The organism is Photobacterium kasasachensis (assembly GCF_050336885.1).
Lineage (GTDB): Bacteria > Pseudomonadota > Gammaproteobacteria > Enterobacterales > Vibrionaceae > Photobacterium > Photobacterium kasasachensis.
The window spans coordinates 288,358-346,028 of the sequence record NZ_JAKJSH010000004.1; the positions used below are offsets into that span (position 1 = coordinate 288,358).

The window sequence follows — 57,671 nt, forward strand, 5'->3', positions numbered from 1 at the left end:
GCTTCAATCCACGACATCGCGTAACCACCGCCGATGGGTATGTTCACTAAGGTATTATTAATATCGAACCAAGCTACAAAGTCCATCCTGTTATCCTTCTAAAGTATTTTTGCTTGGCGATATTGTAAGAAAACCCTCACCTGTGCAACGAGGACATTTGTCCCTTCGAGTTTGGTGAGGGTCATAGTTTGGCACAAATTAGACAACATCCAGGCCTAGTGAAGCGATCCCTGCGCATGAAGTGTGATTTTATCTAGCAAATTGTACTGCTTATCGAACCTTGCCGCATGATAGTTCTCGCCATCATCGAAGCGAACCAAGTAATACAGCGGATCGGCCAGCAACTGCAATGACATTTTGTGATAGTCGAACCCTTCAAGCGTCAACGGAATCAAGCCGTAATCAGGGTAAGAGATCAGATAAACCTGACTATTGGCAGCAATCGCATAACCGTAGAACAACTTATGCCGGTTTTCCGATACCTGCATAAATGCCAGCTCGCCCACCGATGCCGGAACCGGAACGGCCTCTACCAGCAAGACATTATCTGCACGGCGTAGATTGAAAATTCGATTGTTACTGTCCTTTATAAAATAGCCCCAATCAAACGGCTTCATGTTCGTTGTCTTCCCCCATACCTTGCGGATCGGGAAACTAACGCCAGATGCCAATAACTGCTGATTAAGCTCATCGGTTAACGGACGATTTGGCTCAGCCGTTTCAGCCTCATAAACCATCAGACTATCAGCCTTAACCGCAAATGCCTGCTCCGGAAACGGAATCGCTCCTTTATGGCTAATGGGATTAAATAACGGATACAAAGCAACGTAGGGATCACGCAGCTTCACTGGGTCATACTGCAAACTCATACGGGCGTTACGGATTGCTCTCTTATCAAAAGACCGACCATCGAGTGTCACAGGCAACTTGCCCTGAATATCCAAATTCTTCCAATAGACGAAAGGCAATGCTACTTCAAACTCCGACTTGCTAAGCTCAGCCTGCTCCGTTCCATAAGAAAACTGATGTCCACTTCCGTTCTGCTGATAGACAAACTGCTCTAATACCGGAGAGTAAAAGACATAATAATCATCATGCGATGAGGCCAACTCGCCTCGCAACCGGGCAGATAAATCTATCACCAGCATAACAACCAGCGCCGCAACGATTACTCGGCATACTAAGTTAGTTAATCGCCTTGTCTTAATACTCAGAAAACTATCTGCCACCAGCAATATCATCCCTGGTATTACCAGCAGCCATAGTAGATCACTTATTCCGTGGTATTCCCGAAACAATCCCACTGTCGCTAACGCTGCTATCACTGCCTTTCCGATCTTATACCGCCAGTGGCTTTCTACGATACAAGCTGTCAGGCCGAGATAAATGGCAAGCGCCGGCAGTTGGCCAAATAACATATCTTTGAAGCCAACCAGCGCAATATCAACCGGGTATAAACCAGCAAATGCAGTCAGTGCCAACACTGCCAGCAGGCCGTTGACAAACACAACCATCAGGCTGCCAGCCAATAAATGTCTGGCAACAACATGGCCAAGCGGGATAGGTAAATGCGCCAGAATCCGAACCCTCTTGCCCACCACTTCTGGTACAAACTGGCAAACAGCCGTGATGGCTCCTACCAAGACAAAACCATACAGCAGCCAGGAGTAAGGCTTGTCACCAAGGTGGGTAAAGCGATACCACATCATGGATTCTGGTTCTATTGCCGCAAACTGCCCAGTAAGATTAAGCCAGAAATAGCCTGCAGCAACGAGCATCGCCGAGGAAAGGGCCAGACTATACCACTTCAGCTTAAACCATTCTTTTTGATATATAGCGCAGATAGCCATCAGTACTTCCCTACAAATCCCAGAAAACGTTCTTCAAAGGTCAAGGCCTCTTCCCTAAGCGGGATCCCTAGTGCCTGTTCTAAAGTATCCAGTGGCTCAAACGAATAAAGATAAGCCTGCTCTCTGAACTTTTCCCTACGGTGAATGAGCTGAGACTCAGGAAAATCATTCTCGATCTCTGTGCTATAGCAGCGAAAATGCTGATTAAAGTTTCCCATGCTGCTTTGGTAGACCTGTGTTGTTCTGTCTACGATCGCGATTTGATCCACCAGGTTTTCCAAATCATTCATAACATGGGTGGTGATCAGCACCGTTTTTTCTGTGCCATGCAGGTAGTCGCCGAGGTAATCCACAAACAACCTGCGATACCCTGCATCAAGGCCCATCGAGTAATCATCAAGGATCAGTAAATCGGCATCCTGCGCCAGCAACAAACCAAGCACAACCTGGGATTTCTGACCAAAGGAAAGGGAAGACAGGGACTGCTTGAGGCTGACATCCATCAGCGCAATCAAATCGTAGAAATAGCGTTTCTGCCACTTGGGGTAAAATGAAGAAAAGAACTGCTCGACCTGCTCAATGCTCATTGCATCGTAACTAATAAAGCCTTCGTACAGCAGCGCGATTCTTGCCCGGGTTTGAGCCGACAACTGATTGGCAGGCTCACCAAATACCAGACATTCCCCATGCTGCGGTTTGAGGTAGCCCATCAGCAAGTTGATGAAGGTAGACTTACCTACTCCATTTTTGCCCAGCAAACCGAAGATAGTGCCGGGCTCGATATCCAGATTCAGACCTTCATAAATGGCCTTGTTGCCATAGCTATGATGTAAGTCAGCGATAGAGATCACGGCATCAGTCTTTGGGTTATTCCCCATGCGAGCTACTCCGTAATATCCTGGCCATCAATATGGACGATATGCCCCTCTCCGGCATTAAGGACAACCGAATAACGGCCTAGCGGCTTCCTAAAATAGACCTCCCCGTACTCGTCCATTTTCGTTTCCATGACTGCGGTACCATTTTGCTCAATGCGAAACTCAACACCTTCAGCACTGGCACCGTCACTAAAGCCACCTTCGCAACTGATAAAACCATTCCCTTCGTCATAGCAGGCCATAAGTGCCGTATGGGCCTGGACCGTACCCGTCAATAAAAAGACAAACAGTGGCAGCAGTAATCGGTAATAATGCACGTGATACCCCTCACTCAATCGATAAACAACAGGCAAACCTCATCTAAAGGTGAAAGCCTCGGTACAGGTTAAGTGATAACGATTACCATTCTTGTGATTAAAATCAACAACACTGCGAATGAAGCCATTTTCCTTTATCACCAGATAATTAAAGCTAACGGCTTAGTGCTAAGTCAGTATCAAATGATAGCCACCGAGAAAGTCGGTGGTTTAGAAAGGAAAACAAAAAGGCTGCGCACCAGGCGCAGCCTTCGTTACTCGATAGTAATCCGTTTATGGGCGAGCCCAGTATGGCAATGAATACAGGTTTCCCCTCGGCTCTCCATCAGTTCATGATTTAGTCTGGCTCGCTGAGGCTGCTTGCTCAAATCGAAGTTGTCACCTACATGGCAATGTCGGCAAGTCTCGGAGTCATTGGCCAGCATATCGTCCCAGACCATTTTAGCCAATCTGGGCCTGTGTTCTTCAAAATTCTCCTTGGTTATGGTGCCCTTTATCATGTGATAGATATCAGCCGTGGCAACGATCTTCACTTTCATCTTGTCGATAAAGCCATGTGGTACATGGCAATCGGCACATGTCGCCAAGACTTCATCATCACTGACATAATGGGACGAGGCCTTATATTCCTGGACAATAGTATCCATGCTGAGGTGGCAGCTAAAACAGAATGCATTCTGATTGGACGCAACCATCACACCCTGAAATGCACCTATGGCCAGAACAGCCAGGAAAATACCAATCGGTATTCCCCATAACAGCGGTTTTTTGAGCCATCGCCACAAGCGTTGCGTCCGAGATAGTTCTTCTCCCATCGTTCCTCACTTAGGAGACAGGCCGGATATACCGACCTCCCCGGATAGTTATTCCTTGCTTTCGCTTAGATAACGGGCCTTAAACTCAGCCTGTGCTTTCTTACGGGCCTCTTTCACCGACTCAGGCTCTTTGCCGGTAAACCAGGCATGCTCAGGTCTGTCCAGAATTTCCTGCAACACGGCACGGGCACGCTCTGCTCCCTCTTTGTTGCCGCCATGCTCGGCTTCCTCAACAATTTCAAGATATTGTGGAACCATTTCGATATAGAAACGCTCTGCCACTTCATACATACCATGCCACTGGACATAATCAGGCGCCTGCATCGCTGCACCATGGCGGGCACGTCGGCCTTCGTGGTGCCACAGATAGAACCAAGTCCATTCAATCTCTTCATCGAAACCGATATCAGTGATCATTCCCTCTTTGCTTAAGGTCGTCATTAACGCTTTACCCGGACGGGCAAACTTCTCGTTATAGAGCTCAACCAGAGAATCGAACTGGATGTAGAAATTGTCGATCATCGACTTGGTGTGGCATGCCTGACAGACGTTTTGCATATCAGCCCGGCGTGCTTGCCAGCTCTTGGTTTCTTTACCCAGCGCGATATCTTTGGCGTCAATCTTCTCTGAGATAGCCGGGCGGAGGGTCCAGGAAATACGATCACCGACATCATGCGTCACCGGTAGCTCCCTGGTTGCTGACATATGGCAAGTCGCACAGGTAGGGGCTGCGTCATAATCCTCACCGACAATCCACTTGGCCGAGTCGAGATTCATCCGATCAACATGGGCGTAGAAGTTAATCCCGTGCTTAGATTCGTCATAGACTTCTTTTTGCGGATGATCGGGACCGAGGTGACACTTACCACATGCCTCGGGACGGCGGGCCTGAACCATATCGAACTCATGTCGCTGGTGACAGGCTGTACAAGCACCAATTGAGCCATCGGGATTAATCCGGCCAATCCCGGTATTCGGCCAGGTTGTCGGATCCAAGTCACCATTTTCCATCACTTTGACTTCCGAGCCATGGCACTGCCAACAGCCATTAACGGCAGCCGGAGACTGACCGTTCAGGGTCAGCGCACCTTCGACCACTTCTGCCAGGAAATTATCGAGCGATCCGATTATCTGGCCCGCTTTGGCATGGTGACTTTTTGAGAACTGATCCACTTCCTGGTTATGGCATTGGCCACAGTCTTTTGGCGAAACGATGACGGCAATGTTATAGCCTTCATGTTTAATCGCATCTTTATCGGAAGGATCTGCCTGGTGACATTCGTAGCAACCTACATTGGCACCATAGTGTTTTGAACGGCCCCACTGGGCGTAAATAGACGGGTTTTTATCTTTATGACAGGCTGCACACTCCTTGCTTTGATCGCTTAACTGAGCAAAAGGCTTCATTATCAATGCCTTGGGTTCAGCATTTGCTGTCATCGACATTGACAGTAACACCACAATCGTCATCGTCGAAAAGAACCAGCACAAGTATCGTACAGCCAACTTTTCATTGTCCATAGCCAACCTCATTTGCTTACACTGCTCTCGTTGTGTTGCATATTGTCTCGGTCATGCAACTGAGTATTTTCATCTCAAAGCTTAGATGAAAGCTCAATTTCCACATTTAATTTGTGGGGTTGACTACAAAAAAATTGAGCATTCTCTCATTATCCTATCGGGTGCAATTGATTGCATTTTTATCCATTCAAACTGCCTATTCCCCATTCTGTTCAACCATGTTTAGCACCCGATATGGACGAAAGACGACTACATAACTTCAAATTTTCATGCCTTATTAGAAGGTTATTCGTACAAACCGCCGACATACAGAGCAAAAAGACACCTACAGAATGCCTCACAGTTCAAAGTTATAGCAATTAGTTGCAGGGGGCTGAGTACCAAGGAGGAGGAGTATTAGCTCTAATGCATAGAGAATACGTATGAATCTCAGTTAACTATATGGATTATTTTTATATGAATAAAAAACTCCTGGCGATATCTTGCCTGCTGGCACCCGGTGTCAGCCTCGCAGCAGTCCCCGAAGCCTATGTGCTCAACTACGGTTCGGCCAGTACGGTCATCAATGTATTAGATGATGATTTGCTGCATATCTCCTTCCGTCACCACAGCAACACCAATGGCCCGACGACAATCGGCAATACCGCTATGGTCTTCAAGACGGACTATAACGGACCGCAGGTGTATACCCCAAGTTCAAACGGTTTTAGTACCAAAGAGCTGAGTGTCAGTGTTAACAGTGACAACGGCTGTATCAGCATTGTTGAGCTGCACCAAAGTAATAAACAAAGCGCCACAGTCTGTCCGGCAATCTACGACGCGACATGGAAAGGCGCCTCGGTTCAAAATCGCGGCATGCACTCAGTATACGGTCTGGGCCAGACTTTTGCCCCTATCGACCCGAACAATGGCGGCCAGATCAACGGCGAGTGGCTGAAAACCGGTGGCTTTGGTACTCCGGACGACAGGGGCAACACTTTCAGTAGCGTTACCTATACTGACGGTTCCTATGCCGGTGCGACAACGCCCCGTCTGCAATTCCCTGTACTTTATGCGGTCGGTAACGACATTAACTACGCCCTGTTTCTTGATTCAAAACTCAAAAACAGCTTCAACCTGTCACGTGAATGGTGGGAAATTCGCAACAAGGATGCTGCCGAAACCAACCTTTATTATCTAAGCGGTGCTGATCTGCCCGACTTGCGCAGCGACTTCATGGAGCTGGTTGGCCGTCCTCCTGTTCCACCAAAAAAAGCCCTGGGTATGTGGGTATCCGAATTTTCATACGACAACTGGGCCGAACTGGACGACACTATCAACACCTTGCGTCAAAACAATTTCCCTGTCGACGGTGCGCTGTTGGATGTAGCCTGGTTTGGCTTCAAGCACGCCTGGCAGAATAACAGCCCGGCTAACCCGATGGGTGATCTGCGCTTTGACGAACAGGCCTTCCCTAACCCAGCAGGCAAAGTCGCCAGCTTAAAGAATGACGGTATCGGTCTGATCACCATTGAAGAGTCCTACGTTTCCAAGCAGGGTAACTACGGCGGTACCAACTACAACGGCATGGCAGCACAGGGCGGTTTTGCCAAGAACTGCGGTACCGACGATATTACCGAGTTCAATAACTGGTTTGGTGTCAGTGGCATGATCGACTGGTCGAACACCAAAGCAGCGGCCTGGTGGCATGACAATGTGCGTAAGCCAAACATTACCGATCTGGGTATTCTCGGTCACTGGACCGACTTGGGTGAACCGGAAGATTACCGCTCCTATGCCTGCTACAGCATCGGTAACCACGCCAACTACAACAATGTTCACAACCTGCTGTGGAGCAAGTCTATCTACGACGGCTATGTTCGTAACCACAGCCAGAACCCGCAACGTCCGTACTCCATCGCCCGTGCCGGTACAGTGGGCTCGCAGCGCTTCGGGGCGGGACTATGGTCAGGTGATATCGGCGGTCGTCTCGATCACATGAACATGCACTATAACGCGGCAATGCAGATGTCTTTTGCCGGTATCGACTACTACAGTTCGGATATTGGCGGCTTCTGGCGCAAGTCCGATGACAAGGGAAAACGAGACACGGCCATCGCACCGGGTACCGGCTACAACGAAGATGAAATGTACAGTCTGTGGTTTGCCAACGCGGCCTGGCTGGATATCCCGCTCCGCCCTCACGGCAATAACTGCGGTATGCCAGGGGCAACAGGCAGCGACTGTATCATCACCGAAACCTCTCCGGCGATGATCGGTAATACGGCTGGCAACCTAAGCAACCTGCGCCAGCGTTACGAGCTTATCCCGTACTATTATTCACTGGCTCATCGCGCCTATCAATACGGCGAGCCTGTTATTGCGCCAATGCCTTTCTACTACCAGAACGATACCAAACTCATCGGCCTGGCTGATCAGAAAATGATCGGTAAAGACATTCTGGTCGCCAACCTGACGACCCAGTTTGCACAAACTCGTGACGTCTACCTGCCGGCCGGTACCTGGTACAACTACCACACGTTCGAAAAGTACGAGAGTGCCGACGGACTTACCCTGTCAAATGTTAACCAGTGGATTGCATCAGAAAACCGTAACCGTGTGCCTGCCTACGCCCGTGCCGGTGCCATTATTCCTATGATGTATGTCGATGAGCAGACGAAGGATGTGTTCGGCCACCGCAAAGACGGATCAGCCCATAACGAGCTGATTGCCAAAATCTTCCCGTCTAGCGAAGCCAGCAGCTTCACTCTCTACGAGGATGACGGCAGCACTGTCGCCTACTATGACGATGGCAGCGTGCCACACTACCAGGTACGTGAAACGCTGATCAGCCAGACACCAGTCAGCAACGGGGTTCAAATCACCATAGGTGCAGCAAGTGGTAACTTCAGCGGCGCATCAAGCAGTCGCAATAACGAAGTTCGTTACCTGATCAATGCAACTGACAAGGCAACCGTTACCCTAAACGGTACGCCACTGCCACAATTGACTAACCGCGCCGCATTGTTGAAAGACGGTGCAAAAGGCTGGATCAAAGAAGGCAGCGTGATTTCAGTACGCACCGGCATCGAATCCGTACTGACAAACAAGACGGTGGTCATCACCGCGGAAAACTGTCAGAGCGACTGCGGCTTTGCTTCGAACCAGCCTAGCTTTGCTGTCCGGGGCACCAACAATAGCTGGACAAGCACAGAGATGGCATTGATTGCAGACCATACCTGGCAGGTTGATATGACATTTGGCAGCAGTAATGAAGAGCGCTTCAAGTTCGATGTGTTTGGTGACTGGAGCCGCAATTTCGGCGACAACGGTGCCGACGGTAGCCTCGAGCAAAGTGGTGCCGATATCACGGTTCGTCAGGGAGAAGGTCGCTACCGTATTACCTTGTTCGATAACAGCAACACCTACTCGGTAACCAAAATCTAATCTTCTCTAACCACGATAATAGGCGGCACCTAGCCGCCTTTTCTTCGCACGTCACCAAATCAAACACATAGGGAAAAGCAATAAACTAAGTGATTGATTTAAAATAAATAGTTGAAAACCCCTCGCGTTTGCAACAACCTACCTTCAAGCTTAAAATTAACAATAAACTCTAACCAAACGCTTTATCACCCTACCGATACGCTTTCGATACCGTATGATTTTAATCTTATTGTGTCCAAATACTTAGCGTAGAGGAGCAATGTAATGAAGAAACTACTAGCCACCTCCTTCCTGCTCTTATTTAGCTCCCTGTCCGTTGCTGATCACTTTGTCACACTGGGTAATTATCAATTCAGAACAGGTACCTCGACTTTTAGAACTGAGTATGTCGATCAAAAAGGCAATGCCTACCAGGAGGGCCATCGCATAATGACCCATGTGACTGGGCAGAGATCGTTTGATCTGAGCCGAACCTTGCGGGTACCGCCGTCACGACTTGATGTCAGGTCGATCAAAATTGACAGCAGTTATGTCATGGTGCGAGAGCTGTCCCGAGTTCCTGACCAAATAGAATATCAGGGGCTGGTTGTAGTGAACTACCATTACCGGGTACGAGTATCCCGCGATTAAATCTTGCGAGTTCATTCTGACTCATTGGCCGCTGACGCGGCTTTTTTATTCGCTTTTCTTCTCTTGTCTAGTCAACGAGAAACGCCTCCACACCAACTTACTGCTGCTACATTTAAGAAAAAGATACAATTTTCAGTGGTGAGCCCGCCATATTCAGCAAAACTTAATAATGCCAAGCTACTTATCATCCACTTATGGAGGCCGTTATGACATACCGACGTCTACTCATTCCGCTCGCACCCAAACAGCCTCTCGGCTCAGGGTTCCATCAGGCGCTTCATTTTGCCAACCAGGAGAAAGCACGTGTTACACTTTTTGCCGTGATTGAAAAGCTGGCAGAGATGCAAGACCTCAGTCGCTACTCGGTATCAACATTGAACTTGCTCGATAATGCCACCAGCCAGTGCGAGCGAGAACTTAAAGAGCACATCGAATCATTAAGCCCCCAGTATCCGGATATTGAATTTGATGCCGTCGTTACAACCGGTATTCCCTACATTGAAATCATTAAAGGGGCAGAGAAGACCGGCAGCGACTTAATTGTTATCGATGCCCACCGCGACCACAAAGAAGCGGCATGTCAATGGGGTACCTCAACCCGCCATTTAATGCGCGAATCAAACATTCCCCTCTGGACCATCCACCCTTTACGCGAATCCCGGCAGATCAAAAAGGTGGTCGCGGCGATTGATGTCACGGGCACCGATTTGACTGAGCTTAATGAGAAAATTCTCCAGCACGCTTTCGAGTTTGCCAACATGAACCAGGCCTCTCTCTATCTGTGTCATGCCTGGCGACTGGAAAGTGAGGGATATTTGCGGGAATGGAACCGTTGTGATGACTTGGAGATCGCCGTGATCGCAAAAAAATTACGCGAAGACAGGGCTTCACGTCTCGAAGCCTTGATGGAACCCTATGCCGATAGCAAGACATCGGTTGAAATTACCATGCTTGAAGGGGATGCGAAGAAAATTTTGCCTGATTATATCAACAGCCATGATATTGATTTGGTGATCATGGGAACGGTGTGCAGAACCGGAATTGCCGGCTTCGTCATGGGAAACACCGCCGAATATATGCTGGATAAAATCCAATGCTCGGTGATCACGCTCAAACCTGAAGGGTTTAAATCACCAGTGCTGGAATAAGCTGGATAAAAACAAGGCCTCATTAGCCTTCGTTTTCGCTTGGCAAGCTTAACTGCCTGAGGCAGTTAAGCTTCCTCTTAATTCACTATGCCATAGCAATAAACGGCTTATGGCACACCATGACCTTTCGATGCCGCCCAGACACGGAACCACTGCTCACGGCTTAGCTCAATATCCAGCGCATCGATAGCTGCCTGGACACGCTCAATTTTACCCGAGCCGATAATTGGTAACGGATGGGATGGCAAACGACGTACCCAGGCATAGATAACCTGATCAATACTGGCTGCCCCAACCTCGTCACGGATTATTTCGAGCTCATTGCGTACTCTTACCTGCTGCTCTGACTGGCCCGAAAAGATATCGCCACCGGCCAGGCATGACCACGCCATCGGCTTGGTTCGCTTCAACTGCAGTTGATCCAGCGTGCCGTCGTGGGCTACTTCAAAATTCAACGGGTTGATTTCAACCTGGTTAGTCACCAGCGGTGCATCCAGCCGAGACTGTAGCAAGTCAAATTGTGCAGGCGAGAAATTCGAAACACCAAAATGAGTTACCTTTCCCTGCTGTTTAAGCTCGGCAAAGGCTTCGGCAACCTCATCGGCATCCATCAGAACATCAGGGCGATGGATCAGCAACACATCAATATTCTCGACCTGTAGCCGTGACAAAGAATTATTTACCGACTCAACAATGTGTGCCTTACTGGTGTCGTAATGGTTAATTTTTCGGCCAGGAAACTGATCGGAACACAACTTGATATCACACTTGGTGACAATCTCTATCTGGTCTCGAATACTCGGATCCAGTGCCAGCGCCTCGCCAAACAACGTCTCGCAGCTGTAATTGCCATAAATATCAGCGTGATCGACCGTCGTGATCCCCAGCTCGACATGTTGCTTAAGAAAGTCAAGTCGCTGTGCCGGGTTCATCTGCCAGTCTGCCAAACGCCAATAGCCTTGTACTAACTCGGAAAATTGCGGACCTTGCGGGCTTAATTCAACTTTTGCCACCATACGGGTCAAACTCCATCTAACACTTATTTCATTTTGGACTGCCAATCATCCTAGGCTTGTTTCAGGGGTATCGCAATGCTATAACCTTCGGGCCTCGAACTGGAGTACGAACTATGTCTTTTGCGCAGCGCCTGAAATCATTAATCGGTGAAGAGAGTGTCAGCGGCTTTGCCCGCCGGGTCGACATCAGCGAAGCGCTGCTTCGGAAATACCTCAAGGGCAGTGAGCCAAGCCTTGCCAAAGCCAATCAGATAGCCATGAAGGCCAACTGTTCGCTGGAGTGGCTTGCGACAGGCTGCGGCTATTTATACCGTCAGGCCGAAGTGGTCGACAAACCAGCCCTCTACGCAGCCTACGAGCACATTAACAACAAGAAAATTAGCCCTACCGAGGCCGAGAACTTGTTAAAAACCGTATCAGGTTATCAGTTTCTCAGAACCCATAAAAAAGCTGACGGATACCTTGATATCAGTGGGATGGCCGCTTTTCTAGCTCTGGCAAAACAAGACGAACCTAAATAACGCTGCCAGCCGAGTAAGAACGAAAAAGCCGACAAACTGCCGGCTCTTTAAGTCTATATCATCAATGTTTCTGGCTTTTATGCCGCAGCTGCCGCTGCTTTAAACTTTGCACGAGTACCCAATACCAACGTCAGGCTAAAGGCGATGACAAACGAAATGGCCATACCGACAACATAGAACCATACACTATCCGGACTGATAGAGATGATCCCCGGCAGACCCGCCGCACCCAGTGCTGTCGCCTTCACCTTGAACAAGGTAATGAACGCACTTGCCGATGCCGCACCGATAACGGCAGCGATGAACGGATAACGATACTTCAGGTTTACACCAAACATTGCTGGCTCGGTAATACCTAGCAGCGCAGTTACACCGGACGGCATTGCAATCCCCTTCGCTTTAATATCCTTGGTCGTAAATCCGAAGGCCAGACATGCCGCGCCCTGTGCAACGTTAGACATTGCAGCTATCGGGAAGATAAAGGTACCGCCAGTTACTGCGATATCAGCCAGCAGCTGGGTTTCAAATGCGATGAAGCTGTGGTGCATGCCTGTAATAACAAACGGTGCGTAGACAAGGCCAAACAGTGCCCCGCCGATAAAACCAGCCGATTCGTACAACCAGTTCAGGCCGTCACCTAACAAGAAACCGGCATCACGGGTAATAGGACCAACCAGAGTGAAGGTCAGGAAACCAGTAATGAAAATTGCCAGCATCGGCGTCAACAGGTTATCCAATACGGATGGAACCACCTTACGCAGACCATTCTCTACTTTTGCCAAAATGAAGGCAGAAACCAGTACCGGCAGTACTGAACCCTGGTAGCCAACTTTCTGGATTTCAAAACCGAAGATGTTCCAGACCGGGATATCGCCGCTGACGCTGGCACCACCAAAGCCCCAGCCGTTGAGTAGATCCGGGTGTACCATCAACATACCCAGTGCGGCGCCGAGGAACGGGTTGCCACCAAATTTCTTACTTGCCGAGAACGCTAACAGAACAGGGAGATAAACAAATGGCGCGTTGGCAAAGGTATTAATCATCGAGGCCAGATCGGCCATGCCCGGGTAGGCATCAATCAATGATTTGCCGTCGATAAACAAGCCAGTCGCGGTCAGAACGTTGAACAAACCCATCAACAGACCACCGGCAACGATTGCCGGAATGATCGGCACGAAAATATCAGACAGCCCTTTCACAGCACGCTGCACGACATTCTGTTTTTCGGCTCCGGCAGAAGCGACGTCCTTGGTCGACATTTCTGTCTGGCCGGTCTGCTCTGTCATTGCCGCATAAACCTGGTTGACGATGCCAGAACCAAAGATAATTTGGATTTGACCCGCCACCTTGAACTGTCCCTTCACGCCATCGATATCATCGATGGCCTTGAGATCGGCTTTGTTTTCATCATGTAGCGCCAAACGCAGACGCGTTGCGCAGTGTGCTGCAGCAGCAATATTCTCTTTTCCGCCCAGTTTTTCGATTAATTGTCGGGCAATGACAGGAAAGTCCATCTCTATACCTCCGTCGCGAACAGGATTCACGCTCAGAACGTTTTAATTCATCTTAACCCTAATCTTAGGTCAAGCACTCATGTGGTTTGCATCAGCAACATTCCCATCCCGATACTGCTGGGGTGGTGCAGTATTTTTGATTTTCGGGAACGTTACCGAAATTAAGTCTTATTGATGTCTCAAATATCGTCAAGGTCCTAATTTCCTTGTGTGAGCATGATCGGCTAAAAGGGCGAACATGGACAATATATTGTGATCACAATCACTCAATTAGGGGTTAAAACCGGATCCTGTTTGCAAACTATCCCGAACCTGGATGATCATGGCCAAAACAAAGGAGTATTTATGGCGAGCCTACACGATGTCGCACGTCTTGCCGGGGTGTCTAAGTCCACGGTTTCCCGAGTCATCAATGACGAATATGGCGTAAAAGAAGCGACCAAAATCAAAGTGCGCCGCGCGATCGAAGAATGCGGCTACGTCGTCAATCAAGTGGCGAAAGATTTAAAATCCAATAAAACCAATCTGATAGGTATTATCGTTCCCCGTGTTGCCTCCAATGCCGTTTCGCAGGGTGTTGATGGCCTGAGCAAGGCATTCGAGCTGGCAGGTAAGCACGTACTGCTGGCGAACAGTGCCCTGGAAGCTGGCAAAGAAATTCAGTACATCGAACTCTTCAATCAAAAACGGGTTGAAGGAATAGTGATGTTCGCCACCCATATCGACGATGCGCTGATCACCGCGATCAAGCGCTCGAAGGCCCCAGTGGTACTGATCGGCCAGGACGGCTCTGGCTTCAATATCCCGAGCGTGATCCACGACGATTACCGGGTTGGCTATTGTGCTGCCGAACAACTTCATCAGGCAGGTTGCCGTTCAGTTGGCTTTCTCGGGGTCAAAGGCGATGATATCGCTGTTGATCGCCAGCGCTATGATGGATTTTCTAATGCATTGAATCATTTAGGTTTAACGCCACCTCAGTTTCATACTCAAGGGCAATTTTCGATTGATTCCGGTCGTGAAGAGATGGCCCGGTTACTGGCAGAAAACCAGCGACCAGATGGTGTTTTCTGCGCCACGGACCGAATTGCCATCGGTGCTATTCAGGCCATTGCAGCGGCAGGCCTTAAGCCTGGCAAGGACATCAAGGTTGTCGGTGTAGGTAATGACGAAATGGCTTCTGTGGTGACCCCGGGCCTGTCGACGTTCGCCTATGCCTTTGAGCCCGCTGGCAATAATGCAGCCAAAATGCTGCTGGAAATCATCGAACAAGGCCGAAGCCAGGTCGCCAAACTGGTGCTTGGCTTTGACTGGATACCACGTCAGAGCTGCTAAGCAGCTCTGTTTCCACTGTCTTCGCAACTCCGCTTCTCGCTAACAATAACTCGATCCCCCGCACACTTTTTCGTTGAGCCGTACGATTCCTGCGGCCACGACTTGCCTCAACGTTGATTCTGATCTATTTTTGGAACGTTCCCGAAAATTTCAAAAATCTGTATATTGCTAGTTCGGCCTCGTGCTAACAATTTAAGGCTATCATCCATGACACTGACTGAACTGATCACCGCTTGCGGTGGTAACGAAAATTTACTTCGAGCCCTTCGTGTCGAAGAGCAGGTAATCATTGAGCTTGCTAATCCAGCGCTACGCTTTTCGGCTGCCGCCGAACTGCCATTTAATACCCAGCTATCTCAACTCTCCTGGCAGCCAGAGCATCCTCTCGATACGCATGAATGGCAGCAGCTCAGTCAATGGATAGAAGCCAACCAACGCACGCAGCTACTTGGCGTTCAGGAGCTAACTGCATCCATCCACCGCCCTAGCTGGCATATTGCGCCACCTCAGGGATTGCTCAACGATCCTAATGGCTTTATCTACCATCAGGGCGAATACCACCTTTTCTATCAGCTATACCCATTTGCCTGTGATCATAAAGACAAATACTGGGCTCACGTTACCAGCACCGATCTGGTTAGCTGGACAACCCAGCGCATCGCCCTATGCCCGTCAGATTGGTTTGATAGCCATGGCGTGTTTTCTGGTCATGCTGTCAGCAACGGCGACGAGCTAATGCTGTTCTATACCGGCAATGTCCGTATCGGCGAACAACGTGACCGGATCACTACCCAATGTCTGGCGACATCAAACGACGGCCTGCATTTCACCAAGCACGGGCCGGTTATCGATACCCTGCCGCCCTCTGTGACTCCCCACTGCCGCGATCCCAAAATCGTCCGGCACAATGACCATTGGCTGATGTTGCTCGGTGCTCAGCACCAGACAGCTAATAATCAACTGCAGGGCCGCCTTGCAATCTATCGTTCCGATGATCTGTATCACTGGTCATATCAAGGCCTGTATGGCGATGAGCTAGGACAGTTCGGCTACATGTGGGAGTGCCCAGATCTGTTTGAACTTAATGGCCAATTAGCAGGAATTATCTGCCCTCAGGGAATCAAGTCATCTAGCGAGCACTACAAAGTTCCGCACCATAACGGCTATATCAAAGCGTCTTTGGATCAGGACGGCCACCTCACCCTTGGTGATTTCACAACCCTAGATTATGGTTTTGACTTCTATGCCCCCCAAACAGCCGAAACACCAGACGGGCGCCGTTTGCTTATCGGCTGGATGGGATTACCCGATGAAACCGATCAGCCAAGCAACCAAGATGGCTGGCTGCACCAGCTAACCTGCCTGCGCGAATTGAGCTGGGAAGACGGAAAAATGTTCCAGCGTCCGGCGCGAGAGCTACAGGCTCTACGTGGGGTAAAGCAGCAGTATAGCTTTGCCGAAGCATCGGTTTACCAAACCATCCAGCTAGACACCAAGAGCTATGAGTTACGAACTACAATAGCTTGGCCAGATACCGGACAGAACACATTACGCCTGATGGATAATGGTGAGCAATACTGTGACATCATCCTGGACTCAGACAGCCAACGTATCCTGTTTGATCGCAGCCATACCCTTTCGACTGATGGCGAACTGATCCGTGAAATCACCTGGAGCACAGGTGAGGATGTTGAACTTCAGGTATTAGCAGATCACTCTTCATTAGAGATATTCATTAATAATGGAGAATACGCAATGACGGCCCGAGTATTCACGCCAGAGGATGCAACTTGTCTTCAGTTAATTTCCGACAGACCGCAGTTATGGCAGGACGTAACATTGTGGCCACTAGGTTAGCCATATTAGACCGCATTGAATAAAAGCATTAAGGCTCTTCTAAACGTGCTGGAAATTGACGAAACGAAAGCTTCCAGCACTTAACTCTATATAAATACAGCTGCCTAACAGGTTAGTAATAACTTAACGCTACTATCGAGACTCTTATATTTTAAAGCACAGCATAAAAGTGTATATTTACTAAGTGCGTTAATTACTGCCCGGTTTTGTATTTCATGAGATATGCGACTCACTATAAATCACGCTGCGACAATGATAAAAAAGCAGACATATAAAGAAGTAGCAAAATCTATATGCCCAATGTTTCATTGGTATCCTGTTATAAAACTTACAATTTGAATAATGTTTCGCCTACCTCTCCGGCCCAACACCAATGTAACAGGCTAAAAACTCAGTCAATTCGCAACCAAGTCGTTAATTATCAATCACTTAAATCAAAAACCCTTGTCATTCAGAGTCAATTTTATAGCGCTCAACTTAATCAAAGTAACGTTAAACTTACATAAGACGCTTTTTTCGTTACCTAAAGAAACTATAAATTACACTATGTTACACCCAGTGTGACGCACGACTCGTAATTATTTTAAAACCTGTCTTATGATTAGTTACATCAATTGGAACGGTTAAAGAAAAAGATTCCGATTAAAAGAAATTAACTCAACGTAGGATTAAGAAGATTAGTCTGACTATTCATACGACGTGTTATTGAATAAAGAAACCAACTTATCTAATTAGTAAAATTGATGGCTGGTATCTTAAAGTTACACCGCTTTATTATTTATCTAGATCACTCACTAGATAGTTTAACTCAGCGTATTAAGCATTTTTATTAATCTAAAAATATTGTTTTAAAAGTTCATAATGAATGGGGGTTCAAATGAACGTTTTTAGTACTATGCAAAAAATGGGGCGTAGCCTCATGCTGCCGGTGGCATGTATGCCAGCAGCAGGTATCCTTCTAGGTATCGGTGGTAACTCAGAAGTTGCTAAATTCCTACCTGAAATCGTAGCACAGGTAATGACCGAGGCCGGTCTGGGTGTGTTCGCCAACATGGCATTGCTATTTGCCATCGGTGTTGCACTGGGCTTTACAAAGAACGACGGTGTAGCTGCTCTTGCTGCTGCTCTTGGTTACCTAACAATGACCCGCGTTCTGGGTGTTGTTGCTGAAGGCACAGATACCGGTGTATTCGGTGGTGTCATCATGGGCTTGGTAGCCGCACAACTTTTCAACAAATATCATGATATTAAGCTACCAACTTACCTTGGCTTCTTCGGCGGTAAACGCTTCGTTCCAATCGTAACCTCTCTGGCAGCATGTTTTGTAGCCGGTATTCTGGCTTTCGTTTGGCAGCCAATCGGTGCCGGTATCGCAGCATTCTCTGAGTGGGCTGCTTACCAGTCTCCAGAAGTTGCGTTCGGTATCTACGGTATCGTTGAGCGTTCTCTAATCCCATTCGGTCTGCACCACATCTGGAACGCACCTTTCTTCTACGAAGTTGGTGAGTTCACAACAGCTGCTGGTGAAGTTGTTCGCGGTGAAATCCCTCGCTACCTAGCAGGTGATGCAACAGCGGGTAACCTGGCTGGTGGTTACATGTTCAAGATGTTCGGCCTACCTGCAGCATGTCTTGCAATGTACGTAACAGCTAAGCCTGAGAACAAACTAAAAGTTGCTTCTATCCTAGGTTCTGCTGCACTGACTTCGTTCCTAACAGGTATTACTGAACCAATCGAGTTTGCATTCCTGTTCGTAGCTCCAATCCTGTACGTTGCTCACGCACTACTTGCTGGTTCTGCTTTCGTAGTAATGATTCTACTAGGCATCAAGCACGGTACTACTTTCAGCCACGGTCTGTTCGACTTTACCCTACTGTTCGGTCAGTCAACTAACGGTTGGTTACTACCAGTAATCGGTGTTGTCTATGCAGTTATCTACTTCCTAGTATTCGTTACGCTAATCAAAGCGCTTGACCTGAAAACTGTAGGTCGTGAAGACGAAGAAGAGTCTAAGGTTGAAGTCAACACAGCTTCTGACGGCCTTGCTAAAGAAATCACTGAAGCATTCGGCGGCAAAGCTAACATCAAAGACCTTGAAGCTTGTATCACACGTCTACGTGTAACAGTAATCGATGGCTCTAAAGTTGACACAGCACGTCTGAAAGCACTGGGTGCAGCAGGTGTGTTCGAGAAGGGTGACAACTTCCAGGCAGTATTCGGTACTCACTCTGAAATCATCAAAGGTCAGATGGAAGCACTAGCTTAATCCTGAACACTTTGAATGAAACATCAAACCGGGCTTAGGCCCGGTTTTTTTATCCCTGCGTATTAGGATAACACCGGAAAAAAATAAGGGCAGCCACAAGGCTGCCCTTTTGATTACTCAATATCGACAAGCATTCTAGCCAACAAAGTATGCCGCCAACTGCTCGGCCGTCGGCAAAGCTGTCATCGCTCCTTTCGCCGTTGTGGCAAGCGCGCCGCAAGCATTGGCCTGCTTGATAATATCGATCAACTTATCTGCCTGCTGCCAGTCATCACTCGCAGCCAGACCTGCCAACATACCACCAACAAAAGCATCCCCGGCCCCGGTGGTATCAACCGGACTAACAGGCCGCCCTGTCACCAGTTGCTGCCGTTCCGCCTGTACCACCAATGCCCCTTTCTTACCCTGGGTAATGATCACCAACGGCAAATTAAAGTTGTCGTTCAGCCAAGCCAACGCCGACTGCAAATCGTCTTTTCCGGTAATGAATAACAGCTCATCATCAGAAAACTTCACCACATCAGCCAGTGCAACGGCCTCCAGAGCCACAGACTTTAATTCCTGCGGATTTGCCCATACCTCTTCGCGTAGATTAGGATCGAATGACACAAACCCGCCCGCGGCACGTATCGCTGTCATTGCCCCGAGGGTGGTCGAGCGCGAAGGCTCGTTTGCCAGTGCGATCGAGCAAACATGCAACCATTCACCCTGCTGAAAAGCAGGTACATCTTCCGGCACCGTAAACTGATCAGCGCTGGGTTTTACCATGAAAGTAAAGCTACGTTCACCATCATCATCCAGATCAACAATCACTGTCGAGGTACGCTGGTCGGCATCGAGAAGCATCTGCTCGGTAGCGACGCCCTCATCGGTGAGTACCTCTTTCATAAAACGACCAAGTGGATCTAGCCCGACCCGGCCAAAAAAAGCACTGTCACCACCGAGACGGGCAACCCCCACCGCAACGTTTGCCGGTGCCCCGCCCGGGCACTTGAGATACGTCCCTTCTCCCTCAGGGATCAAATCAACCACTGCATCCCCTGTTACCCACACTTTAGCCATCTTTCTACTCCAATAAGATAATTGCATACATTATTGCTAAATCGATTTAGCCAAACAACTGATACTATACCTATACCGAACAAAATGTGATCTGAACCAAAGAGAAGTCCCTACTAAAAGGAGCTATATTCAACCATCGCAAAAATGTGTTAGTATCGACACAAAAGCACAACAAACAATTCACATTCCCACTATCAATCGATAAGAGACTTACCTTGGCATGAATCACGCCAGTCTTCTCGCGCTAACCCATAATGCTGCCTTGCTATTGGCCATGATCTTTATCTACGACATGGCAACTCATCGCAGTCATCACTCTTTCGACTCACTCTGGAAAGTATTCATGGGTCTGGCCCTTGGGCTTATCGGCACCGTCATTATGCTTACTCCCTGGGAATACTCACCCGGGATTATCTTTGACACCCGCTCGGTACTACTCGGGATCTCTGGATTATTCTTCGGGCCGATTCCCACCGTGATCGCGATGGCAATGACAGCAGCATTGCGGCTTTACCAAGGTGGCGAAGCGGCTGTAACCGGAGTAACGGTTATCATGGCTTCAGGTATCCTGGGTATCGCCTGGCACTATTATCGGCGGCGGCCATTATCAGAGCTAACCGCTCGCGAGCTCTACTTATTCGGGATCTTAGTCCATGGTGTCATGCTGGCCCTGATGTTCACCTTACCCCTGCCGATCGCACTTAAAGTGCTGTCTGATATTACCTTCCCGGTACTACTCATTTATCCGCTGATCACCGCAGCTATGGGGATGTTGTTTGTCCGGCGATTACAACGTGACAAAACCGCCGAGGCGCTTAGGGAAAGCGAATTCCTGTTTCGCTCCCAGTTTGATCTGGGCAACATAGGAATAGCTATTACTCACCCGAAAAAAAACTGGCTTCGTGTAAATCCCCGGCTGTGCAAAATGCTCGGTTACACAGAGGAAGAACTTCTTCACCTGACCTGGGCCGACCTAAGCTATCCTGAAGACCTGCAGCTGGATCTGATCCAGTTTGATCAAATGGTGGCAGGTAAAATAGATGGTTATTCACTTGATAAGCGCTTTATCCGTAAAGATGGCGGTATCGTCTATGTTCACATGACTATTGCCTGCTATCGGGTCGAAGGAAAGGTCCAATTCGCGATTGCTGGCATGCTAGATACCTCAGAGAACAAACATGCCGAAGCCAAACTTGTTGCCCAAAAAGAGCAGCTAACCTCTGTCCTTGCCGGCAGCGAGCTCGGATTTTGGGACTGGAATATTCAAGCCAACACCGTACAACGAAATGCCCGTTGGGCTGAAATGCTAGGCTACAGCTTCGAAGAAATAAAACTGGATTCAACCCTATGGCTTAATCGCATTCATCCCGAGGACAGGCAGGCCGCCCAACAATCTTTGGATAATCACCTTGAAGGGCGTACCTCTCAGCATAAAGCTGAATACCGCATGCGCACCAAGCAGGGGGACTACAAGTGGATCCTCGACTGCGCGAAAATCGTTAATTTCGGCGCTGACAGCAAACCGCTGCGAATGTGTGGTACCCATACCGATATTACCGAGCGCAAGCTGGCAGAAGAGTCAATGCAGCTGGCATCCATGGTTTACCAAAACAGCAGTGAGGCAATGGTGGTCACCGACAGCGACGGCGAGATCATTACTACCAATCCGGCCTTTACTGAAATAACCGGCTACTCGCTCGATGACGTCAAAGGCCAAAGCCCCAAACTGCTGGTGTCACGCAAACAAGATAGCAATGTTATCCAGAGCATGCTGCATACACTGAATATCAATGGTCACTGGCAGGGAGAAATCCAAAAGCGCCACAAAAGCGGGAAGACATATACAGCCTGGCTTACCGTGAACTCTATTACCAATGCTGACGGTACTATCCACCGGCGTGTTGCCCAGTTCTCAGACATTACCGACAAGAAAAAGTCTGACGAGATCATCTGGACCCAGGCCAATTTCGATGCCTTAACCGGCCTGCCAAACCGCCATATGTTTATTAACCAGCTTGAGCAAGAAAAGAAAAAGGCACACCGGGCTAACCGCCCTATGGCACTACTTTTTCTTGATCTCGACCACTTCAAGGAAGTCAACGATACCCTGGGCCACAACATTGGCGATCAACTACTGATTGATGTCGCGCAGCGCCTGCAGAACTGTGTCCGGGATACAGACACCGTATCGCGTCTTGGCGGTGATGAGTTTACCGTTATACTCAGCGAGCAGGACGATGCCCACGGTGCCGAGCAGGTGGCGCAAACCATTCTCAGCCAATTCTCTGTGCCGTTTTCCATCGGTGTTGAAACTATCTATATATCACCGAGTATCGGTATTACCCTCTACCCGGAAGACGGAACTGACGCCGATACCCTGCTCAAAAATGCCGATCAGGCTATGTATGCCGCCAAAGAGCAAGGGCGAAACTGCTACCGCTACTTCACTTCGTCGATGCAGGAAAAGGCCCTGTACCGCCGTCAACTGGCCAATGAGTTACGGCTTGCGCTCAACAGCAGCCAATTGCAGCTGCACTACCAGCCAATTGTCGAGCTGACCACAGGCAACATGACCAAGGCCGAGGCCCTGATCCGCTGGTGCCATCCGACACTCGGCATGGTCAGTCCGGCGGAATTCATCCCGGTTGCCGAAGAAACAGGGATCGTAATCGAACTTGGTGACTGGGTTTTCCACCAGGCAGCCCAACAAGCTGCCCGGTGGCGAACTTTGCATGACCCAGAGTTTCAGATCAGCATCAACAAATCCCCGCTGCAATTTCGTGACAAAGGCAATGATATATCGCGCTGGATTAATCATCTTCGAGCGCTGGGGCTGCCGGGACAGGCAATCGCGATTGAAATTACCGAGGGGCTATTGCTTGATGCCAGCAAAGCAGTGACAGACAAATTACTCGAATTTCGTGATGCCGGTATCGAGGTGTCTCTCGATGACTTCGGCACCGGTTACTCATCGCTCTCCTACATCAAGAAATTCGACGTCGACAATATCAAAATCGACCAGTCGTTTGTTCGCAGCCTCAAGGCTGGCTCTGAAGACCTCGCTGTTTGCGAAGCCATCATTGTAATGGCGCACAAACTCGGTTTGAAAGTGGTCGCAGAAGGGATTGAAACCAATGAGCAGCGTGCCCTACTGGCTGCTGCAGGCTGTGACTATGGACAAGGAAGCCTCTTTTCCATGCCGCTACCGGAAGAGGAATTCAGCGCGTTACTGTCGTCAAAAGAAGTCACCGAAGAAGTCGCCATATAACTTAGGCAATGGTCCGGAACAGCTTATATCTATTAAGTTAGTTTATTCCACCCACTTGAAGGAATGCTTCAAAAACGACACAGCCTGATGCTCAACTATTTCTCCATGCGCCATGATAATTCGCTCTGGCTGCCAGTTGAGAAGCAACTGAACATGTACTCTCACCACCGGCTTTTTAAAGCTAAGCCGCCAGTCCAGTGGCGTTTTGCCGTTAGGTGCTATGATCCCGGCCCCTTTGGCCAATAACTTGCGCCAGCCTTTAAAATGTCCGGGAGGAAAGTTCTCTATCAAATCAGTCACGATCACAGTGTTTGTTGCACGATGGAAGAAAACGCACTCCTGCATCAGCGGTGAGCCACTCACCAACCGCTGATCAATTTCATCTTGCCAGGGCCAGTTTTCGACAAGCTGGGGATGAAACTGCTCGGTCAGATTAAGTGATGCATCGAAATGAAGATCTTTGCGCTTGGAAATTACCTCGTCAGTGCCAAAAAGCTGCGCATCAGGATAGTGCTCTAACCACTGGCCCAAATACAGATGATGCAGATGATTGGGGGCAATAAGGTATTTGACCCGCCCCAAGGCAGCCAACTGCTCGGCAAGCTCCGGAGAGTAACGAACAGGACTGTGAAGCCAAAGATCACCCGTATGCAACCGGATCACCGTCATCCGGGTTGTAAAAGGGCAGCAATAAAATGAGACCGTGTCTCCGTCAACAATCCATAGTTCTTTGGCCAGCTGTTTCATGTTATCCCCGTTAGCGCTATTCCACTTTTCAACTATTGCTACAATAATACCTGCCTCTGATGTCTATTAGCTCACTAACTATGAATACAATACGTTGAACCGCGATTTTGCGATCCAGACGGTATTGCGCTGCAAAAATGAGATAAAACAACATCTAACCTATTGAAAAGACCATACCTACCAGCAGGGGGGAATACTGGCAGGTATAACCTAAAAGTAGGGGTAGAGACGCCAACAACACCTACGAGAACCTAGAAGCAGTTACATTTTTCCTTCACTACCACACATACGTATTTTTTGCTGTACTACCTCCTTCATCGCCGCTTTCCCCGGGACAATATATTTTCGGGGGTCATTCGCATCCGGATTATCGCCGAAGTAATGCTTAACCGCATCAGCAAATGCGATTTTCAGTTCTGTTGCCACATTGACTTTGCACACTCCCAGATCAATACAGCGCCGAACCATTTGCTCGGGCACTCCCGATGCACCATGCAGAACTAGTGGGATATCGACAACTTCTCGAATTGCGGCCAAACGTTCAAAATCAAGGCGTGGCTCTGATTTATATAACCCATGAGCAGTACCAATCGCGACAGCAAGTGAGTCTATCCCTGTTCGTTTAACAAACTCTGCCGCCGAACCGGGATCAGTCATAAATGCATTTGCGCTATCGACAATCAGATCATCTTCCTGACCGCCCAATGTGCCAAGTTCAGCTTCAACACTCACATCATAACGATGGCAATAATCTACAACCTGAGAAACTAACTCTATGTTCTTCTCAAACGGCAAATGCGAACCATCAATCATCACCGAGCGAATACCGGCATTCACTTTCTCCTGAATATCAGCAAACGTCTCATGATGATCGAGATGAAGTACTAGCGGCATATGATGCTTATGTGCCGCTTCTTTGCAAATAGCCACTGTATAATCGGTACCCGCATAGCCATAGGTTCCCGGTGTTCCTGCGAGAATTACCGGCGAGCGCATTTCAGCGGCAGTCTCTACCACCACCTGTACAGTCTCAAGGTTATGAATATTGAATGCAGGTATCGCATAACCACCTTGTTGTGCTCGTTTCAACATCTCACGAGAAGAAATTAAATACATGGAACCTCCAAATTTTTCTGTTTAGTTGCTTTGCTATACGCACACTTACCCAAAACCCATGTTGCTTGAATGTCACCCTGTTCAGAAACGGCGACGACAGAGGCTTTCTTACCTACCGCAATACTGCCTAGATCAGCACTGATACCCAGAGCTCTGGCCGGGCTTGATGACCCCAGCATCCAAGCTTTTTCCAATGGCATTTCCAACCATCGGCTAAGATTGTTGACCCCATCACACAGCTTGAGGGTGCTACCAGCCAAACCGCCGGAATCCGTTTTCACGACGCCGTTCTTCATCGTGACCAGACTTTCCCCTAACCGATACTGGCCATTAGCCATTCCTGTTGCCCGCATCGCATCAGAGATCAACACCAACCGCTGACCACAACATCGATGAGCGACATCAGCTGCTACAGGATGGACATGGTGGCCATCTGCAATCATCTCGACAAATGCCTGCGGGTGACACAACCCGGCACCTACCACTCCGGGATCACGGTGATGCAGCCCACGCATGCCGTTATAACAATGGACAATACCTGTTGCGCCAGCATCAAAAGCCGCCTGTACCTGGTCATAGCTGGCATCACTATGGCCTAACATCACATTGACCTTATGCGCTTTGAGATAACGGATAGCACTGAGAGATCCCGACTTTTCCGGTGCCAGTGCCACCACTTTGAGTGTGCCGTCGGCTACCGAAAGCCAGTGTTCAAGTTCCTGGATATCAAGTTCCCTAAGCCATTCACTCGGGTGCGCTCCTTTATTACGTTCAGTAAAATAGGGGCCTTCTAGGTAGCTTCCAAGCAGCTCCGCCCCGCTAACGCCACTACGGACACTGTTTCTAACCTGTATCAGCGCCGACTTAATGCTGCTGCTGGCTGCTGTCACCGTTGTTGCCAAAAATGCCACTACCCCATATTGGGCATGATAGTGAGACATCTCATCCAACGCCTCATGGGTGGCATCCATCACATCGTACCCCTTCGCCCCGTGGACATGGCTGTCAATTAACCCCGGTAGCAACCAGCTGTCGTTCATAACTAATTGCTCCTGGGTACGAGTCTGGAACTGGCGGTAGCTTTCAATCGCGACAATACGCTCTCCGCTTACCGTTATCACACCATCTGCCAACCAACCGCTTTCAGTCAAAATCTGGCTGAAGCGCAACGGCTTATCCCCTAGCGCTACGCTTGGATTAAATGCCATCATCAGCCTCAACCTCCGCCTCGCGTTGGCGCTGCATTTCATCATGAAGACAGGTAATACCTCGATGACCGCAGATCAATGACTGCTCGCGAAAACCAACCAGCCCCAACTCGTCACGCTCCAGAAGCATCTCTGCCGCCATCTGCAAATTGGTTCCGGTTACTACTTCAATATGTTCAACTTCCTGGCTCAGTAGCGATGCGGTCCTAAACGGCGTACCGCCAAGCAAGTCAGTAAGAAACACCACGCCTTCTTGACTATCTACCTGATCCATGGCTTTTCGCATTGCCGCTTCAAGCTGCTCTGTCGTCATCTCCGAAGGAAAATCGATGCAGACCAGCTGCGGTTGCTCCCCGATAATCTGGTTAACTGCTTGCCCGATACCGCTGGCAAAGGCGCCGTGTCCACTAATAATCACGCCGATCATGATTCTTTTTCCTTTTACAAATTTCGTATCGCTATCAGTATGTCTTGACTACACGGCACACACTGGTGTGCCGTGTAGCATTGCCGGTTATAAGAAACCAGCGAACTTACCCACAATTCCTAAACCTACGGTAAGGATGATGAGTCGGATTGGGCTCCAGCCTCGCTTGACCAAGGCATACATGGATAGGGTGTAAACCAGCGGCAGGAACGCCGGCATCAACTTATCGATTACGTCTGCCTGCAACTTGACCACTGCATCACCAGCCGTGATTTCCAACGTCGTTCCCAGGCGAACATAGGTAGCAACCAGGGCCCCGATCACGGTCATCCCCACAATAGATGCGGCATGACCAACCTTTTTGGTATTGGCTTTGATCATCGGAATGGCAGCGACCCCCATACGGTATGCATAGTGGGCAAGGCCAAAACGAAGGCCAAAATGGAAGACGTTAAACATCAAGAAGAAGACGACAGCACCCATGATTGAACCTTGCAACGCCAAATCTGCTCCTATCCCGCCACAAATAGGCAGCAAGGTAAGCCAAAACATCGCATCACCGATCCCGCCTAATGGTGCACCAACAGCAATTTTCGTGCTCTGGATGCTGGTTACGTCCTGCTTTGAACGTTCCATCGCCAGCACAATCCCCATCACGAAGGTCACTAGAAACGGGTGAGTATTGAAAAAGCCCAGGTGGCCCCGCATCGCTTTTGAAAGATCATCCTTATTGGTGTGAATTTTCTTCAGCGCGGGTAACAAGCCATATAGCCAGCCTGACGCCTGCATACGTTCATAGTTGAATGATGCCTGGAGCAGTAACGAACGCCATGCCATTCGGTTGATATCTTGTTTGGTCAGCTCTGCACCGATGGACTGATCCTGATAGACATCATCATTAGCCTCTGGCTTGGCAGCAACGTCCACATCGAGTTCATTAATATTGAGGCTGATATTTGAGTTAGATTCCATCTTCTGCTTCCTCTGCTTGTGTTGCTGCGGGTTCAGGTTTTCTCATAAAGTCAATCAATGCGATGGCCAGAGCCGAGGCTGCGATAGCGAGTACCGGTAGATTCAGCCAAGCTGCAGCAACGAAACCTAAAATGAAATATGGAATGTAGGCATTTTTCATCATAATTTTCATCAGTACCGCGAAGCCGATAGCAGGCATGATGCCGCCAGCAACACCCAAGCCGTCAATCAGGTTTTTGGGTAGCATCTCCACAGCCGCACCAGCGTGTTCAGCACCAAAGTAAATCGGCAAGAACGCACACAGAAAGTAGAATGAACCCAGTGTCGCAAGCGCGTAGTAGTTCACCTTTTCAATTCCATGCGTGTCTGCGTTATCTGCCATCCGGTCACAGGTTGACATCACCGGCGACATGGCCGAGAACAGGAAGGTGATCCCCATTTGCACAGCAACTGCAAAAGGCACCGCAATCCCGACAGCCACATTGGCATCCACCCTGGTCGTGATGGCAAAGGTAGCACCAACAATCGTCCCGATGATCACGTTAGGTGGCTGTGCACCAGCCAGTGGTGCCAACCCCATCCAGACAAGTTCAAGTGTACCGCCCACCAAGATACCGGTTGGCAGATCACCGAGAATCAAACCCACCAGTGGGCCCAATACAACGGGGCGGTGAAAGTGCGTAAGTCCGTTAAATAGATCCAGCCCGGCAAAAAAGGCGAGAACGCCTAATGACAGAGCTTGTAATAAGCTGATTTCCATAACTTTTCGTCCTTAGTTACAAAAGATTGAAAACATCAATGGCAGGCTCAGTGGGGACACCCTGCACGTAGCATTCAACACCGTGCTGCTTGAGGGCGTTAAAGGCACTAATGTCCTGAGCATCAACCGATACCGTTTTGTGAATCTGTTTTTTTCCATCTACAAAGTGCATGTTGCCCACGTTGATGCTCTTGATCGGCACACTACCTTCCACCAACGCCTGAAAATCAGCAGGTGTCTTACACACCAACAAGATTTTCTGCCTGTCGGCGGCTTTATGAATCGTGTCTATCGTTTTCTGTACCGTCCAAAAGCGGATCGCGATACCGTCAGCCAGCACCATTTCCATTAAGTTCTGCTGTATCTCGTCCTTGGCCACCTCATCGTTGACAACCACAACAATATTGGCCCCGGCAAAACCAACCCACTGCACACCAACTTGTCCATGTACTAAACGCTCATCAATTCGGCTTAACACTATATTCGGCATTCTTTTTCTCCTTAGCCTTTATCCTGCAACCAGTATCTGTCAGTGAGTCTGGCTATATGGGTAAATTGTAACCCCTTGAACCACGCGGTTTACTTCTCCCGTCGGGCAAGGGTTATCAGGGGTGAACCCTAACGCCAGTGATTTTTCCATCGCCAGCATTTGTGCAAATACGATGTACGGAAAGGTCAACCAGATATCGTCTGCCTGTGGTAAGCCAACATCGATAACCTGTCCTTCAACACCAGGTATTTGCGTGTTTGTCAGGGCTATAAGGGATTTCGCAATATTGTTTTGCTTAATTTCGTTATAAAGATCCCGGTCATAACGAGAGGTATATGGATTAGATGAAAACAATTGAATTACTACAGCATTTTCGTTAATTGAAAATTTCGGCCCGTGTCTAAAACCTAACGTGGAATCAAATTTAGTGACCACCTTGCCAGCGGTTAGCTCTAACGCCTTTAATGCAGCCTCTTGTGCCACGCCAGCCAACCCCCCCGAACCCAAGTAAATTAAACGGTCAAATTCAGCTTTTGCTAACGCCTTAACCACGGGCTGCCATTCGAGCAAGTTCTTTTCGGTGACTTCAGCCAAGTCAGCAACAGCTTCGATAACACTTGTTGAAGGGATCGAACCCAACAAGGTAATCGCAGCCAGCGTCATACAGCTGTAGCTTGATGTCATGGCAAAGCTCTGATCATTAGCACCATCAGGCATCAGCTGACAAAGGGCGTTATCGTTATTTTGTGCATAGCGATATAGCTCACCTTCCGGGTTACATGTCAGGATCAAGTGATAAGTGTCTGGCACAAGTTGGTCGACCAGATTCACCGCAGCAACGCTTTCTGGACTATTGCCGGAGCGTGCAAACGACACCAGTAAAGTCGGCCGAGTTTCATCTAGATATTCATAGGGATTAGATACAATATCCGTAGTCGCAATCGCACTGACATCCAGCGATGTATTTTGGTGGAGCCAAGGCGATATCGCCGCTCCGGCATACGCTGATGTCCCCGCCCCAGTCAGGATGATTTTTAAATCGGGCTTGGCGAAAAGCGGGCACAAGAAGTGATTATTATCTTGTTGTTGCTCATGCAATCGCGCTATTAGCGTTTTCCATAATATCGGTTGGTGCGAAATCTCTTTTGCGGTATGAATGGCACCGTGTTGTTCCAACCAGGTACGGTCATAACCAAGAAACTGAGACATATTCGACTCCTTAAAGCTCATGGCCACAGGCACCGCTGTAAATGCGAGTGACTTCCATGATTTTGTGAATAACCAATTGTTCGGGGGTAAGGGCGATATCTCCATCGCACACGGCCTTGTACTGCATCGGCATGTACTGGCTAAGCAAGGTCAGCGGCGCAGGTGAGGCGGCTAAGTTTGCAAATAGAATCTCTGTTGCCTGCTGGACAGCAGGATGTGACCAGTAATATCGAATTCGATCACTGAAACTGTATTTACAATCAAAATACTGCTGGTGGCCAACATGCGGATAATAGCTGCGCCAGTAGTCCGGATTTTCCTGCATAACCTGCTCAACAGTGGCACGTAGATGGGAAGCCTTGTGTTCACCGATCCACTCACGCTCAATTTGATCCAATGCGAATAGCGCCTCGCGCAATGCAAAGGTCAAGGCAGGCCCGACTTTAAGGATCGCGAAATGATCATGTACCAGCGCCTGGTAGGCTTTTTCAGCCTGATAGTCCGTTGAATGCGCTTCATACACCAAGTAGGGTTGCTGTTCGACAAACTGGCTCAGAGCCTGGGCTTTATCTGAGTCGTAATGAATGACTTTGTGATGATCAAATTCGACTCCTGGTTGCACAACCAGACCAACGACACGAGGCCAGACAGGCTCAAGGCCCATCGAAGTGAATGCTGTTAAATGGGTATCAAGAGTCGTGGCCGCAGCACATACATCGGTTATCGCAAGATCATCAGAAAGCTGCTCCTGCGCTCCGCCAGGAACCGGTACTTCAGTACCTATAACATAGACTGGTGCCTCACCACCGACCCGTTGCCAAGTCTGCTCGGCGACACGACACAGCTGCGCAGCACGCTTAGCGACCGTATCATCCGGTAACGGGTATTCATCATCCGCGCACGACATGGAGCAATCTAAATGGATCTTGCGAAATCCAGCTTCAACATAACGTTCAATCAGAACTTCAGATTTCGCCATTGCCTCATTCGGCTCAAGGTGCTGCCAGCAGTTGGGGCCAAGATGATCGCCCCCCAGCAACAAGCGGGATCTATCGAATCCAACATTATCGGCAAGTTGGTGAACCAAAGTAATATAATCTTCAGGGCACATTCCAGTATAACCGCCGTCCTGATTTACTTGGTTCGATGTTGCTTCAATTAAAACTAACGCGTTATCTTTTTTGCCCTGTAATAAAGCGGCTTCAATAACAAGTGGGTGCGCAGAACATACAGCATAAATACCGACGGCCTTACCCGCTTTGTGTTGCTGTATGAGTTGCAATAGTGGCTGCATGGTATTCTCCATGCAGGCAGTGCTAATTTATGGCGTAATTATTAATCCGCAATAATTACTTCTACCCCTAATTCAGACAGTGCCTGCAAATATTCATTCGAAATCCGACTATCGGTAATTAACTTGTCGATATTCCCAGCTTCCTGAATCATGCAGAAACTTTTACGACCAAATTTACTGGCATCCGTGATTGCAATTACTTCACGTGCAACTTCACACATCACCCGGTTTATTTGGGCTTCACCTTCATGTGGAGTTGTGATGCCGGCATTGAGGTCAAAGCCATCTACCCCAAGAAATAACTTATCAAAACGATAATTTCTCAGTAGCTGTTCAGCAGCCGGTCCATGAAGCGAATAAGATTTTCGTCTCAGAGCTCCCCCTACAACCATGACTTCTATATCTTCATGGCTAGCAAGGTCGTAGGCAATATTCAATGAGTTCGTCATTACAACTAACCCTTTTTTATCAATTAAATGACGAGTTATTTTTGACGTCGTCGAACCTGAATCCAGAATTAATGCATCACCATCATCAACCAACTCGGCCGCTTTGGCCGCGATGGCTGCTTTTACATCGGCATGCAACCGACCCTTGTCTTGTAACGGACGGTCGAAGGCAAAATGTTTGTTGAGCATGGCACCACCATAGCAACGAACAATGCAGCCTTTCTTTTCCAAATGGTTCAAGTCATTACGGATAGTAACAGTCGAAACAGAAAATACCGGCGCTAACTCTTCAACACGGGCAGTCCCTTGCTGACGGATTATGTCGACTATTTTTTCTCTTCTTTCAACTGTGCTAACCATAACCTTCTTACCTTCATTGCCTTGTGTTCTGAGAGAAAAGCTTTTCGCTTCCTTTCGAAATGAATTAAAACACTGCCACAAAATCGAAAACAAAACCAAGATCACAGTAGAATGAAAAGCAAAAAAACAGCAAATTCCTTTCAGTTCGCAAGGTAATGAAAGTATCAATTGGAGATTAGAATTCAAAAAATACTACCGAAGGCGCAAAAAGACAGAGACCAGTAGCCAGTAAAGTGAAAGTGTCATTTTGTAGTGATCATCAAAAGAGCTTCAATTCCAGAAGTGATCAAGCTCACACAATTAGAAATATCAATATTAATGGACAAATCCCACAAAGAATAATCTCCTCTCTACCTATAGGTATCGGTAAAGGTATTAGGTGTTCTATTATCAGCCCAAACGCACTCAATTTTCGCAATCGCAGCATTTAAATACAATGATGGCCAGCATGCCTGTTATTATCATCAAATTATAATTATGTGATCTTGCTAACACCATAAATTGAAAGATATTCATACTCGTTATTTAACCCCTTTCTTTCACTGTTGAAAGCTTTCAGGTCAATAACGGTGAACATTATCCTGTTTATATAAAAATATAAATACATTTAAAAATCTTCACTTCCTTTATAAGTGAAAGAATTTAGTTGAAATGTTCATATTCAATTCTATGTGATCTCGGATTTGTTTTCGTTTTCATCCAGGTGATTCAATGATTTTGAAATTACAAAATCAATATCATAACCAATAAAATCAATTGTCATCCTGGAGATGAATGATGAAAAAAACTCAATTCAATGTACTTACTATTGGTATATTAGCCGCTCTGTCCTCATCTGTTTATGCAAGCTCCGATTCCCAACCGCTAGACGGCTATAAACTGAAACAGGTTGTTATGGTTAGCCGCCACGGTTTGCGCGCCCCACTTGCAACCGGCGGTAGTACATTAGAAAAGTCCAGTGCATTAACTTTTCCTGCATGGGAGACAAAGGGCAGCTGGTTAACACCCAAAGGAGGTGTGCTGGAAGCCTACTTTGGAAAATACATGAACTCTTGGCTGGTCGAAAATAACATGTTCGCTAAAGATACCTGCCCCAAGTCAGAAGACGTGATTGTCTATGCCAATAGCAAACAACGTACTATCGCAACTGCTGAGTTTTTTGCTGCCGGTGCATTCCCGGGTTGTAATATACCTGTTGAGAACCGCGAAGCTCTCGATACCATGGATTACACCTTCAGCCCAGTAATTCGCGATGGCTCAGAGGAGTTCGAAAAAAATGCCCTCGCCGCTATGCAGAAAAAAGCCAGTGCACAAGGTTTAGATGGCCTGAATGCCGAGCTTAAGCCTGCTTATGACTTGCTAAGCAAGATTGTCGACTTCAAACATTCCGAAATGTGTAAGAAAGAAGGGCAATGTAATATTGCTTCGATACCGACATCACTAAGGATCGTAAACAACAAGGAACCGGGGGTATCAGGCCCAATCCGTCTTGGGACTATCATCTCAGATGCCTTTATTTTGCAGTACTATGACGGTTACCCAGAAAACGATGTCGCCTGGGGGAAAATAAAAAATGATCAAGAATGGTTAACCTTGGCAAAAATCAAAGATAAATATGGAGAGCTGCTATTCGGTGCACCGTATGTTGCCAAACATGTCGCCAAACCACTGGTTGATTACATCGACAAAACCATGACCATCCACAGTGAAAACAAATTAGCCGTTTTGGTCGGACACGACTCAAATGTTGTTTCCATCCTCTCTGCACTAGATGTAAAACCCTATGTCCTGCCCAACACTTTCGAGAATACCCCTATCGGTGGAAAGGTTGTGTTTGAACGCTGGAAGAGTCCAGAAAATCAAGACCTTGTTAAACTTGAGTATGTGTACCAATCGGCAGAACAAATTAGAAACTTAACCCCGCTGACACTAGATAACCCGGCTCAACGCGTAGTACTGGAAATGAACGGCTGCCCGGTTGACAGCAACGGCTTCTGCTCCTTTGATATCTTTAAAACAAAGTTAGCCAATATTAGAAAATAACTAGCTAGCGAAAGCCTAACTTAGTTAGGCTTTCGCTCCATAAAAATAAACTGTGAATTTTCACTGACTTTCTTAAAGCCATAGCGTTCATACAGGCGGCCAACACGGTTGCCCTGCAAATAGTCTAATCTGCAGGTTAGTTGTTGCTGGTCTGCATGTTTAGTTACGTCAGCCAGAATGGCACTGCCAATCCCCCTGCCATGGCATTCCGGAAACAAGAAGAACCGCCCAAAATACAGGTGTTCCTCGCTCTCCTTGACCAGATACGAACCAATGGGCTCACCATCAGACAAAATCAGAATAGGCTTGCACTCAGACCACTCTTGACGGTGCAACTTCTGTTGTAGCACCTCATCCCAGCCAAATACCGCCTTAATAGGCCCGTATTCAGCCGCTTTCTTTAACTGGTAGGCGAAACCGAAGTCCTCTTCAGTTGCCATTCTTGTTGTTATATTCACGTCTGTCTCTAAATATCAAAAAAACCAGTCTGGCTTTTATTCAACTTCCTCATACGTCTTCGCCATCTCTTCGGGAGCAATACCGTATCCGCCATCGGCTAAGTAGCCACCTTTGTATACAGTCATTCCTTTATCATTCCATTCAACCGCAATAACGGCAGTGTCTCCGTTCTCGCTACCTAGCATGGTGAGGACTTCATCGGTAATAGGAATAGCCCTAATGGTCTTGATCCGCTTGAAGGGTTCAAACTCGGTGAATTCAGGCAGCTTGCCGTATGTCGTCTCCCATTTATCCTTAGGGACCAACCACTCGTTGAAAACGGCACCACTCACAGGATCAGGGTTACGGGCAATCACCACAGCATCAGACAGCTCGTTCTCAGTTTCCAGTACCGGCTTTCCTGCCTCGTCGGCGACATAGGTCGGAAATGCCCGGCCAATTTCACTATGATGAGGCAGGCGGCCATAGGTCAGCGCCTTCTTACGAAACTCTTTGGCAGAGTCAAACTCGGCCATCACTTCTGGGATGTCTTGGAAGGCAACGGGAACAGTATCGGCAGAGACGCCGAAACTCGATAGCCCCATAAAGGAGCTAACGGCTATCGCAAGTAAGGCGTTTTTCATTTTAATCTCAATCAGATCAGGCTAAACATATCTGGCCATGTTAATACCAAATTATCCAATGACCTAATTTACTCTTTCGTCATTGCCTTTACACGGCCGAAGAAAGATATCCCGGCAAGTACGAGAGCACCTGATAGTAGTCCTATTACCGCATTAACCAGAGCCGGTAGCATGAGTGGGCCGCCGGGGATCATGTCAACCCGCTCAACAAGTAGGTGAACTAATGCATGAGAGTTCGGGATACTGTGGACAACGATACCGCCACCGACTAAGAACATGGCTATGGTGCCAACCAAGGCTAAAAACTTCATCAAATATGGCGCGGCGTTGATTAATGCATTACCAATCGCATGTTTAAAAGATGCAACATAGCTATTTTTAACCAGGTACAGCCCTAGGTCATCGAGTTTGACGATACCCGCCACTAACCCATAGACACCGATAGTCATCAATACGGCAATCAGGCTGATCACCAGTACCTGGGTAACAATAGGCACTTCCTGCACCGTACCCAGCGCAATCACAATAATCTCAGCCGACAAGACAAAGTCCGTCCTAATCGCACCTTTGATCTTTTGCTTTTCAAACTCAACAACATCGTCGGCTTTATCCAAGCCATCTAGCAGTTCGGACTCTTTTAGCTGCGGGGAATGAAACATTTTCTCGACGACTTTTTCAAATCCTTCGTAGCAAAGAAACAGGCCACCAACAAGTAGCATTGGGGTGATCAGCCACGGGGCAAAAGCACTGATCAGCAAAGCAGCCGGAACCAATATTAACTTGTTTCGAAATGATCCTTTGGCTACAGCCCAGACAACCGGTATCTCCCTTTCGGCCCTCACGCCTGAAACCTGCTGGGCATTCAAAGCAAGATCATCACCTAACACGCCAGCCGTCTTTCGGGCGGCAACTTTACTCATCACCGCCACATCATCAAGCACAGTCGCGATATCGTCTAATAGGACCAATAAACTTGCTCCAGCCACATAGCACTCCTAACAGTCAGATTTTACGAGAATATTTTTTAAACATAGCGAACGTTCTCTGTCGCATCAAACTGTTCGTGACTGGTTAACTGTAATTTTACTGCCGCCGTCACTTTTCGCTTTGCCAAAGCAATGGCGACTACGAGTAATTACTTCACCAGTGTCGGTAACACGTCGTCAGTCATGATCTTGTCTATTAACGATCCCGAAAAAAAGCTGTTGGCCGTTTTTACAACGACCAAATCAAGATCTTTGACAATGGCGATCTCCTGCCCGCCATAACCAACGGCCTTGATGGCCGGATATTTCTTACCTTGATGATAATAGGCAGAATTCCACCAGAAATAGCTGTATTTATTTCCGCTGGTCTCGGATGACGAGGCCGGTTTCATCGACTCGTTAATCCAATCGGCATCAAATAGCTGCTTCCCGTTCCATTCGCCTTCATTGAGCACCAGTTGCCCCAGCTTCAACATATCACGAGGCCGCAATACGACACCGCCGGCCACATTGGAGCGCTGATCTTTCTGCTTGACCCAGAAGGCATTCTGAAAACACAGGGCCGACAAAGGGCCTTTTCTGGCGTACTCGCTGACAGATGGCTGTTTGCTGGCAACACGGAGAATCTCCCCCATCACACTCACCATTCGTCCGCTGTAAGTAATACTGCCTTTAGTCGTACTTAGTGGCTGCGACAACACATAGGCAACAGAATCATCACCATTTAATTCGTTGCCCGCAGTATTGGGCGAGCTATCTTGATGTCTCAACCAGTTGTCCCAGTACAGGCTGGGAGACATCGTCAATAGGTGCCTGAGAGTAAGCCTCTTTCTATCTCCCTGGAAATACATTTTATAGTCTGGCAAATAACTCACAGCGGATTGGTTGATATCTTTTATAGCCCCCTGTTTAACAGCCATCCCCACCAGCAGTGATGTCAGACTTTTGCTCACTGACAACATCATATGGGGTTCACTCGCCTGCCAGCCGTTGAAGTAACGTTCGAATACCAGTTCGCCATCTTTGAGGATCAGCAAACTATTTATCATTCCGTAATCCAAACGGCCGCCTTCTATTTTGCTAACTAAAGACTGCATTTGGGGCGAGCGCTTTAACCACTTCTCTCCGGCAACTCGGGCATCTGGGTAGGGGGCAGCACACTGTTCACTCGAGGGGTGACTGAACTCACTATAGGCTTGCGAGTCACTGTACAGGGCGGAAATATATCTCTGCGGGTCTAAGACTTCTCGTCGGTAGACGTGCCGTACCCCATAGAGACTGACCGCTTTTAGTTGATATCGTCCATCTTGCTCACTTTTGAATTGGCCGTAGATGTCAATATTCGCATTCTTTGCTTTGAATTTACCGGTTTCATCAATCACCAGCTCGACCGAGCTCGGGGACACATGTGCGAAATAACGCTGCCCGTGCTTTTTAATCACGGTATAGGGGATAAGGCCGATGTCCGCCTTATATATCCCGACATAAGGGTCAACATCACTTGCTATGGCCTTTGTCGGAAATAACAGGAAACACAGAACCCAGCAGAGAGAAGAGATAAGTTGACGAATCAAGTTCGAGCGCTGTTGAGGTGGGGAGCCAATCGTCCAGTCACAAAGCTTAATACGCAATTTCATACCTTCCTTAAGTACACATTACGCTAACAAGGCGGTAGCAGACTAGATTACTAGCTTGCTTACCTAATTAATCCTGCTGTACTACTTGCTAGGCAGAACCCTGCTATCCAATTGATTTAGAATAGGTAATAAACTTGACTATAACAGTCAGTCATTTGCCTCAAAGCAGACGACGATAAAAACTGTTGTCAGCTCACGAAATTGCCCCCCGCTAAAAGCAATTTATTGCCCATATCAGCACAATTTAGAAGCATAACTTTCTTTTTCGATTTAATAGAGCATGTGTTCTATTAATAGATATCCAGCAGTACTTCAATTCTTTGCTTCCACACGTATACCATTCTCAGTTTTGTAGCAGCGCAGTAGAAAAACAGTTATCAACTCGCGGACACCACATTCCTCCACTAAGCTAATTTACTATAAAATATCCATATTCATTCGGCTCGGCAGAGCACGCTAACACCATTGATTTCGGGCGCCCTTCGCGGGAGAACATTTTTCTGCTGTATTTATCAAGGACAGAACCAGTAACGATTTAAGGTGCTTTCTGTATGGCTATTGCCATTGCCTTGATACTGATTGTCATTGCCTCCGTTGCATTCCACTATTACAGTCCGTGGTGGTTGACGCCTGCTGCATCAAACTGGGGCGAGATCGATGATGCCTTCACACTGACTATCATCATTACCGGTGCATTTTTTATTGTTATCAACCTGCTGATTGCCTGGATAGTGATCCGTTACCGCCATAAGCCCGGGCGAAAGTCGACCTATCAGCCGGAAAGCAAAAAGCTCGAGGCGTGGCTTATCGGCCTCACTACCGTCGGGATTGTTGCACTGCTGGCACCAGGGCTGGTGGTCTATGGCAAGTTCGTCACTGTGCCTGATGAAGCACAGACTTTCGAGGTAGTCGGCGAGCAATGGAAATGGAGCTTTCGCTTTCCCGGCAAAGATAATCAGCTAGGACAAACCGGTATTCAGTTTATCTCCCCTACTAACCCTATGGGACTGGATCCGGACGATCCGGCCTCGGCCGATGACAAAGTCATTCTCGGCCCCGAGGTACACCTGCCGTTATTCACCCCGTTAAAAGTCTTGCTCCGGTCGAAAGACGTCCTGCATGACTTTAACGTCCCGCAATTTCGCGCCAAGATGGATCTGGTGCCCGGTACTGTGACCTATTTCTGGTTTACCCCGACTCAACGCGGCACCTTCGACATTCTTTGCGCCGAGCTGTGCGGCATTGGGCATTTCAATATGCGCGGACGGGTTATTGTTGAGGATGACGCCAGCTTCGGGGCCTGGCTGGCAACGCAACCGACCTTTGCCGACAGCCAGCAACCACAGGCCACCAGCGATATCACCGACCTTGTCGAGTTGGGTAAAACCCTGTCGGAAGTCAATGGCTGTATCGCCTGTCACAGCCTGGACGGCAAACCCGGCGTTGGTCCCACCTGGCTTGGCCTGTACGGCAAAACCGAGCTGATGTCTGACGATACCGAAGTAGTGGTTGATGATGATTACCTGCGTACCGCCATCCTCAATGCCGGAGCCGAAATCGTCAAAGGCTATCCTGCCATCATGCCGGTCTACCAGTTTGACGACCGGGAAGTCGAAGCAATCATTGCCTATATCAAAGCAGTATCGGAACCATCGCCCAGCCCATAGACAACGCTCCAAGAGCAAAGGGGGAAAGGACCATGTCCATTTACAACACCTCACATAACGGCGATTCGGATGATCATCCCCAATCATTCTGGGCCAAGTATGTCTGGAGCCAGGATCACAAGGTCATCGCTATCCAGTACTCACTCACCGCGATATTCATGGGCCTGATCGCTCTGGTCCTGTCGTGGCTGATGCGCCTGCAGCTCGGATTTCCCGGTCAGTTCGATTTCATCGATGTAAATACTTACTACCAGTCTATGACCCTGCACGGAATGATCATGGTGGTATACCTGCTGACGGCTCTGTTCCTTGGCGGTTTTGGCAACTACCTGATCCCGCTGATGGTCGGTGCCCGCGACATGGTGTTCCCGTTCCTCAATATGCTCAGTTTTTGGTTTTATCTGCTAGCCTCGCTGATCCTTATCGCCAGCTTCTTCGTCACCGGAGGGCCGACAGGTGCTGGCTGGACGCTCTACCCGCCCCAGGCCATTATGCCCGGCACTCCCGGTACCGACTGGGGAATTGTGCTGATGCTGATCTCACTGGCAGTCTTTATCGTCGCGGCAACAATGGGAGGCCTGAACTATGTCACCACCGTACTGCAGGCCCGTACCGAGGGGATGACACTATTGCGCATGCCGCTAACGGTATGGGGCATATTTACCGCTTCGATCATGGCATTGCTGGCCTTCCCTGCACTGTTGGTCAGCGCCATTATGATGCTGTTCGATAAGCTGCTCGGATCGAGCTTCTTCATGCCCGCGATTATCTCGATGGGCCAGCAGACCGACTACGGCGGCGGTAGCCCGATCCTGTTCCAGCACCTGTTCTGGTTCTTTGGCCACCCCGAGGTCTATATTGTTGCCTTGCCAGCCTTCGGAATCGTTTCCGATTTGATCAGCATCCATGCGCGCAAAAACATCTTTGGCTACAAAATGATGGTATGGGCCATACTGGGAATTGCAGCACTAAGCTTTATTGTCTGGGCACACCACATGTATGTCAGCGGAATGAATCCGTATTTTGGTTTTTTCTTTGCAACTACCACCCTTGTGATTGCTGTGCCTACCGCTATCAAGGTCTACAACTGGCTGTTTACCCTCTGGCGGGGGGATATCCATCTAAGCCTGCCGATGCTATTTGCCCTGGCATTTATGAGCAGCTTTATTATTGGCGGATTAACCGGCCTGTTCCTTGGCAATGTGATAGTCGACATCCCTTTATCAGATACCTACTTCGTCATTGCCCACTTTCATATGGTAATGGGCGTCTCCCCTATTCTTGTCATCTTTGGCGGGATATATCACTGGTATCCCAAGATCACCGGACGAATGCTCAATGAGCCCCTCGGCCACCTGCACTTCTGGGTCACTTTTCTCGGTACCTACGCCATCTACTTCCCAATGCACTATCTTGGGATCCTCGGTATGCCGCGCCGATACTATGCCTACGATGACTACAGCTTTATTCCGGAATCGGCCCAGAGCCTCAATGCCTTCATTACCATCGCCGCCCTGATTGTCGGCGCCGCGCAGCTGATATTCATCTTCAACCTGTTCTGGAGCCACAAGAAAGGCAAGCAGGCAACGGGAAACCCCTGGCAGGCTACCTCACTGGAGTGGCAAACACCCGATACGCCTCCCCGACACGGCAACTGGGGCCCATCGCTCCCTATTGTCTACCGATGGGCCTATGACTTTAGTGTACCGGGACATGACGAGGACTACATTCCGCAGAACGCTCCGCCCGCGCAGCAACCAGACCAGCACGCCTCCAGTGCCGATGAAGACCTTTCCTCGCCAAATGATCTGAAGAGGGACAGCGATGAAGCCTGAATACCATAGTCGCAAAGACGATGCTCATGAACACAAGAACCTTGAGCAGAATGGCCAGCCAAATCAAGCCAAGGTGACCCTCAGCCCGGACGCCGACAGAAAGTACTTTCCCCCCATGGAAAATGCTTCTGCCTCCACCGGCGTCTGGCTCCTGATAGCCGTGGTCACTATGCTGTTTTTTCTGTTCTCGGTGGCCTACCGGATCAGGATGACTCTCAATGACTGGCAACCACTCGGTGAACCGTGGCAGCTCAGTATCAGCACTGCTATGCTTGTCATGAGCTGTGTAGCAATGCACCTGAGTTGTCGCAAGGCAGCACTGCTGCCCTCCATCCATGCCTGCCGCGCCTTGCTGAACCTCGCGGTATTTTTTACGTTGGGCTTTGTTGGAGCTCAGCTTTGGGCATGGCAACACCTGCTTGCGTTGAATTACAGTGTCGGGGGCAACCCGGCCAACAGCTTTTTCTACCTGTTAACTGGCCTGCATGGACTGCATGTGCTGGGTGGGCTGGTAGCCCTGGCGATAGCGGTTTACCACGCTGTCCGCAGACGCAGTGACTCCCTTTACCAGTCATTGAACCTCTGCACCCGGTATTGGCATTTTTTACTCTTTGTCTGGTTGTTTTTATTGGGGCTGTTGCGATTTACATAAGAGGTAAATACGTATGGCCGATTCCCCGTCAACACAGTCCGGCCAATGGGCATCCATCGTTGCGGACTACTCTGCGGACCAAGCCGTATTCCGCATTTCATCCAACAAAGCCATGATGTGGCTGTTCCTGCTAAGCGATATCTTTGTCTTCGGCTGTTTCCTGACCGGCTATATGGCGGTCAGAATGACAACCACAACCCCATGGCCGATCCCTAGTGAAGTCTTTGCCCTGACCATCGCCGGTCAGTCAATTCCGCTGATCCTGATTGCGATCATGACGTTCATTCTGATCACCAGCAGCGGCACCATGGCGATGGCGGTCAATGCCGGGTACCAACGAAAACGCCGCCTCACGGCACTACTGATGGTGATCACCGCTCTGTTCGGCCTCAGCTTTGTCGGCATGCAGGCATTCGAGTGGACCAAGCTGATCGAGGAAGGCGTACGCCCTTGGGGTAACGAGTCAGGGGCAGCCCAGTTCGGGGCAAGCTTTTTTATGATCACCGGTTTCCACGGCTTGCACGTCAGTATCGGCGTTCTCTATCTGCTTATTGTGGCCGCAAAGGTATGGCGGGGAAACTACGAGCGCAGCGGCAACTACGAGATCGTCGAGATCGCCGGCCTTTACTGGCATTTCGTCGATTTGGTCTGGGTTTTCATCTTCGCCTTTTTCTACTTGTGGTAGGAGGATTTGAACATGGACACTGCACACTCAAGTACGACCGAGCATAAGCAGCAACATCCCATTAGCCTATATTTGAAAATATGGGGGCTGTTATTTGTGCTCAGTACCCTGTCTTATATGGTCGACTACTACCATCTTGAGGGACTGCTGCGCTGGAGCTTAATTCTACTGTTTATGATTCTGAAGGCCGGCCTTATCGCCAGTGTATTTATGCACATGCTGTGGGAGCGGCTGGCACTGGTTTACACCATCTTCTTACCACCACTGGTATTGCTGGTTCTCGTGATTCTGATGGCCAGCGAGGCTGACTACATATTCCAGCTACGGGAAGTCTTTTTTAACGAATAGTTGATAACTAAACAGGGAGGCTCGCAGGCCTCCCTATTTATTTTGCAATCAGCGTTTAGAGCTCAACATAGGACATATCACTACGGCAGCGTTCGCTTCATTTTCGCCCAGCCATTCTGGGTTGCTATCAACCAGTGCGGTGGAGCCTTGCCTATGCCGGCGGGCTTTAACTTGTCATGGGCCAGGGTCACATTGGCCAGAGTAATTTCCTGGTTTGGCTCTACATCGACCATTAATACATGCTTGCCTGATTTCAACACCTGCTTGAAACGGCGGAACTGGTAGTGCAGCTCCTGAATCCCAAACAATCCGCCTTCCCAGGTAATAAATCCGAGCATCACAATGGCCAACATAACGAACGGAACCCAACCTACCGTTTCTGTTGCACCAGACAAAAAAGCAACCAGCAATACAATAGCAGCGGCACAGACACCGACAACGGCTCCAATCTCGGTCGAGTGAATAATATCGTTACGCATAATAGACTTCACGGGGTGAAGGTGGTGATGGCTGGCAACCTCGGTATCGTTGTCGGTCAGAACATGTATTTGTGGCGGGCTGATCCCGCTCAACTCCAATTCATATTCCACCAACTCCAGATCGTCTAGGTCATCACTAATGTAAAAGACCCGCTTCATTACGGCCTCCCGGCACTGAATACCACACCGAACCCATGTCTTATTCATTCAGAGCGATGTCAGTGATTAGCAACAATAGAAAAAACTATTCGTAGTTAAATTTTAATACACATTCAGCCTATTATTTTGGCTTGCTGACATTTCTCTGACTTTTCCCTAACAATCACTTCGGCCGCACCACATATACTCGCGTGAACAATTGAACACAGACCATTCTACAGCAATGAAAAACTACCCACTTATTAGCGTTATTCTGTTTACCCTGTTTCTTGGCGGCTGCCAGTTAACCCACGTCGAGGGCGAAGTTGACGGCGTAAATATCAGAGCAACAACTGACGAAACCAAGAGTAGCAGCAACCACGGAAATGGCAGTTTCTGTCCGCCAGGGCAAGCCAAAAAAGGCAACTGCTGATAGCTTCGCAGATTTATCAGACGTAACGGAATACATCCAGTCCGTCAGGGTCGATATCTGGATTGCGACCACTGACGATATCTGCCAGCATTTTTCCTGAGCCACATGCCATGGTCCACCCCAGTGTGCCGTGACCCGTATTGGTGAAAAGGTTGGCAAAAGGCGTCTTGCCGATCACTGGCGTACCGTCCGGTGTCATTGGTCGCAAACCACTCCAGAACTCCGCTTGCTTGATATCTCCGCCTTCAGGAAACAGATCCTGAATGACCATCGAAATTGTCTCTTTCCGCTTTTGGGTCAGGCTGAAATCAAACCCTGCCAGCTCGGCGGTACCTGCTACCCGGATACGATCCTCAAACCGTGTCATGGCTACCTTATAGGTTTCATCCATCACGGTAGATAACGGTGCTGCCGTTGAATCTGTCACGGGTATGGTCAACGAATATCCTTTAACCGGATAGACAGGAAGCTCCATGCCAAGTGATCCCAGCAATGATGTGGAATAGCTGCCCATTGCCACCACATACGCATCCGCGCTGAGTTCTCCGGCACTGGTGGTGACCGAGGAGATATTGCCGTTATTGTGGTTCAGGCGCTCCACCGACGTATCAAACATGAATTTTACCCCAGCCTGTCTGGCAAGCTCTGTCAGCTGTTGGCAGAACAAGTAGCAGTCACCGGTCTCGTCATCCGGCAGGCGCAACCCGCCTACCAGCTTGTCTTTTACCTTCGCCAGTGCCGGCTCGACCGCAATACAGCCTTCCACATTCAGCTCTTCATAACGGGTACCGCTATCGGCCAGTACCTGAATATCTTTGGCGACCGCTTCTATCTGGGCTTCATTGCGAAACACCTGCAATGTTCCTTGCTGTCGGCCCTCATAACTTAAGTCTTCCTGCTGACGAAGTTCCAACAGGCACTCACGGCTATAGTTGGCAACCCGGAGCATCCTGGATTTGTTGACCTGGTATTTTTTCTGGTTACAGTTAGCCAGCATTTTCGTCGCCCATAAATACAGTTCAGGCGATACCGACGGTTTGATTTTCAGCGGCGCATGTTTTTGTAACAGCCACTTCATGGCTTTTACCGGGATCCCCGGTGCCGCCCACGGAGAGGAGTAGCCATAGGAAATTTGTCCGGCATTGGCAAAGCTGGTTTCTTCTGCGCTCTTGGGCTGCCTTTCGACCACAGTCACATCATGACCGGCCTCGGCCAGATACCACGCCGACGTTAAACCAATAACACCACTTCCCAATACAATCACTTCCATCACACGACTCTCTAGTTTGCTGGCGACTTTATGGAACGGAGAATGCGTTATTTACATTTACATAACAATCGATAATATTTAACAGCAGTGTTTAGTTTTACTAAAAGCAGACGGAAGAGCTTTTCATGCAACCGATCAAAAGCAGTACCCTGGCCGGTCTGGCAACCTTTGATATTGCGGCCCGCTTCGGCAGCTTCACCCAGGCCGCCGAACACCTGCACATCACAACTGGCGCTGTCAGCCAGCAGATCCGCCAGCTGGAACAGCAGCTCAATTTTCCTTTATTTGACAGACACTCACGAGGTATTCGCCTGACAGAAAAAGGACAACAGCTGTACGCAGTAGTAAGCCAAAGCCTGAATGATATTAATCAAACCGTGGTAAGCCTTCAGCAACCTGAAGCCGAAGGCGAGATTCGCCTCAAGCTTACCCCTTCTTTTGCCTTTAAATGGCTAGTACCAAGGCTTCAGAATTTCTATCAACAATATCCCGACATCAAAATCCAGACGTTTGCCGAAGGTGCCCTTGTCGATCACCAGGACACCAGCTTTGATCTGGTGATCGACTATTGCCGCCAGCCGCCGAGAAACGGTACCCTGCTGCTCAGCGAGAATCTGCTACCGGTCATGAGCCCCGGCTACAGAGACAAATTCGACTGGAACAACAAGGCATGTTGGGAAACTGCAACATTGCTGCATGATGCGATGCCATGGCGGGAAGCTCGTCAGGACTTTGAGTGGCACTACTGGTTCCAAACAATGAATATCTCTGCCGACAGCCAGCATGGACACTACTTTAACCGCACCGATATGGCCATGGCTGCCGCCGAAGCCGGGCTCGGGATAGCGATGGCCCGCTGCGCACTGATCAACGAAGAGTTTGCGACCGGTAAACTGGTTTCGCCTTTCAAGCCGGTTCCGGCCAATGCCGGATACTATCTGATCCGGCACCGCGACAATCAGGCAATAGCCTGTTTTGTCGACTGGCTCGATACTCAGGTACTAAAAATCGATGAGCAGATACTTTTTCCAAATGAATAAGCGTGTGCTAAAAATTGATTACCCAAGTCACCTCATCAGGCTAACTTTACTTGCCCAAGCTGAAGATGAGCCTATTCATTCCCTGAGCACAACAGGAGAGCAACAATGTTATATCAGAAAGGACTGGCTATCGGGCTATTGGCATTTTCTATCGCCACCCAGGCCGCGACATCCGTGGATTTAGTCAAGACCACACGTTCATGGGATGGGCAAACACTTCCGGCCTACGCGCTGAACCAGCCAGAAGTCACCATCAAGAAGATCACCGTTGCTCCCGGCGAAAAGCTACCCTGGCATCAGCACCCGGTGATCAACGCCGGAATATTATTAAGCGGTGAGCTAAGAGTAACCACATCTGAGCAGGTTTTGGAACTCAAAGAAGGTGATACCATTGTCGAGGTAATGAACACCTCGCACTTTGGCGAAAATACAGGCAAGACACCTGCGGAAATCATTGTTTTCTATCTTGCCGAAAAGGGAGCGGAAGTTACCGTCTTGGATAAAAAATAAAGCAGACCATGGGCCTGCTTTAACGTTTCTGTCGAGCTAGCGCACTAAAACGCTGATTTATCAATAATACGATCTACCGGGGTAAGGTCGATTTGATTGACCCTTCGTTCTCGCTCAACGGTTGAATTACCATAGTGAATCAGCTCTTTCTCCTTGGTGACAAAATATACGCCTTCCAGATACGGCTCAGTTACTTCAATATTGGTGTATGTCGAGCGCCCTGTTCCAGAACAAGTATCGAACACCATAGAGCCCCAAACAAAAGCGGAACCGTCTTGTTTAACAGCAACATTATAATTGCCCTTTGAGGCGGTCTTATCGATACCAGATAACATAACCTCCTCATCGATAGTCACGTCACAAATGTCATTCCAACTCAATACCTGAGCCGAACCAAATTTTAACGCCCAATGCGATGTTCTTGTCGGCTCATCAAGCTGCTTGTAGACATCAGGGTTAATGGCCGACAGTTGGACTCCACCTGTACCCTTACCCCAGAAAGTAATCTGGTCATCATCATGATAAGCAGCAAACGCCTGCGGTAAGCTGATAATTTTATTTACATTATTTAAATTAACCTGTTCAGTCGCGCTATCAGCGCCAAAGCCCGCGTTTTCAGGCAAACCCCACGTCAGCACGGTGCCATCTTTTTTGAGCCCGGCAAAAGCAAAACCGTTAAATGCAACTGACTCAATTCCTGTAAGCGGCTCGGTTAGTTGCGTGCGATCATCAAGCTTACTAATGTCACCCCATACAACCACTTCCCCGGATTGCGTTAACGCAATATAGCCACCTTCTGCTGCTTGCACTTCGCGAATATTGACGAGTTTTTCTTGAACAGAGCTTGAATCACCACCATTGCTGGGATCGCCCCATGAAACTGCACTTCCATCAGTGTTCAAAGCAGTAAATGACTTATTATTTGAATAAATAGCCTTCACTGTCTTGAGGTATGGACGGGCCAGCGTCAAGTCGCCTCCCATAGTACTATCACCATAGGTATATAGGCTGTGATTAGTTGTCAGAGCCGCAATGGCACGATGTGTAAATACCACCTCTTTAACATTGGCAGCCTCTACGTACTTGCTTTCACATTCACCTGCACCATTATTACAGTCAATATATACAACATGCAGCAAACCGCCTTCTTCCAGCCCGGCAATAATATCTTGTCTGCTCTTCAGCCATTTCAACTTCTCTGCCCCAAATTGCTCCCCGTTCTTGGCTCTCACTCTCGGGTCGCCCCAACTAAACACCACACCATTACTACGCTGTGCTGCAAAAAATCCCCCATTTCGAACGCCAGGGCTACTGGTTAGCATAATCACATCGGAAAGCAGCGGTCTGACATCATCCCTTATACCATCCTGATAATTTCCGTCATTCATCCAATTAAAGCCCCATGTAGATACCGAACCATCTGTCATCAAGGCAGCAAAACTATGAGTACTTTGTACCAATTTCGATATGTGAACAGGCTGATAAGTAACATACTGGGTATCGCTATCACTTCCGCGCTCAGAAAAAGCGGTTACCGATAAAGTTACCGGCTGCCCCGCATACGTTGGGGTCATCAAGAAGTCCGTACCGGATCGACGATACACATCGCTATCACTTGTTTTTACCGTCCAGGTATATTGTGTCTTAGTCGGATCACAATATTCACACACCGAACTGGCTGTAACCGTCGCCCCAGGAACAAGCGTATTCTGCTTATCTAATGAAAGGATTTTCGGCTTGGCTACTTTAACAATGCGGGACATCGTTGCCTTATTCCCTTGCCCATCAGTCGCCGAATAGACTACTTCAGTTTCACCCACTATCGACGTATCAACCTCACCGTTTTCAATGACAACGGCTACCTCACCATCGATATTATCAACGGCGTTAGCTCCTAGCTCCTGATAACTCGCTCCCAAAGCGAGCTTTACACTGCTCTCGCCATTTAATGATAACTGCGGTGCTTGCTGATCTGGCTCGAGAACAACATGAACAGTGCGCTCAAGCGTTGATGAGTTTCCAGCTTTATCGACTGCAATATAACGAATAGTGTACACACCAACCTGCTGACTATTGACACTTCCTTCACTCGTCACTGAGACTGTGCCATCCACATCATCGACAGCTGTTGCTCCTTCGTCCTGATAATTCTCACCTAAGGTTACAGTCAGGTTCTGACTACCACTAATCGAAATAACAGGGGGCTGTGTATCTTGTTCCTTACCGGCTGGTTGAGGTGATTCTGCTTGTTCATTCGCTTGAGAAGTGGTTGTTGCATCAGATGAAGAGCCGCCACCGCAAGCAGAAAGAAGCAAAGCTAACGGGATGATGATTGGATATTTCACTATTATTCGCTCTTTGGATAAGTTTAAGCTGAATATAATGAAGGCTTATAAATCATACAATTAGAATGATTTATAGTAGATTAGCAATGTGAAAGCGATCTCATATTAAACACATTTCACACATAGTGGAATCGCTGAAGGGAATACTGAGTGCTTGAACCTAAATCAATTACATTCAAGCACTTCCTGACTAGTTGTAAGCCATATCAGATCATAGCTGGCAACATATCAAACTACAAAACCTTGATAAAATGGACTTATTTCAACACAACCAGCTCTTTCATAAGTGACTCACCCAGCTCATGGTTCGAAGACGAAAGGGCTGCTGCATTTCGGGTTTCTTCTACCAGTTGTTGCATGTTGGTCTGGATAGTCGCCGAATTCACCAACTGTTGCTGTACCCTGGCTATCACAGTTTCTACCGCGCCCTTGCTCTGATTTGCCATCGCCACCAGAGACTCGATGTCTTCCAGAGTCACCTCGGCAAGATCGACACTGCTATTGATGATGTCAGTAATCCCTTTTTGCTTACTGATAATGGATGCCGAGATATCCATAATAGTGTTCATCTCACTGTTAATCTTATCTGCTGACTGGTTGGCCGTATTAGCCAAGGACCGGACTTCGTCAGCAACCACCGCAAAGCCACGACCATGCTCACCGGCTCGGGCCGCTTCAATCGCCGCATTCAGTGCCAGCAAGTTGGTCTGATCGGCGATGCCTTTTATCGACTCAACCAACTGGCCAATATTCTTGTTATTGCCATCTAGCGAGGAGAGCAACTCGGTGAACTCGCTAATACTGATTTTTGAGCTATTGATATTCTCGGAGAGGCTGCGTAACTGCTTGATTGACTGAGTACTTGTTGCCGCCGTTTTGCTGGCCGCATCAAATGAGTCATTCGACAGGCTTTCTATCTCACTCGACTGGTTAATAAAATCTTCAATCAACTCAAAGTTGTGATTGATTGCTTCAAGACGCTTAGTCGATGCCTTATTCACATTACCAGCATTGGTTGCAATCTGGCGGGCAATTGCCAGTGGCTGGTTTTCTTTTAGCTGATCAAATAGCGCCGCTTTTGTCTTGAGCGCTTCGAGCTCAGCTTTGTCTATGACAGTCTGGTGCTCAGGGATCGGGGCTGAAAAAAGTTTTAGCATAATTCTACTCACTTAATTAATTATTGTTTGAGGTTGATGATCATTAAAACATCATTCTGCCGTCATCCAGTCTGTTTCTGACACGAAGGGCTCGCCTTCGATACCATGGAGATATAACACACCTTTGTGGTTCATGAAATTAGAATCGCTACGATTTAGATCCAGAGCCTGACCATATATATCACTGACCCAAAAAGCCGGCGAAGACTGAGCTATCGCCGCTGTTGCACTGAAGTCCCAAAGGCTTCCCCCGCCTTTCTGAGCCTTAGGAAGTTTGAGGTAACACGCAGGAGGGTTCTCAAACACACCAATTGCATTCATCACCGCGCCACAGCTGTTCACTATCTTCAGCCCATCATAGCCCTTGGCCTTTATCAAGCTATCAATTTGTTCAATACAAGTCTGGTAACGGGCATCACCCTCAAAACTACGATCAATATACAAAGTAAAACAGCGATGCTTCGTCACTGGATTCCAGGGCAACCCATTTTTCAGCCGTACAGGCTCGTCAGCAGCCAGTGCCTGATACGTATCGCCCGTGGTCGGGTTATGAACCACACCGATAACAGGAGCACCCGATTGGCTCACCAGGGCAATAGAAACAGCAAAGCCCGCCGAGCCCTCAATGAACGGCAATGTGCCGTCTAACGGATCGATACACCAGAAATACTCTTTTTGTCGCCGAGGGTGTTCAGAAATATTGTCCTCGCTGGCATTCTCCTCGCTGAGGACAGCCAAATCATATTGCTCGATGCTCGGTTGAAGGATATCAAGGATCAGTGTCTGGCAATGAAGATCTACCTGGGTAACAACCTGTGAGCTCAGGCTGTTACCCGCGGCCTTATGATCAACTTTCAACTGCGACCGATCAAAAGTGGCTATGTATCGCCCGGCAGTTAACGCTGCCTCGGTCGCCAACGCCAAGAGTTTTTCTAGCTGTGAATTAGACAGTTTCATCATTTACCTCAATGGAGCCCAGTTGCGCCAAGGCCTGGCGCGTCAGGCCTTCGGTATAGATATTGATCTTCCAGTGATCCGGGCACCAGCCTTTGACAAAGCGTTGAAAGTCCGCCCAGGCCATACAATATAACGGTCGCCACTCCCGCTCTATCTGAGCCGGGTCGAGTTGCGGCTTCAGCTCAGCAACAGCTTGTTGGAGTTCAGAAAAATAGTAATCAAGCAGGCTCGGAACACGATCTTCGCACTCATCAAAAGAAATACAGCTACTAATAAACAAAATAACATCCTTCATGCCGCACCCTTTGCCGACATACTGAAAGTCGACAGCGGCCGCACGATCACCCTCTGGCGTAAAACAGAAGTTCGCCAATTTGGCATCGCCATGCACCAAGGTTTGGAAACAACAGTCTTTGAGTGTTTGATCGATTTTACCGGCCGCCTGCTTAAGCGGAAGATCAGCCAGTGCCGCCAACTCATCAGGCCGCGTTTCCAAATGCCAGTAGGTACCGCTTTGCCATAATCCGTGAGGCTCTTGAGCAAGGTGCTGGGCATGAAAATAAGCCAACCAACGAAGACAAGCGTCTACCTGAACCTGTGTCGCCTCTTTGATAACCTCACTAAAGCCAAGTGTTTTCAGATCCTCAAGCACAATGAGTATCTCATTATCGTGCTGCTCAACATAAAGGCTTTTGGGTACCGGGCACTGCTTAGAACAAACATTGGCATAATCCTGATACCAGTTCACTTCGACTTCATAAGACTTCAGCTTACGTTGATGGGATATCGCGGTATTCCAGCCCCGGGGATGGTGTTTAGGCTGTGGAAGTTTGATGTGTTTAACAATTACCGACTCGAATTGACTATTGTTTAATGTCGCTCGAAATAGCTCCCCGTATCCACCCCACAATGGTTGGATAAGCTGGGTGTCAGTAATGCTCTTGGCTCCCGTCACCCGGGCAACCTTGTGCAAGATATCTGGAGATATAGTCATGTTTTCGTCATTGAGAGTAATTGTCAGGCTAGTGTACAAAATTCTGCAAGAAAACACCTTTTCAATGCAGAAGAGAACCCAATCGTTCAAAAAACCAGCAAACAGTTAGATTTCCGTGATTTTCTCCGCATTTTTCCGACTTAATAAGCAACTGAAATCACAAATAAATTACAAAATGAAAAAACTAGCATATTGATTTAATATCAGTTTTCAAAAAGTAGCATTATTTTATTATCTTTTTTTGATCTGTTACGTTTGTATCTCAATTTAATATTTGAGCTAGTTATGACCAACAATACCACTAATTTAACTATCGATGAAATTGAGGATAAATTAGCAAGTCCTTCTGTTTCTGACGATTTTTTAGCAGTGCTAAAAGATTCATCCACAAACAATGCTGATATCGCGGAACTCCTATATCAGTATTATCTCAACGTAAGTGATTATAATAACGCAATATATTATCTAGAACTCAGTGACAAGTTCAATGATAGCTATGCACAATTGTATCTGGCATCCCTTTGCCAGCAAGGAAAACACTGCGAAAGAGACGAGGCTCGAGCTCAGGCTTTGTTCGAGCGTTCAGCGCTAAATGGCGACTCTGAGGCTCAATACGAGCTAGGTGCCAACCTGCTATTAAGTGCAAACAACCAGGAAGAGATCGAACAAGGCACCTACTGGTTAAATGAGTCTTACCTCAATGGTAACGATGACTCAAAACTATTACTCGATGCTATCTAACCACTTTTCGTTATTAATCAAAGAAAAACACATAACAGGAATAATAAAAAAAGACATTCACTGCGCTATCTTCAAAATCGACAAAAGTATATCAATACCGTATTATATTCCCCGCTTCCCAAGGGGAATATTACACTAATTTCAACACGCTACTTCATCAATACTAACACCACCTCCAAACGATTCTATTTCAGCACCCGATAACAATTGAGAATAATGAGGCAATAATGCAGTCCTTTGATGAAGTAGGGATCCGGTACGAGCTGGTTTCAGATAATGAGCTGGCCATAACGGTTAAAAGCGTAGCGGCTTACTAGTGCCAGAGAGGTTGCTGCAGACAGTGTCGCCGAGATAAAGATCGCCACCATGATCACAAGCTGATACTTAACAGCCAGCAATGGCTCGGTCCCACCTAGTATCTGCCCTGTCATCATTCCTGGCAGGCTGACAATACCCAGTGTCGTCATGGAGGCCAATTGAGGTGCCAGGGCTGCTTTTATCGCTGTTTTAATAAACGGCTGTGCTGGGTTCGGTGCGCCCATCGCCAGAAAGAACTGGTACTCGTTTTGCCTTTCCTTAAGACCAGTGTACCAGCGCTCAATCGCCAGAACGTTAGCCGTCAGGCAATTTCCGAGCAACATACCGGCGACCGGAATCATGTATTGCGCCTGCCACCAGGGATCAGCCTGGATCACACCAGCCAGCAGCGTTGGCAGTATAACCAGCAGAGCCACCACTTGCCCGGCAATCACAGCCGGCATAACTGCCTTCAGTTTCACTTCCGCCCGACGACAAATGCTGTATCCGGCTACCACGATCATAACCGTGAGCCATAATACATTGAGCCCCAAATTTTGAAACTCAAACAAGGCTTGCAGATACAAACCAACCACGGCGAGCTGTAATGTCATTCGCAGTGCAGCCTCTACCACAGCCCGACCAAGACCTAGCTGCCAGCGATGAAACAAAAATAACGGGATCAGCAACAGCAGATAGAAGCCGCCCATTGCCAGATTACTTATATTCAATGCTTCATTCATGGTGTGCCTCCATAGCATGCTGATACTGGCAGGCTTGCTGCCAGACAGGATCGTGTGAGACCGACACCATCGTCAGAGATTGCTCCGAGAGAACCGCAATCACTTTATCCCGGGTAGCCGGATCGAGAGCTGAAGTCGGTTCATCAAGTAACCATATCGGACGTGACATCAAGAGTGCTCTGGCAATCGCCAGCCGTTGTTTCTCGCCACCAGATAACTGAGAGGCCAGCTTGGTTAATGGGTGAGAGAGTGAAAGTTTTACCAAAGCAGCAAGGCATTGCCGTTCATCCGGCGGAGATGATTTCATCGCTTTCAGAGACCAAGGCAGAAGAAGCACTTCCCCAATGGTTTCTGCCCCCATCACGGGTTGTTGCGGCAGATAACAAAACTGCTGTCGCCACCAGCGCAGTGACTCGGCATCCACCGTCTTGCCTTGCCACTTAAAACTGCCGGTAGAAGCAGGCCGCAATCCGGCAAATACTTGCAACAAACTGGTTTTTCCGCAGCCAGACGGGCCAGATATAGCCAAGTGATCGCCTTTGCGCAGTGTCCGGGTTAAGTAGTCATGCCCTGAGCTTTCTAGACCAGAGCCCAGGCCACAAATAACCAGATCATTGCAAATTGCTTGTTTCATCGATTCTTCATCCAAACCTCTCCCGACCTTTGCAGTCTAAAGGCTCAATAACCATGATTCAAATTGATGAAAATCATCTAGCTAACCAGTTTGATTCATGTTTTAGTTCCTCTAGGAAAATCGCATTAAAAAAGGCTTTAACCACATTGCTGTCGTTAAAGCCTTCACATGTCATCACCCGCAACAATTAACTCATCGCTGCTTTTATTGAGTTTTTACAACTTAAAACGGGTGATCAATGCCTGCAGTTCTTCACCCAGTTTCGCAAGTTCCTGGCTGGACGCAGAAGTTTGCTCGGACGCCGCAGCAGTTTGATCAGACACATCCTGAATCGCATTGATCCGCACATTGACGTCTTCAGCCACATCACTCTGTTCTTTGGCAGCATTGGCAATTTGCAGGTTCATATCCGTAATGGTTGCCACTTCTTCGGTTATAGCAGCCAGAGTCTGGTTGACATCTTCAGCCATGGTGACCATCTGCTGCACTTGCTGCTGGCTATTGCCCATTTCAGTGACAGCTGATTCACTCCCCGTTTTCAAGGTTGTGATCATGGATTCAATCTCGACGGTCGAGTCTTGTGTTTTCTGGGCCAGTGCGCGGACTTCATCTGCCACAACAGCAAAACCTCGGCCAAACTCCCCTGCGCGTGCAGCTTCAATAGCTGCATTCAATGCCAACAAGTTAGTTTGATCGGCAATGCCTTTGATAACATCGAGAACCGAAGCAATACTTTCGCTATCATCACGAACCTGCTGAATAACACCTGCCGATTTCTCCACATCAGATGCCAACTGGTTCATGCCCTGTACCGTACCGGCCACAAGCTCATTACCTTTCTGAGTCTGTTGGTTAGCCTGCTTAACCGCTTCAGAGGTGGAATTCGCTCGGTTGGCAACTTCCTGCGAAGTCGCATTCATCTCGGTCATGGCTGTCGCAACTTGCTCAATATCCGACTTCTGTGCATTAACCCCGGCACTGGTTTGTGTCGTCACCGCCGACAGCTCCTCTGAAGCTGTTGCAATGTGGTTGATACTGTCATTGAGGCGAACCATCACCTGCTGCAAATGGCGGCTCATCGTACCGATAGCTGCAAATAGATCACCGATCTCGTCTTTTCTGTTCGCCTGAATATCAAGGGTTAAATCACCCTCAGCGATCTTCTGGGTCATCACTACCGCCTCATGCAGCGGACGAACAATCTGGCGGGTAATGATCACACTAACAACAAGACCGGCAATAATACCGAACAGGGCCAGTACAGTACTGGTGGCTTCAATGGTCCAGATACTATCTGCCAGACGGGTCTTCTGGATCTTGCGGATCTCATCAGCCAGCGACTCGGCCTCACGGGCATTTACCAACATCGCGCCATTGGCTTTTTCCATGCTCGATGCATAATTGATATAATTGTTGAACGACGCAGTATACTGGCTGACATTTTCCAGTACTTTGTCAGCCATTTCTTTATGCTTTGTTGTACGGTACCGACTTTTCAGCTCATTCATCAACTGAGTCATATCCGCCACATGAGTCTGAACATCGCTGACATATTGGCTGTCTAATGACAACATATAGTTCTTTTCGGCACGACGGGTTTCAAGCATCCACTTGATTAAACGGTTTGCATCGTCACCCTTTTCTATCTCCAGAGCAATGAGATCGCCTTCAGCTTGCGCTGCTATCAATGCCTGATAGGCCGTTTTATGATCCTGGCGGATACTCGTTAGCAACAGGTCAACATCACGGGCACGCTCTCTCATAACCTCAGATGCTTGCTGGCCTCGTTGCTTTAGATCCATGTAGTTATTGAACTCACGGTGATAAGCCCTCGTTGCTGCTATCATCCGATCCATGTTCACTTTGTCATCCTGCTCGGCAGAGTTATTTTTCTTCTCTTCCGCTAGCGAGATTAAGTCATTAACAACCTGATTGATCCCTGAAACTGATCTGTCAGTTCCTCTGATAACATAATTTTTTTCGTTAATACGAGCTTCTTTAATGAATTTAACCATTCGGTTTACATCATCAGCCGTATCGACATCCTTTTCTAGGGATGTAAAACCAAGAAATGCATTCATGGTCAAGAATGACATTAATATTAATATTAATCCGAAACCAAAAGATAACTTGGTTCCTACTTTTAAATTCTGGATATTAAACATCAATAGCCTTGTTGCAGTGAAAGTAATGGTGCAATAAAAAATGCACACGAATTGGTTATTCGTATGCATCACATATACATATTATCAAGGCAGAATAGTATACAGTATATCAATGTGTTTTTAAATTTCATTAAACGCTATTTTCATCCATCCTAGAAAACATGCTTATAATTTAATCCATTCCTATTAATCCCTATTTAATTCCTATTAAACATACAATAGACCCTCGCACATTAAATAAGAACAGATTGTGAAAACAAATTAACAGCAGATTATTTCTGTAATAGGGCGTGAATGAACATTCAAAAGAAACAAGCAATATGCTATGAGATGAAAACTATTACCTTACTCTAAAACCAAACCTTACACCTACAAAT

At 48.2% G+C, this 57,671-nt stretch carries 50 protein-coding genes (1 of these 50 running past the window's edge); 18 read left to right on the plus strand and 32 right to left on the minus strand.

The annotated features are described in order from the left end of the window. The 6 genes from pnuC to L4D19_RS01350 all read right to left on the minus strand — a co-directional run. Nucleotides 1-86: the 5' end (the start) of a nicotinamide riboside transporter PnuC gene (pnuC, locus tag L4D19_RS01325; protein ID WP_428450814.1), read on the minus strand. 658 nt of this gene lie to the left of the window's left edge; 86 of the gene's 744 nt are visible here — the first part of the coding sequence; the start codon lies at nt 84-86; its stop codon lies beyond the left edge, outside the window. A gap of 129 nt (nt 87-215) precedes the next feature. Further along, nucleotides 216-1,850: a DUF4857 domain-containing protein gene (locus L4D19_RS01330; protein ID WP_428450815.1), complete on the minus strand. Its 1,635-nt coding sequence runs from the start codon at nt 1,848-1,850 to the stop codon at nt 216-218. Next, nucleotides 1,850-2,728 carry an ATP-binding cassette domain-containing protein gene (locus L4D19_RS01335; protein ID WP_428450816.1) on the minus strand — a complete coding sequence of 293 codons (879 nt, stop codon included), beginning with the start codon at nt 2,726-2,728 and terminating at the stop codon, nt 1,850-1,852. The genes L4D19_RS01330 and L4D19_RS01335 overlap by 1 nt, the downstream gene beginning before the upstream one ends. Before the next feature lie 5 nt (nt 2,729-2,733). After that, a complete protein-coding gene (locus tag L4D19_RS01340; RefSeq protein ID WP_428450817.1) occupies nt 2,734-3,045 on the minus strand; it encodes a hypothetical protein in 312 nt (103 codons plus the stop codon). A gap of 254 nt (nt 3,046-3,299) precedes the next feature. Beyond that, the gene (locus tag L4D19_RS01345) at nt 3,300-3,860 is read right to left on the minus strand and encodes a NapC/NirT family cytochrome c (RefSeq protein ID WP_428450818.1); all 561 of its coding nucleotides are present in this window, start codon (nt 3,858-3,860) and stop codon (nt 3,300-3,302) included. 48 nt (nt 3,861-3,908) lie between these two features. Next, on the minus strand, nt 3,909-5,381 hold the full coding sequence (locus L4D19_RS01350) for a multiheme c-type cytochrome (protein WP_428450819.1): 1,473 nt from the start codon (nt 5,379-5,381) through the stop codon (nt 3,909-3,911). Nucleotides 5,382-5,837: 456 nt separating this feature from the next. On the opposite strand from L4D19_RS01350, the gene L4D19_RS01355 reads away from it, so the two are divergent. The 3 genes from L4D19_RS01355 (at nt 5,838) to L4D19_RS01365 (ending at nt 10,585) form a co-directional block, all read left to right on the plus strand. Then, nucleotides 5,838-8,807 (plus strand): TIM-barrel domain-containing protein, encoded by a 2,970-nt coding sequence (locus L4D19_RS01355; RefSeq protein WP_428450820.1) that lies wholly within the window; start codon nt 5,838-5,840, stop codon nt 8,805-8,807. Nucleotides 8,808-9,071: 264 nt separating this feature from the next. After that, complete coding sequence (locus L4D19_RS01360; protein WP_428450821.1) at nt 9,072-9,437, plus strand: DUF3316 domain-containing protein; 366 nt, start codon at nt 9,072-9,074, stop codon at nt 9,435-9,437. Between the two features lie 206 nt (nt 9,438-9,643). Beyond that, complete coding sequence (locus tag L4D19_RS01365) at nt 9,644-10,585, plus strand: universal stress protein (RefSeq protein WP_428450822.1); 942 nt, start codon at nt 9,644-9,646, stop codon at nt 10,583-10,585. A gap of 107 nt (nt 10,586-10,692) precedes the next feature. Here L4D19_RS01365 and L4D19_RS01370 read toward each other — a convergent pair whose 3' ends face one another. Beyond that, nucleotides 10,693-11,601 (minus strand): aldo/keto reductase, encoded by a 909-nt coding sequence (locus tag L4D19_RS01370; protein WP_428450823.1) that lies wholly within the window; start codon nt 11,599-11,601, stop codon nt 10,693-10,695. Nucleotides 11,602-11,714: 113 nt separating this feature from the next. Between L4D19_RS01370 and L4D19_RS01375 the strand changes: the two genes are divergently transcribed. After that, nucleotides 11,715-12,122 carry a DNA-binding protein gene (locus tag L4D19_RS01375; protein WP_075766948.1) on the plus strand — a complete coding sequence of 136 codons (408 nt, stop codon included), beginning with the start codon at nt 11,715-11,717 and terminating at the stop codon, nt 12,120-12,122. A 77-nt stretch (nt 12,123-12,199) separates the two neighbouring features. On the opposite strand, the gene L4D19_RS01380 is transcribed toward L4D19_RS01375, so the two are convergent. Beyond that, nucleotides 12,200-13,636 carry a sucrose-specific PTS transporter subunit IIBC gene (locus tag L4D19_RS01380; protein WP_428450824.1) on the minus strand — a complete coding sequence of 479 codons (1,437 nt, stop codon included), beginning with the start codon at nt 13,634-13,636 and terminating at the stop codon, nt 12,200-12,202. Nucleotides 13,637-13,981: 345 nt separating this feature from the next. On the opposite strand from L4D19_RS01380, the gene L4D19_RS01385 reads away from it, so the two are divergent. The 3 genes from L4D19_RS01385 (at nt 13,982) to ptsG (ending at nt 19,094) form a co-directional block, all read left to right on the plus strand. Then, nucleotides 13,982-14,971, plus strand: a complete 990-nt coding sequence (locus tag L4D19_RS01385) for a LacI family DNA-binding transcriptional regulator (protein WP_428450825.1) — start codon at nt 13,982-13,984, stop codon at nt 14,969-14,971. Between the two features lie 207 nt (nt 14,972-15,178). Beyond that, nucleotides 15,179-16,828, plus strand: coding sequence for a glycoside hydrolase family 32 protein (locus tag L4D19_RS01390; protein WP_428450826.1), 1,650 nt, complete (start codon nt 15,179-15,181; stop codon nt 16,826-16,828). Between the two features lie 877 nt (nt 16,829-17,705). Further along, nucleotides 17,706-19,094 carry a PTS glucose transporter subunit IIBC gene (gene ptsG, locus L4D19_RS01395; RefSeq protein ID WP_428450827.1) on the plus strand — a complete coding sequence of 463 codons (1,389 nt, stop codon included), beginning with the start codon at nt 17,706-17,708 and terminating at the stop codon, nt 19,092-19,094. Between the two features lie 135 nt (nt 19,095-19,229). Here ptsG and cscK read toward each other — a convergent pair whose 3' ends face one another. Next, on the minus strand, nt 19,230-20,156 hold the full coding sequence (gene cscK, locus L4D19_RS01400; protein ID WP_428450828.1) for a fructokinase: 927 nt from the start codon (nt 20,154-20,156) through the stop codon (nt 19,230-19,232). Between the two features lie 220 nt (nt 20,157-20,376). On the opposite strand from cscK, the gene L4D19_RS01405 reads away from it, so the two are divergent. Continuing rightward, complete coding sequence (locus tag L4D19_RS01405; RefSeq protein ID WP_428450829.1) at nt 20,377-23,424, plus strand: EAL domain-containing protein; 3,048 nt, start codon at nt 20,377-20,379, stop codon at nt 23,422-23,424. A 42-nt stretch (nt 23,425-23,466) separates the two neighbouring features. On the opposite strand, the gene L4D19_RS01410 is transcribed toward L4D19_RS01405, so the two are convergent. The 10 genes from L4D19_RS01410 to agaR form a co-directional block, all read right to left on the minus strand. Beyond that, nucleotides 23,467-24,171 carry a DUF4336 domain-containing protein gene (locus L4D19_RS01410; protein WP_428450830.1) on the minus strand — a complete coding sequence of 235 codons (705 nt, stop codon included), beginning with the start codon at nt 24,169-24,171 and terminating at the stop codon, nt 23,467-23,469. Nucleotides 24,172-24,432: 261 nt separating this feature from the next. Then, the gene (locus L4D19_RS01415) at nt 24,433-25,287 is read right to left on the minus strand and encodes a tagatose bisphosphate family class II aldolase (RefSeq protein WP_428450831.1); all 855 of its coding nucleotides are present in this window, start codon (nt 25,285-25,287) and stop codon (nt 24,433-24,435) included. Next, nucleotides 25,278-26,498 carry an N-acetylglucosamine-6-phosphate deacetylase gene (gene nagA, locus L4D19_RS01420; RefSeq protein ID WP_428450832.1) on the minus strand — a complete coding sequence of 407 codons (1,221 nt, stop codon included), beginning with the start codon at nt 26,496-26,498 and terminating at the stop codon, nt 25,278-25,280. The genes L4D19_RS01415 and nagA overlap by 10 nt, the downstream gene beginning before the upstream one ends. Further along, the gene (gene agaF, locus L4D19_RS01425) at nt 26,485-26,922 is read right to left on the minus strand and encodes a PTS galactosamine/N-acetylgalactosamine transporter subunit IIA (protein WP_428450833.1); all 438 of its coding nucleotides are present in this window, start codon (nt 26,920-26,922) and stop codon (nt 26,485-26,487) included. The genes nagA and agaF overlap by 14 nt, the downstream gene beginning before the upstream one ends. A gap of 87 nt (nt 26,923-27,009) precedes the next feature. Further along, nucleotides 27,010-27,894 (minus strand): PTS N-acetylgalactosamine transporter subunit IID, encoded by an 885-nt coding sequence (gene agaE, locus L4D19_RS01430; RefSeq protein WP_428450834.1) that lies wholly within the window; start codon nt 27,892-27,894, stop codon nt 27,010-27,012. Beyond that, nucleotides 27,884-28,654 (minus strand): PTS N-acetylgalactosamine transporter subunit IIC, encoded by a 771-nt coding sequence (gene agaW / locus L4D19_RS01435; protein ID WP_428450835.1) that lies wholly within the window; start codon nt 28,652-28,654, stop codon nt 27,884-27,886. The genes agaE and agaW overlap by 11 nt, the downstream gene beginning before the upstream one ends. A gap of 16 nt (nt 28,655-28,670) precedes the next feature. Continuing rightward, a complete protein-coding gene (gene agaV / locus L4D19_RS01440) occupies nt 28,671-29,144 on the minus strand; it encodes a PTS N-acetylgalactosamine transporter subunit IIB (protein ID WP_428450836.1) in 474 nt (157 codons plus the stop codon). 39 nt (nt 29,145-29,183) lie between these two features. Next, nucleotides 29,184-30,353, minus strand: coding sequence for an SIS domain-containing protein (locus tag L4D19_RS01445; RefSeq protein ID WP_428450837.1), 1,170 nt, complete (start codon nt 30,351-30,353; stop codon nt 29,184-29,186). A gap of 10 nt (nt 30,354-30,363) precedes the next feature. After that, entirely contained in the window at nt 30,364-31,647 is a 1,284-nt protein-coding gene (locus L4D19_RS01450) for a D-tagatose-bisphosphate aldolase, class II, non-catalytic subunit (protein ID WP_428450838.1), read from the minus strand. Between the two features lie 41 nt (nt 31,648-31,688). Beyond that, on the minus strand, nt 31,689-32,456 hold the full coding sequence (agaR, locus tag L4D19_RS01455; protein ID WP_428450839.1) for a transcriptional repressor AgaR: 768 nt from the start codon (nt 32,454-32,456) through the stop codon (nt 31,689-31,691). A 774-nt stretch (nt 32,457-33,230) separates the two neighbouring features. Here agaR and agp point away from each other — a divergent pair. Further along, a complete protein-coding gene (gene agp / locus L4D19_RS01460; protein ID WP_428450840.1) occupies nt 33,231-34,499 on the plus strand; it encodes a bifunctional glucose-1-phosphatase/inositol phosphatase in 1,269 nt (422 codons plus the stop codon). Nucleotides 34,500-34,519: 20 nt separating this feature from the next. On the opposite strand, the gene L4D19_RS01465 is transcribed toward agp, so the two are convergent. The 4 genes from L4D19_RS01465 to L4D19_RS01480 form a co-directional block, all read right to left on the minus strand. Continuing rightward, the gene (locus L4D19_RS01465; RefSeq protein ID WP_428450841.1) at nt 34,520-34,957 is read right to left on the minus strand and encodes a GNAT family N-acetyltransferase; all 438 of its coding nucleotides are present in this window, start codon (nt 34,955-34,957) and stop codon (nt 34,520-34,522) included. Nucleotides 34,958-34,993: 36 nt separating this feature from the next. After that, nucleotides 34,994-35,581, minus strand: a complete 588-nt coding sequence (locus L4D19_RS01470) for a hypothetical protein (RefSeq protein WP_428450842.1) — start codon at nt 35,579-35,581, stop codon at nt 34,994-34,996. 68 nt (nt 35,582-35,649) lie between these two features. After that, the gene (locus L4D19_RS01475) at nt 35,650-36,567 is read right to left on the minus strand and encodes a DUF808 domain-containing protein (protein WP_428450843.1); all 918 of its coding nucleotides are present in this window, start codon (nt 36,565-36,567) and stop codon (nt 35,650-35,652) included. Between the two features lie 149 nt (nt 36,568-36,716). Next, nucleotides 36,717-38,204 carry a serine hydrolase domain-containing protein gene (locus tag L4D19_RS01480; RefSeq protein WP_428450844.1) on the minus strand — a complete coding sequence of 496 codons (1,488 nt, stop codon included), beginning with the start codon at nt 38,202-38,204 and terminating at the stop codon, nt 36,717-36,719. 551 nt (nt 38,205-38,755) lie between these two features. On the opposite strand from L4D19_RS01480, the gene L4D19_RS01485 reads away from it, so the two are divergent. The 5 genes from L4D19_RS01485 to L4D19_RS01505 are packed head-to-tail and all read left to right on the plus strand — an operon-like array spanning nt 38,756 to nt 43,391. Beyond that, the gene (locus L4D19_RS01485) at nt 38,756-39,871 is read left to right on the plus strand and encodes a cytochrome c oxidase subunit II (protein WP_428450845.1); all 1,116 of its coding nucleotides are present in this window, start codon (nt 38,756-38,758) and stop codon (nt 39,869-39,871) included. A 32-nt stretch (nt 39,872-39,903) separates the two neighbouring features. After that, a complete protein-coding gene (ctaD, locus tag L4D19_RS01490) occupies nt 39,904-41,706 on the plus strand; it encodes a cytochrome c oxidase subunit I (protein WP_428450846.1) in 1,803 nt (600 codons plus the stop codon). Next, nucleotides 41,696-42,358 carry a cytochrome c oxidase subunit 3 gene (locus L4D19_RS01495; RefSeq protein WP_428450847.1) on the plus strand — a complete coding sequence of 221 codons (663 nt, stop codon included), beginning with the start codon at nt 41,696-41,698 and terminating at the stop codon, nt 42,356-42,358. Before ctaD ends, L4D19_RS01495 begins: the two co-directional genes overlap by 11 nt. 13 nt (nt 42,359-42,371) lie before the next feature. Next, nucleotides 42,372-43,043 (plus strand): heme-copper oxidase subunit III family protein, encoded by a 672-nt coding sequence (locus L4D19_RS01500; RefSeq protein ID WP_428450848.1) that lies wholly within the window; start codon nt 42,372-42,374, stop codon nt 43,041-43,043. Nucleotides 43,044-43,055: 12 nt separating this feature from the next. After that, entirely contained in the window at nt 43,056-43,391 is a 336-nt protein-coding gene (locus tag L4D19_RS01505; RefSeq protein WP_428450849.1) for a cytochrome C oxidase subunit IV family protein, read from the plus strand. Between the two features lie 80 nt (nt 43,392-43,471). Here L4D19_RS01505 and L4D19_RS01510 read toward each other — a convergent pair whose 3' ends face one another. After that, nucleotides 43,472-44,029, minus strand: coding sequence for an NAD/FAD-utilizing enzyme (locus L4D19_RS01510; protein WP_160651606.1), 558 nt, complete (start codon nt 44,027-44,029; stop codon nt 43,472-43,474). 223 nt (nt 44,030-44,252) lie between these two features. On the opposite strand from L4D19_RS01510, the gene L4D19_RS01515 reads away from it, so the two are divergent. Beyond that, the gene (locus L4D19_RS01515) at nt 44,253-44,441 is read left to right on the plus strand and encodes a hypothetical protein (RefSeq protein WP_428450850.1); all 189 of its coding nucleotides are present in this window, start codon (nt 44,253-44,255) and stop codon (nt 44,439-44,441) included. Between the two features lie 16 nt (nt 44,442-44,457). Here the strand turns inward: L4D19_RS01515 and L4D19_RS01520 are convergent, their stop codons facing one another. Further along, nucleotides 44,458-45,711 (minus strand): D-amino acid dehydrogenase, encoded by a 1,254-nt coding sequence (locus L4D19_RS01520; protein WP_428450851.1) that lies wholly within the window; start codon nt 45,709-45,711, stop codon nt 44,458-44,460. A gap of 125 nt (nt 45,712-45,836) precedes the next feature. Here L4D19_RS01520 and L4D19_RS01525 point away from each other — a divergent pair, with 125 nt between their 5' ends. After that, the gene (locus L4D19_RS01525) at nt 45,837-46,751 is read left to right on the plus strand and encodes a LysR substrate-binding domain-containing protein (protein WP_428450852.1); all 915 of its coding nucleotides are present in this window, start codon (nt 45,837-45,839) and stop codon (nt 46,749-46,751) included. Nucleotides 46,752-46,856: 105 nt separating this feature from the next. Further along, nucleotides 46,857-47,261, plus strand: a complete 405-nt coding sequence (locus L4D19_RS01530; RefSeq protein ID WP_428450853.1) for a cupin domain-containing protein — start codon at nt 46,857-46,859, stop codon at nt 47,259-47,261. A gap of 44 nt (nt 47,262-47,305) precedes the next feature. On the opposite strand, the gene L4D19_RS01535 is transcribed toward L4D19_RS01530, so the two are convergent. From L4D19_RS01535 to L4D19_RS01550, 4 genes are all read right to left on the minus strand, one after another. Next, on the minus strand, nt 47,306-49,606 hold the full coding sequence (locus tag L4D19_RS01535; protein ID WP_428450854.1) for an immunoglobulin-like domain-containing protein: 2,301 nt from the start codon (nt 49,604-49,606) through the stop codon (nt 47,306-47,308). 257 nt (nt 49,607-49,863) lie between these two features. Next, the gene (locus L4D19_RS01540; RefSeq protein WP_428450855.1) at nt 49,864-50,763 is read right to left on the minus strand and encodes a methyl-accepting chemotaxis protein; all 900 of its coding nucleotides are present in this window, start codon (nt 50,761-50,763) and stop codon (nt 49,864-49,866) included. A gap of 51 nt (nt 50,764-50,814) precedes the next feature. After that, nucleotides 50,815-51,723, minus strand: a complete 909-nt coding sequence (locus tag L4D19_RS01545) for a 3'(2'),5'-bisphosphate nucleotidase CysQ family protein (protein WP_428450856.1) — start codon at nt 51,721-51,723, stop codon at nt 50,815-50,817. After that, on the minus strand, nt 51,707-52,714 hold the full coding sequence (locus tag L4D19_RS01550; protein ID WP_428450857.1) for a phosphotransferase: 1,008 nt from the start codon (nt 52,712-52,714) through the stop codon (nt 51,707-51,709). The genes L4D19_RS01545 and L4D19_RS01550 overlap by 17 nt, the downstream gene beginning before the upstream one ends. A 285-nt stretch (nt 52,715-52,999) precedes the next feature. On the opposite strand from L4D19_RS01550, the gene L4D19_RS01555 reads away from it, so the two are divergent. Beyond that, on the plus strand, nt 53,000-53,455 hold the full coding sequence (locus L4D19_RS01555) for a tetratricopeptide repeat protein (protein ID WP_428450858.1): 456 nt from the start codon (nt 53,000-53,002) through the stop codon (nt 53,453-53,455). A 269-nt stretch (nt 53,456-53,724) separates the two neighbouring features. On the opposite strand, the gene L4D19_RS01560 is transcribed toward L4D19_RS01555, so the two are convergent. The 3 genes from L4D19_RS01560 to L4D19_RS01570 form a co-directional block, all read right to left on the minus strand. Then, nucleotides 53,725-54,495: an ABC transporter permease gene (locus tag L4D19_RS01560; RefSeq protein WP_428450859.1), complete on the minus strand. Its 771-nt coding sequence runs from the start codon at nt 54,493-54,495 to the stop codon at nt 53,725-53,727. Beyond that, nucleotides 54,488-55,129 carry an ABC transporter ATP-binding protein gene (locus L4D19_RS01565; protein WP_428450860.1) on the minus strand — a complete coding sequence of 214 codons (642 nt, stop codon included), beginning with the start codon at nt 55,127-55,129 and terminating at the stop codon, nt 54,488-54,490. Before L4D19_RS01565 ends, L4D19_RS01560 begins: the two co-directional genes overlap by 8 nt. Nucleotides 55,130-55,344: 215 nt before the next feature. After that, on the minus strand, nt 55,345-57,210 hold the full coding sequence (locus tag L4D19_RS01570; protein WP_428450861.1) for a methyl-accepting chemotaxis protein: 1,866 nt from the start codon (nt 57,208-57,210) through the stop codon (nt 55,345-55,347). Nucleotides 57,211-57,671: the final 461 nt, after the last annotated feature.

Coding starts and splice junctions, on each gene's coding strand:
- L4D19_RS01330 (WP_428450815.1), bottom strand. CDS start 1,850: ATGGCTATCTGCGCTATATATCAAAAAGAATGGTTTAAGCTGAAGTGG.
- L4D19_RS01335 (WP_428450816.1), bottom strand. CDS start 2,728: ATGGGGAATAACCCAAAGACTGATGCCGTGATCTCTATCGCTGACTTA.
- L4D19_RS01345 (WP_428450818.1), bottom strand. CDS start 3,860: ATGGGAGAAGAACTATCTCGGACGCAACGCTTGTGGCGATGGCTCAAA.
- L4D19_RS01350 (WP_428450819.1), bottom strand. CDS start 5,381: ATGGACAATGAAAAGTTGGCTGTACGATACTTGTGCTGGTTCTTTTCG.
- L4D19_RS01355 (WP_428450820.1), top strand. CDS start 5,838: ATGAATAAAAAACTCCTGGCGATATCTTGCCTGCTGGCACCCGGTGTC.
- L4D19_RS01360 (WP_428450821.1), top strand. CDS start 9,072: ATGAAGAAACTACTAGCCACCTCCTTCCTGCTCTTATTTAGCTCCCTG.
- L4D19_RS01365 (WP_428450822.1), top strand. CDS start 9,644: ATGACATACCGACGTCTACTCATTCCGCTCGCACCCAAACAGCCTCTC.
- L4D19_RS01370 (WP_428450823.1), bottom strand. CDS start 11,601: ATGGTGGCAAAAGTTGAATTAAGCCCGCAAGGTCCGCAATTTTCCGAG.
- L4D19_RS01375 (WP_075766948.1), top strand. CDS start 11,715: ATGTCTTTTGCGCAGCGCCTGAAATCATTAATCGGTGAAGAGAGTGTC.
- L4D19_RS01380 (WP_428450824.1), bottom strand. CDS start 13,636: ATGGACTTTCCTGTCATTGCCCGACAATTAATCGAAAAACTGGGCGGA.
- L4D19_RS01385 (WP_428450825.1), top strand. CDS start 13,982: ATGGCGAGCCTACACGATGTCGCACGTCTTGCCGGGGTGTCTAAGTCC.
- L4D19_RS01390 (WP_428450826.1), top strand. CDS start 15,179: ATGACACTGACTGAACTGATCACCGCTTGCGGTGGTAACGAAAATTTA.
- ptsG (WP_428450827.1), top strand. CDS start 17,706: ATGAACGTTTTTAGTACTATGCAAAAAATGGGGCGTAGCCTCATGCTG.
- cscK (WP_428450828.1), bottom strand. CDS start 20,156: ATGGCTAAAGTGTGGGTAACAGGGGATGCAGTGGTTGATTTGATCCCT.
- L4D19_RS01405 (WP_428450829.1), top strand. CDS start 20,377: ATGAATCACGCCAGTCTTCTCGCGCTAACCCATAATGCTGCCTTGCTA.
- L4D19_RS01410 (WP_428450830.1), bottom strand. CDS start 24,171: ATGAAACAGCTGGCCAAAGAACTATGGATTGTTGACGGAGACACGGTC.
- L4D19_RS01415 (WP_428450831.1), bottom strand. CDS start 25,287: ATGTATTTAATTTCTTCTCGTGAGATGTTGAAACGAGCACAACAAGGT.
- nagA (WP_428450832.1), bottom strand. CDS start 26,498: ATGATGGCATTTAATCCAAGCGTAGCGCTAGGGGATAAGCCGTTGCGC.
- agaF (WP_428450833.1), bottom strand. CDS start 26,922: ATGATCGGCGTGATTATTAGTGGACACGGCGCCTTTGCCAGCGGTATC.
- agaE (WP_428450834.1), bottom strand. CDS start 27,894: ATGGAATCTAACTCAAATATCAGCCTCAATATTAATGAACTCGATGTG.
- agaW (WP_428450835.1), bottom strand. CDS start 28,654: ATGGAAATCAGCTTATTACAAGCTCTGTCATTAGGCGTTCTCGCCTTT.
- agaV (WP_428450836.1), bottom strand. CDS start 29,144: ATGCCGAATATAGTGTTAAGCCGAATTGATGAGCGTTTAGTACATGGA.
- L4D19_RS01445 (WP_428450837.1), bottom strand. CDS start 30,353: ATGTCTCAGTTTCTTGGTTATGACCGTACCTGGTTGGAACAACACGGT.
- L4D19_RS01450 (WP_428450838.1), bottom strand. CDS start 31,647: ATGCAGCCACTATTGCAACTCATACAGCAACACAAAGCGGGTAAGGCC.
- agaR (WP_428450839.1), bottom strand. CDS start 32,456: ATGGTTAGCACAGTTGAAAGAAGAGAAAAAATAGTCGACATAATCCGT.
- agp (WP_428450840.1), top strand. CDS start 33,231: ATGATGAAAAAAACTCAATTCAATGTACTTACTATTGGTATATTAGCC.
- L4D19_RS01470 (WP_428450842.1), bottom strand. CDS start 35,581: ATGAAAAACGCCTTACTTGCGATAGCCGTTAGCTCCTTTATGGGGCTA.
- L4D19_RS01480 (WP_428450844.1), bottom strand. CDS start 38,204: ATGAAATTGCGTATTAAGCTTTGTGACTGGACGATTGGCTCCCCACCT.
- L4D19_RS01485 (WP_428450845.1), top strand. CDS start 38,756: ATGGCTATTGCCATTGCCTTGATACTGATTGTCATTGCCTCCGTTGCA.
- ctaD (WP_428450846.1), top strand. CDS start 39,904: ATGTCCATTTACAACACCTCACATAACGGCGATTCGGATGATCATCCC.
- L4D19_RS01495 (WP_428450847.1), top strand. CDS start 41,696: ATGAAGCCTGAATACCATAGTCGCAAAGACGATGCTCATGAACACAAG.
- L4D19_RS01500 (WP_428450848.1), top strand. CDS start 42,372: ATGGCCGATTCCCCGTCAACACAGTCCGGCCAATGGGCATCCATCGTT.
- L4D19_RS01505 (WP_428450849.1), top strand. CDS start 43,056: ATGGACACTGCACACTCAAGTACGACCGAGCATAAGCAGCAACATCCC.
- L4D19_RS01510 (WP_160651606.1), bottom strand. CDS start 44,029: ATGAAGCGGGTCTTTTACATTAGTGATGACCTAGACGATCTGGAGTTG.
- L4D19_RS01515 (WP_428450850.1), top strand. CDS start 44,253: ATGAAAAACTACCCACTTATTAGCGTTATTCTGTTTACCCTGTTTCTT.
- L4D19_RS01520 (WP_428450851.1), bottom strand. CDS start 45,711: ATGGAAGTGATTGTATTGGGAAGTGGTGTTATTGGTTTAACGTCGGCG.
- L4D19_RS01525 (WP_428450852.1), top strand. CDS start 45,837: ATGCAACCGATCAAAAGCAGTACCCTGGCCGGTCTGGCAACCTTTGAT.
- L4D19_RS01530 (WP_428450853.1), top strand. CDS start 46,857: ATGTTATATCAGAAAGGACTGGCTATCGGGCTATTGGCATTTTCTATC.
- L4D19_RS01540 (WP_428450855.1), bottom strand. CDS start 50,763: ATGCTAAAACTTTTTTCAGCCCCGATCCCTGAGCACCAGACTGTCATA.
- L4D19_RS01545 (WP_428450856.1), bottom strand. CDS start 51,723: ATGATGAAACTGTCTAATTCACAGCTAGAAAAACTCTTGGCGTTGGCG.
- L4D19_RS01550 (WP_428450857.1), bottom strand. CDS start 52,714: ATGACTATATCTCCAGATATCTTGCACAAGGTTGCCCGGGTGACGGGA.
- L4D19_RS01555 (WP_428450858.1), top strand. CDS start 53,000: ATGACCAACAATACCACTAATTTAACTATCGATGAAATTGAGGATAAA.
- L4D19_RS01560 (WP_428450859.1), bottom strand. CDS start 54,495: ATGAATGAAGCATTGAATATAAGTAATCTGGCAATGGGCGGCTTCTAT.
- L4D19_RS01565 (WP_428450860.1), bottom strand. CDS start 55,129: ATGAAACAAGCAATTTGCAATGATCTGGTTATTTGTGGCCTGGGCTCT.
- L4D19_RS01570 (WP_428450861.1), bottom strand. CDS start 57,210: ATGAATGCATTTCTTGGTTTTACATCCCTAGAAAAGGATGTCGATACG.